Origin of the sequence: Azospirillum endophyticum (assembly GCF_016595245.1) — a bacterium.
Classification (GTDB): domain Bacteria; phylum Pseudomonadota; class Alphaproteobacteria; order Azospirillales; family Azospirillaceae; genus Azospirillum; species Azospirillum endophyticum.
Genome location: NZ_JAENHM010000058.1, coordinates 340,583 through 398,253, shown reverse-complemented (window position 1 = coordinate 398,253; position 57,671 = coordinate 340,583). Strand labels below are relative to the sequence as shown.

Here is a 57,671-nt window from a genome sequence, read left to right as displayed (position 1 = left end):
GAACGTCCGGGCGCCTGCCCAGCCGTCGCACTGATCTCCCCTGGCCCGCTCCGCGGGTCGCCCGGAAGCCGCACGCAAGTTCGAGGACGCCGCCATGAACGCCCCGACCATGACCACCCCGACCATGACTGCCAAGGACTGGATCGGCCGGACCGAGACCGTCTCCGACACCGTCACCGCCACCCCCTACGCCGCGCTGTCGGCCACGCTGGACCGGCCCGCCGAGCGCCCGGCGCCCGGCACCCCGCTGCCGCCGCTGTGGCACTGGCTGTATTTTCTGCCGCTGCACCGCCAGTCGGAGATCGGGCCGGACGGGCATGCCAGGCGCGGCGGCTTCCTGCCCCCGGTGCCGCTGCCCCGCCGGATGTGGGCAGGCAGCCAGTTCGAGTTCCACGAGCCCCTGCGGGTCGGCGATGCCCTGACCCGGACCTCGACCATCCAGGACGTGACCGAGAAATCCGGCCGCACCGGCCCGCTGGTCTTCGTCAAGGTCCGCCACGAGATCCGCCGGGCCGGCGAGACGGCGGTGGCGCTGACCGAGTTCCACGACATCGTCTACCGCGAGGCCGCCACGGCCGACGACGTGCCGCCGGAGCCTCGGCCGGCCCCTGCGGATGCGGCCTGGGAGCAGCCCTGGGTTCCCGACGACGTGCTGCTGTTCCGCTACTCGGCGCTGACCTTCAACGGCCACCGCATCCACTATGACCGGCGCTATGTGACGGAGACGGAGGGCTATCCGGGGCTGATCGTGCATGGTCCGCTGATCGCCACCCTGCTGCTGGATCTGCTGCGCCACCGGATGCCGGATGCCGAGGTCGCGTCCTACAGCTTCAAGGCGGTGCGGCCGACCTTCGACATCAACCCCTTCTCGGTGTGCGGCACGCCGTCGGCCGACGGCAAGTCCGTCCGCCTGTGGGCCAAGGACCATGAGGGCTGGCTGACCATGGACGCCACCGCGGTCCTGAAGTGAGGGAGGCGATCATGAAACCTTTGATCGGCATCACCGTCGTCACCCTGGAACACGCCATCGCCGCCCCCTTCGCGACGCGCCAGCTCGCCGATCTCGGCGCCCGCGTCATCAAGGTCGAGCGTCCCGGCGTCGGCGACTTCGCCCGCGGCTACGACGAGCGGGTGCGGGGCGTCGCCTCGCATTTCGTCTGGACCAACCGCTCCAAGGAAAGCCTGACTCTCGACGTCAAGCATCCGGAGGCGCAGGCGATCCTCAAGCGGCTGATCCATGAGCAGGCCGACGTGGTGGTGCAGAACCTCGCCCCCGGCGCCGCCGCCCGCCTCGGCCTGTCCTACGAGGCGCTGTCCGCCGAGAAGCCGGGGATCATCGTCTGCGACATCTCCGGCTATGGCGGCGACGGCCCGTACCGCGACAAGAAGGCCTACGACCTGCTGATCCAGGGCGAGGCCGGCTTCCTGTCGGTGACCGGCACGCCGGAGACGCCGTCCAAGGCCGGCCCCTCCATCGCCGACATCTCTGCCGGCATGTACGCCTACAGCAACATCCTGGCGGCGCTGCTGCAACGCCAGCAGACCGGACGCGGCTGCAGGATCGACGTCTCCATGCTGGAATCGCTGGTGGAGTGGATGAGCTACCCGCTCTACTACGCCTTCGAAGGCGCGCCGCCACCGGCCCGCACCGGCGCCAGCCACGCCACCATCTACCCCTACGGTCCGTTCCCGGCCGGCGACGGCAAGACCGTGCTGTTGGGATTGCAGAACGAGCGCGAATGGGTGGCCTTCTGCGAAACGGTTCTGCAAAGCCCCGAACTGGCGCGTGAGGAACGCTTCTCCGGCAATTCCCGCCGCAACGCGGCGCGCGAGGAGCTGCGCGGCCTCATCGTGGCGGCCTTCGCCGGGCTGACCGCCGAGGAGGTGGTGGCCCGGCTGGAAAAGGCGAATATCGCCAACGCCCGGGCCAACGCCATGCAGGACGTCTGGGACCACCCGCAGCTGGCGGCGCGGCAGCGCTGGCGGACGGTGGAGACCCAGAACGGCCCGGTGCCGGCCCTGCTGCCGCCGGGTGCGGCGAGCGGCGGCGACGCGCGCATGGATCCGGTGCCGGCGCTCGGCCAGCACACCGACGGCATCCTGGCCGGGCTGGGCTATGCGCCCGGCGACATCGCCCGGCTGCGCAGCGAGAAGGCGATCTGAGCCATGGCCTTGCCCGTCACCAATTTGCCCGTCACCTATCTGTTCGTGCCGGGCAACCGGCCGGACCGCTTCGACAAGGCGCTGGAGTCCGATGCCGACGCGATCGTCCTCGACCTGGAGGACGCGGTCGAACCTGCCGCGAAGGCGATGGCCCGTACCGCGATCCGGGACTGGCTCGCCGCCGGTCCGCGCGGCGAAACCCCGGTGCTGGTCCGCATCAACGACGGGACGACGCCGTGGTTCGTCGATGACCTCGCATTGTTGGGCCAACGCGGCCTCTCCGGCGTGATGCTGCCCAAGGCCGAGAGCGCCACGCAAATTGCCCGGGTGACCGCCGCGCTCGCTCCCGGCGGCGCCGTGGTCCCGCTGATCGAGAGCGCCCGCGGCCTGCGCGCCGTGGACGGCATTGCCGCCGCCGACGGCGTCCAGCGCCTCGCCTTCGGCACGCTCGACTTCGCGGTGGATCTCGACCTGTCCGGCGACGAACGCGGCCTGACCGGGCCGGCCCTCGCCATCGCGGTCGCCTCGCGCTGCGCCGACCGGGCGCCGCCGATCGCCGGGGTGACGACGGAGATCGGCGACGACGAGGCGATTGCCTGCGACATCGCCTGGGCGCGCGCGGTCGGCTTCACCGCCAAGCTGTGCATCCACCCCCGTCAGGTGGAAGCCGTGCGCCGGGCGATGGCGCCCGGCGAGGCGGAAATCGCCTGGGCAAGGCGGGTGATCGCAGCGGCCGGGACTGCCGCCGGAGGCGCGGTGCAGGTGGACGGCCGCATGGTCGACCGCCCGGTGCTGCTGAAGGCGCGGTCGATCCTCGACCGTGCCTTGAACTGACAATTTCTTCTGGGAGGACCCGAGCCATGCCGTCCACGATCATCGACTCCGCCATCTTCGGCGACATCTTCAGCACCCAGGCCATGCGCGGGGTCTGGTCGGACGAGAACCGCACGCGCAAGTATCTGGACATCGAGGCGGCGCTGGCCCGCGTCCAGGGCCGGCTGGGGATCATCCCGCAGGAGGCGGCCGACGAGATCGTCGCCAACTGCTCGCTCGACAGGATCGACATGGCGCAGCTGAAGGCGCAGACCGAGCGCATCGGCTATCCGGTGCTGGGCGTCGTCTCGCAGCTCAACGCGCTCTGCCGCGACCGGCTCGGCGAATACTGCCATTGGGGCGCCACCACGCAGGACATCACCGACACGGCGACGGTCCTGCAGATCCGCGAGGCGCTGGATCTGGTGGGCGAGGATCTGGCGGCGCTGTCGGCGGCGCTGGCCGATCTGGCCAGGAAGCACCGCGACACGCCGATGATCGGCCGCAGCAACCTGCAGCAGGCGGTGCCGGTCACCTTCGGCTACAAGATGGCCGGGCTGCTGTCGTCGGTGGAGCGCCACCGCGAGCGGCTGGAACAGCTGCGTCCGCGCGTGCTGATGGGCGAGTTCGCCGGGGCGGCCGGCACGCTGGCCTCGCTGGAGCATGGCGCGATGGAGACCCAGGCCGGGCTGATGGAGGAACTGGGCCTCGCCCAGCCGGTCATCGCCTGGCACACCATCCGCGACACCATCGCCGAGGTCGGCTGCTTCCTCGGCCTCGTCGGCGGCACGCTCGGCAAGCTGTCGATGGACGTCAAGCTGATGATGCAGACCGAGGTCGGCGAGGTCTACGAGCCCTATGCCCATGGCCGCGGATCGAGCAGCACCATGCCGCAGAAGCGCAACCCGATCTCCAGCTGCTACATCCACGCGGCGATCTCGGTGGTGCGCCAGCATACGGCGGCGCTGCTCGACGCCATGGTGGCCGACCATGAGCGGTCGACCGGGCCGTGGGAGATCGAGTGGATCGTCCTGCCGGAGGCCTTCTGCCTGCTGGCCGGCGCGCTGAAGCAGGCGCGTTCCGTGGCGAGCGGGCTGGAGGTGGATGCCGAACGGATGCGCGCCAACCTGGAAATGACCAACGGGCTGGTGGCGTCGGAGGCGGTGATGATGGGGCTCGGCCGCCATATCGGCCGCGAATACGCCCATGATCTCGTCTACGATCTCTGCCGCGAGGCGGTGCGGCGGAACCGCCCGCTGCTCGACCTGCTGGTCGAGACGCCGGAGGTCAGCGCCTGCCTCAGCCGTGCCGAGCTGGCGAAGCTCTGCGACCCGGCCAATTACCTGGGCCAGTCGGGAGTCATGGTCGATCGCGTGCTGGCCCGGGTGACGGGCTGACCGGACGGGGACCACCGCAGGCCTGGCTGGTTTCGGCGAACTGAAGCAAGCGGATCGTGTCATTTCGCAAAATGGCGCGATCCGCTTGCCAGTTATTCGGATGAAGTTCACCACCCGGCGCGCGCCACGATGGGCAGAGCCCGCACCCGGATGTCGGCGACCAGAGGGGACGCGGCAGCACTGCCAGTTCGACGAAGTAGCGATCCCGATTGGTTTGGCCTGATACATAAACCGAATTGATGACATCCCATGGGATGTCACATCCATTGCTTGGCGTGAGGATTGAGTCTACGATTATCTTCATGAAGAGAGTTGTTCTCGACACCAACATTCTGACTGCGGGGTTGTGCAGCCGCCAAGGCGCTTCATTTGCAGTGCTGAGTCTCTTTGCCGATGGACAGTTCCAGGCGTTGGTGACGACCGCTTTGTTCCTGGAATACGAGGCTGTGCTGAAGCGCCCCGAGCAATGTGAGGTTCACGGGTTCCGCATAGCCGATTTGGATCAGTTTCTAAGCGAGCTTGCCGCTGTTCTGGAGCCTGTGGACGTGCATTTCACTTGGCGGCCCCAACTTTCCGATCCGGCCGACGAGATGGTGCTGGAGGCTGCGGTCAATGGTCGGGCGGAGATGCTGGTGACCCATAATATACGGGATTTTGCCGGCGCCGCTCCGAGGTTTGGCATTCAGGCTCTCCGGCCGGCGGAGTTCCTGCGAGGAGTAGTAACATGAGCAAGGCGACCTATCCGCTGAAGTTGCCCACATCCGTCAAGGATGCCGCTGCCCGGCTGGCACGCGAGGATGGCGTTTCCCTGAACCAGTGGATCGCCGCTGCTGTCGCCGAGAAGGTCGGTGCCGTTGAAACTGCCGCTGCTTTTCTGAAGGCCCGCGCAGCCAACGCGACCGGTGCGGGCTTGCGCTCTTTCCTGGACAGGGTGCCGGACAGGCCGCCGCAGATTGGCGACGAATTGGAGCAATGAACATGGTCGGAGAAGGAATATCGTAAGCATAGACGTAGGTATTCAAGAGATCTTTCGCCTTTACCCAATAAATATGAGCATTTATAAAGACATAGAGGAATGCCACCCTCCCATAATTCGGAAGGGCGGCGTCCTGATCGAGGCTCTCTAGATCAATGATTGTCGCACGGGATCCCCATGGTCTGCGCCACGCGCTGGTACTTGACCGCCGGCTTCAGCACCATGCCCTCGTCGAGCTGGTCGACGATGCCGCGCTGGATTTCCCGCCACGGGGTCTGGGACGGCGGGGCGGGGTAGCCGCCGGCGGCTGCGCGACTCCAATGCGCCGGCGGATGACGGATCGCACCATATTCCATCGGCCTGTTCGCCGGCGGCGTTTCCTGCGATAGGGATGGCAGTTCGAACGCCGACCGGATAGGTTGGCACCGATGCGACAGGATGCCACGCCCCGAAAACCCACAGGCTTTGCCCAGGCGGTTTCCCCGACCTTCCTCCAGGTCGCCTACGGTTGGCGGGCGTCCGACGGCCAAGCCGCCGAGCTGGCGTCCCTGCCGGCCGCTTTGGGCTGGACGGAGGTCGTGCAGCATTCGTCACGGGCCGGCCTGCGCCTGTCGGAGGTGCGTACGCATCCTCATGCGGAGGTCGTCTTCACCACGCGGCAGGTCGTGCCGCAGGCCAGCCTGATGTTCTCCGTCCAATGGGCCGGAAGCAACCGGATGCGCTATCCGGGTATCGCGGAGACATGGTCTCGCCTCGACCGCTGGCGGTTTCTCCGTCTGGCCGCGACCGACGACAGAGCGGAGTACGAGAATCTCACCGGCGCCACCAGCGACGTGATGACGCTGGTCCTGTCGCTCGGCCGGTTGGAGGAGATGCTCGACGGGTGGGATGCGCCCGCCCTGGTCGAGGAAATGCGCAAGGGGGCCTTCACCCCCTGTGTGGGCGACGTGGCGATGACGCCGGCCCTTCGCGGCGTGTTGCAGCAGATCCGTTCCAACCCCTATCGGGGGACCATGGCCGGACTCTATGTCGAGGCCAAGGTATGCGAATGGCTGGCCGAAGCCTTCGCTGGAATGGCCGAACATCCGTCTTCGACCGAACGCGCGCTTGGACGCAGCCGCCGTGCCGCGCTCGCCGCCCGCGACCGGCTCATGGCCGATCTCGGCAATCCGCCTTCGATGGAAGTGCTGGCGAGGGACAGCGGCCTGTCGCAGCACAGGCTGAACGAACTGTTCCGCGAGCTGTTCGGCGCCACGCCGTTCCAGTGCCTGAGCCGGTGGCGGCTGGACCAGGCCAAGCTGCTGCTTGCCGCCGGCGAGTTGTCGGTCAAGCAGGTGGCGCATCTGATGGGCTATGCCCATGTCAGCAGCTTCAGTCATGCCTACAAACGCCGTTTCGGCGTTTCGCCGAGCGGCGACGCTTTCTCCTAACGTACCGCCGGTTTCGCACAACGTGCTGCCGTTGCCGTGACGATCGGCCCCGACCATCCTTGCGATGTTTCGCATCATCGCCGCTGGCGTGCAGGGAAGGGGAATTCGAAATGAATAAGATGTGCGTGCCGTTCGATGACGAGGATCTCATCCACGGTGCCGGGCAGTTCCGCATCGGCGGGGTGGTGCCGGAAGTGGTGAAGCCCGGGGCCGGCACACTGTCCGACCTGGGGCGTGACGATATCCTCTATGTCCTGGCCCATGGCCGCTATTCCAGCGGCTCTGAGATCGTCGGGATCGTGAAGGGCCATCTGTGGGGAACCCGGCGCAGCACGATGAAGGCCGCAGATCTCGCCGAGTTCCTCCTCGGGAAGGGTTTGCCGACAAGCTTCGGCGATCTGCGCCTGCTGGTGTGCTGGGGCGGCTATGTCGGCGACAGTGTCACCGATGGCGGGCACAAGCTGAAGCGCTCGAGTGAACAGGCGCCGTTCGCCGGCCAGCTTTGCAGCGTCCTCAAGGACAAATTCGGATTCACCCGCATTCGGGTCACAGGATATCGCGGCATGGTGTCCTATGTCGGGAAAGGCAAGAAAACCACCATCTCGACGGTCATGGTCGATCTGCCGGGAGGCTCCATGGTCATGGACGAGTTCGGTGCGGTGCTGAAGAACAACAAGGCGACCGGCAACACCTTCACCCTGGACAACAAGAGCCGCACCGTCTGGTACTGAATGGCGGCGGTTTCCGCCCGGTCGACCGTCGCCGCCAAAGGCGGTCGCCACCGCACCGACGGGGCGTCGCACATGACGCTCCGTCGGTGGTTTCGCCCCGTCAATGGTTGTCGCGCGGGATCCCCATGGTCTGCGCCACGCGCTGGTACTTGACCGCCGGCTTCAGCACCATGCCCTCGTCGAGCTGGTCGACGATGCCGCGCTGGATTTCCTGCCACGGGGTCTGGGACGGCGGGGCGGGGTAGCCGCCGGCGGCTTCGAGGGCGGCGCGGCGGTCGGCCAGCTCCGCTTCCGGGATCAGGATGTCGGCGCTGCCGCGGCGCAGGTCGATGCGCACGCGGTCGCCGCTGCGCAGCAGGGCGAGGCCGCCATTGGCCGCCGCCTCCGGCGAGGCGTTGAGGATCGACGGCGAGCCCGAGGTGCCGGACTGGCGGCCGTCGCCGATGCAGGGCAGGGAATGGATGCCCTGCTTGATCAGGTCGGCGGGCGGACGCATGTTCACCACCTCCGCCGCGCCGGGATAGCCGATCGGGCCGGCGCCGCGGATGACCAGGATGGTGTAGGCGTCGATGCCCAGCGACGGGTCGTCGATGCGGTGGTGGTAGTCCTCCGGACCGTCGAAGACCATGACCTTGCCCTCGAACGCCTCGGGATCCTGCGGGTTGGACAGGTAGCGCTCGCGGAACTCGTCGGAGATCACGCTGGTCTTCATGATGGCGGCGTTGAACAGGTTGCCGCGCAGCACGACGAAGCCGGCGTTGATCTTCAGCGGATCGTCGATCGGGTGGATGACGCGGGTGTCGAGGATCTCGGTGTTGCGGCAGTTCTCGCCGATGCTGCGGCCGTTGACGTTGGGGGCGTCCTCGCGGATCAGGCCCTTGGTCATCAGCTGTCCGACCACCGCCGGCACGCCGCCGGCGCGGTGGAAGTCCTCGCCCAGATATTCGCCGGCCGGCTGCAGGTTGACCAGCAGCGGCACGTCCAGCCCGTGGGTCTGCCAGTCGTCCACCGTCAGCGGCACGCCGATGTGCTTGGCGATGGCGTTGATGTGGATCGGCGCGTTGGTCGAGCCGCCGATGGCGGAGTTGACGACGATGGCATTGAGGAAGGCGTCGCGCGTCAGGATGTCCGACGGCTTGATGTCCTGGTGCACCATCTCGACGATGCGCTTGCCGGTCTCATAGGCGGCCTGCTGGCGCTCGCGGTAGGGGGCGGGAATCGCGGCCGAGCCCGGAAGCTGCATGCCCAGCACCTCCGCCAGCGAGTTCATGGTCGAGGCGGTGCCCATCGTGTTGCAGTAGCCGGTCGAGGGGGCGGACGACGCCACCAGCTCGATGAAGCCCTGATAGTCGATCTCGCCGGCCGCCATCAACTGGCGGGCCTTCCAGACGATGGTGCCCGAGCCGGTGCGCTCGCCGCGGAACCAGCCGTTCAGCATCGGGCCGACCGACAGGGCGATGGCCGGGATGTTGACGGTCGCCGCCGCCATCAGGCAGGCCGGGGTGGTCTTGTCGCAGCCGATGGTCAGCACGACGCCGTCGAGCGGATAGCCGTGCAGCACCTCGACGAGGCCGAGATAGGCCAAGTTGCGGTCGATCGAGGCGGTCGGCCGCTTGCCGGTCTCCTGGATCGGGTGGACCGGGAACTCGATGGCGATGCCGCCGGCGGTGCGGATGCCTTCACGAAGCCGTTCGGCCAGCACCAGATGGTGGCGGTTGCAGGGGCTGAGGTCGGATCCGGTCTGGGCGATGCCGATGATCGGAGCGCCGGACTGCAGCTCCTCCCGCGTCAGGCCGAAATTCAGGTAACGCTCCAGATACAGCGCCGTCATGTCGGGGTTGGCGGGGTTGTCGAACCACGCGCGCGAGCGCAGCCGACGCCCTGAATCGGAAGGGTTGGCGGGGAAGGGGGGCTTCGTCTCGGACATATCGACACCGGTTTCAGGTTGGGGCGCGGACCGGACGGCCCGGCGCGGAGTTGGGGGCGAGTTTCGTTGATGTGCGTTTCGGGGCCAGCGTCTGGAGTATCAGGCCGCGCGCATTTCCGCCAGGAAACGGGACACGCAGCCGCGCAAGCCGCCGGCCTCGCCGGACAGGCCGTCGGCGGCCGAGCTGACCTGTCGCGACGCGTCGCTGGTGGCCTGGAAGGCGTGGGTCACGCCGGCGATGGTGTCGCGGACCTCCTGGGTGCCGCGGGCGGCGCGCTGGATGCTGCCGCTGATCTCGGTGGTCGCCGCCCGCTGTTCGCCGATGGCGCCGGCGATGGTGGCGGAGACCTCGTTGACCTCGCCGATCACCCTGGTGATCTCGGTGATGGCGCCGGCCGCCTCGCTGCTGACGCGCTGGACGGCGGCGATCTGGGCCTCGATCTCCTCGGTCGCCTTCGCGGTCTGGGCGGCGAGGCTCTTGACCTCGTTCGCCACCACGGCGAAGCCGCGCCCCGCCTCGCCGGCCCGCGCCGCCTCGATGGTGGCGTTCAGCGCCAGCAGGTTGGTCTGGGCGGCGATGCCGCTGATCAGCTGGACCACGTCGCCGATCTGGCGGGCGACGCCGGTCAGGCTGCGCACCGTCCCGTCGGTGACGCGGGCGATGCCGACCGCCTGTTCGGTCACCTGGGTGCTATGGGCGACATGCTGGCCGATGGTGGCGATGGAGACGGCCAGCTCCTCGGCGGCGGCGGCGACCGTCTCGACGCTGCCGGTGGTCTCGCCGGAACTGCGGACGGCGTCGCCGGCCAGCCGGCTGGTCTCGTCGGTCGTCGACCGGATGGCCCGGGCCGTGGACTGGAGCTGGGTGGCGGCGCCGGCGACCCGGCCGAGCGTGCTCTCCACCGTCCGCTCGAACTCCTGCGTCAGGCGGTCGATGCGCTCGCCGCGGCGGACGCGGGCCTGATGCTCGGCGGCCTTGTCGGCGGCCAGGCGGTCGGCCTCGACCAGCCCGGCCTGAAAGACCTGCACCGCCTTCGCCATGCCGCCGATCTCGTCGCGGCGGTCGAGGCCGGGGATGGCGACGGAGCGGTCGCCGCCGGCCAGCCGGGTCATGGCGTCGGTCATGGCGACCACCGGGCGCGACAGGCTGCGGGCGATCAGCAGCGCGGCGGCGAGGCCGAGGATCAGCCCGGCGGCGGAGACGGCGACCATCGCCCGGCGTTGCTCCCCGAGCTGTGCCATCGTGCCGGTGCGCAGCGTCCGCTCGGTCGCGATGCCCTGGTCGGTCAGGTCGCGGGCCTGCGTGCCGATCGACGAACCGAGCGAGGCGAGGGTCTCCCCGACCAGTTCGTCACGGGATTCCGTCGCCGACACCAGACGGTCGAATTCGCTGCCGTAGGCCGCGAGCGTCTTGATCAGCGCGGCGGCGAGGGGCGGCGGGCTGGCGGTCTTCGTCATCGCCTCGCATTTCTGGACGGCATTCTTCAGTTCGTTGCGCGTCGCCGCGGCCAAACCGGCCGACCCCTCCTTCTGGAAGCGCATGGCGACGAAGCGGGCGGACAGCACATGTTCCATCGTCTGGCTGGCGAGGATCACCAGCTCGGCGTTGCCGGACTTGCGGGCGTCGGCCAGGATGGTGTCGAGCATGGTGCGCAGCCGCGAGCCCAGCCTGGCCTCCTCGGCCAGGGCGGCCGCCCGCTTCGCCTGCATCTCCTGCACCTCGGAGAAGGCGACCCGGTAGCGTCCGGTCTGCTCGGCCATCGCATTGACCGTGTTCGCCATCGCCGGATCGCCCATCGTCCCGGCCCCTTCGCCGATGATGCGGGCGGCCTCGTCCAGCAGCGCCCGCACGCCGTCGGCATCCTCGTCGCGGCCGCTCAGCAGGAAGCCGGCGGCCTTGAGGCGGGTCTCCAGCATCAGGGACTGGAGGCGGCCGAGATCGTTGGAGCGCTTGGCCAGATCGCCGTAGGTCCGCACCACCGTCTCGGTTTCCGACAGGCTGCCGATGCCGACCCAGGCGACGGCGGCGAGGAACAGCAGGATGCCGGCGCTGCCGGCGGTGATCCGGTGGCCGATGCGGGTGCCGATTTTGACGCCGGTGGCGGTGGACATGCGGGACCTCCCTGTTGCCGGACCCTCGGGCGGGACCTTCTACCAGTCGAAGGAAGCGGTGCGGTGCCAGCGCCCGACCATGCAGGCGTCGGCAACGAGCGACAGCGGGCGGGCGTCGACGTCGCTCGTCCCCTCCGTCACCAGCCGGTGGAAATGGCGGTAGATGCGCTGGTATTCGGTGTCGGGCTCGGCCAGCACCGGCACGCCGTCCGCGAACAGGCGGGTGCCGCCATGGGTGAGGTCGAGGCGCCGGTCGGCCTTGTCGGTGTCCGCCGTCTCGATGACGATGGACCAGGTCTGCTCGCCCTGCTGGAGGAAGTCGAAATCGGCGGTCACCCGGCCGATGCGGGAGCCGGGGGCGGCGCCCATCTCCAGCGTCGCGGCGATCGGCGTGTCGCGGTTGGCCGGGACATGCAGGTTGGCGGCACGGACGAAGACCGGGGACGGCAGGATGTCGGTCAGGATCGACAGGGCGTTGATGCCGGGATCGAAGACGCCGAAGCCGCCGGCCGCGAAGATCCAGTCCTGGCCGGGATGCCAGCGCCGGACATCCTCCTTCCAGGTGATGGCGACGCTGCGGATGTCGGCATCCGCCAGCCGGCGGCGGGTTTCCTCGACCGCCGGGTTGAACTGCGAATGCCAGGCGGTGAACAGGGTGCGCCGCGCGGTCTCCGCCTCCGCCACCAGATCGTGAAGCTCCGACAGGGTGGCGGCGGGCGGCTTCTCGATCAGCACATGTTTGCCGGCGCGCAGCGCCTCGACCGTCAGGCCGTGGCGGATTGCGGGCGGGGTGCAGAGCGCCACGGCGTCGAGGCCGGGCAGGGCCGCCAGCATCTCCGCCTGGGAGCGGAAGCTCGGCACGCCATCCGTCGTGGCACCGTCCGGGCTGACCACGGCGGCCAGATTGAACAGGCCGGTGGCGGCGATGGCGGGGATATGCTGGTCGCGGGCGATCTTTCCCAGACCGACAAGTCCGAGGGTGGGGAGCGTCATGGCGATATGTCCGGTCGGGGAAGGTCGGCGGCGGTCACAAGACCGCCGTCAGGCCTTGCCCTTGTTGTAGACGTCGAAGCAGACGGCGGCGAGCAGCACCAGACCCTTGATGACCTGCTGCCAGTCGATGCCGATGCCGACGATCGACATGCCGTTGTTCATCACGCCCATGATGAAGGCGCCGATCACCGCGCCGGTGACCCGGCCGACGCCGCCCGAGGCCGAGGCGCCGCCGATGAAGCAGGCGGCGATCACGTCCAGCTCGAACGAGACGCCGGCCTTCGGCGTGGCGGTGTTGAGGCGGGCGGCGAAGATCAGGCCGGCCAGCGCTGCCAGGACGCCCATGTTGACGAAGGTGTAGAAGGACAGGCGGCGGGTATCGATGCCCGACAGCTTGGCCGCCTTCTCGTTGCCGCCCAGCGCGTAGATGCGCCGGCCGATGGTGGTGTCGCGGGTAACGAAGGCGTAGAGCCCGATCAGCAGCGCCATGATGATCAGGACGTTCGGCAGGCCCTTGTAGGTCGACAGCAGCCAGCCGACATAGGCGACCACCGCGAACAGGCCGGCGCTCTTCAGCACGAACAGGACCAGCGGTTCCTGTTCGATGGCGAAGCGGTGGCGGCGGAGGCGGGCGGCGATGCTGAAGCCGATCATGATCGCCGGGGTCGCCAGGCACAGCACCAGCGTGGTGGTGTGGAAGCCCTCGGTGCCGAAGAAATCCGGGATGAAGCCGGAGCTGAGGCGCTGGAACTCCACCGGGAAGGGGCCGACGGACTGGCCGGCCAGCAGGGCGAGGCTGAGGCCGCGGAACACCAGCATGCCGGCCAGCGTCACGATGAAGGACGGGATGCGGAAATAGGCGACCCAATAGCCCTGGGCGGCGCCGATGGCGGCGCCCGCCAACAGACTGACGATGGCGGTGGGGATGAAGTGCCAGTGGAACTGCACCATCAGGATGGCGGCCAGCGCGCCGATGAAGCCGACGATGGAGCCGACCGACAGGTCGATGTGCCCGGCGACGATCACCAGCAGCATGCCCAGCGCCATGATGACGATGTAGCTGTTCTGCAGGACGAGGTTGGTCAGGTTCAGCGGCTGCAGCAGCGTGCCGTTGGTCATGTACTGGAAGAACGCCACGATCGCCAGCAGCGAGATCAGCATGCCGTAATCGCGCATGTGGCTCTTCAGGAACTTGGCCATCGAGGCCTGGCGCGGCGGCGCGGCCGGCAGGTTCAGTTCGGCGCTCATTGCAGGGACTCCAGGGCACCAGTGTTCAAGGCTGCGGCGGCCACGGCGGCGCGCGCCGCCGTGGCTTTCGAGGCGGACGACATGATGGCGTGCATGATCTTTTCCTGGCTGGCCTCGGCCGCCGGCATCTCGGCGACCAGCGCCCCTTCGTTCATCACGTAGATGCGGTCGGCGACGCCCAGAAGCTCCGGCAGTTCCGAGGAGATCAGGATGACGCCGCGGCCTTCGGCCACCAGCTGGTTGACGATGGTGTAGATCTCATATTTGGCGCCGACGTCGATGCCGCGGGTCGGCTCGTCCAGGATCAGCACCTGCGGGTCGGCGAACAGCCATTTGCTGAGCACCACCTTCTGCTGGTTGCCGCCGGACAGGTTGACCGTCTGCTGGAACACGTCGGAACAGCGGATGCGCAGGCGGCGGCGAAAATCGTTGGCGATCTCGATCTCGCGCTCGTGGTGGATGACGCCGCGCTTGGCGACACCGTCCAGGTTGGCCAGCGTCACGTTGTGGCGGATGTCGTTGTCCAGCACGAGGCCGTAATGCTTGCGGTCCTCGGTGGCGTAGGCGATGCCGCTGTCCATCGCCCGGCGGATGGTCGACACGTCGATCTCGCGTCCGCCGAGGAAGGCTTGGCCCCGGATGTTGCGGCCGTAGGAGCGGCCGAACAGGCTCATGGCGAATTCGGTGCGGCCGGCGCCCATCAGCCCGGCGATGCCCACCACCTCGCCCCGGCGGACATGCAGGTCGATGTCCTTGACGACGCGGCGGCCGGGATGGATGGGGTGGTCGGCGCTCCAGCCCTTGACCTGGAACAGGATGTCGCCCGGGTTGCTGGTGCGGCGCGGATAGCGGTCGGCGAGGTCGCGGCCGACCATGCCCTTGATGATGCGGTCCTGGCTGATCGGGCCGTCGTGGCAGTCCAGCGTCTCCACTGTGCTGCCGTCGCGCAGGATGGTGACGCGGTCGGCGACCTTGGCGATCTCGTTCAGCTTGTGCGAGATCAGGATGGACGAGATGCCCTGTTCCTTGAAGCGCAGCAGCAGGGCCAGCAGGGCATCGCTGTCGCTCTCGTTCAGGCTGGCGGTCGGCTCGTCCAGGATCAGCAGCTTGACCTGCTTGGACAGCGCCTTGGCGATCTCGACCAGCTGCTGCTTGCCGACGCCGATGTCGGTGATCAGGGTCTCGGGCGAATCGGTCAGGCCGACCATGCGCAGCAGCTCGCGCGCGCGGGCGGTGGCGGCGACCCAGTCGATCCGGCCCCGTTTCGCCTGCTCGTTGCCGAGGAACAGGTTCTCGGTGATCGACAGCAGCGGGACCAGGGCCAGTTCCTGGTGGATGATGATGATGCCCAGCTTCTCGCTGTCGGCGATGCCGCGAAAGGCGATGGGCTGGCCGCCGAAGCGGATCTCGCCCTCGTAGGTGCCGTGCGGGTAGACGCCGCTCAGCACCTTCATCAGCGTCGACTTGCCGGCGCCGTTCTCGCCGATCAGCGCGTGGATCTCCCCCTCGCGGACCGAGAGGTTGACGTTGTCGAGCGCCTTGACGCCCGGAAACGTCTTGATGATGCCGCGCATCTCAAGAATGCTGTCCATTGATAAACCCCTGATCGCCCGGCCTGCCGTTGGGCGGAGCGCGGAAGCGGATGCCGGATGGCCCCCGCTTCCGCGCCGTTCACTCACTTGATCTGCGATTCCTTGTAGTAGCCGCCGTCGACCAGGACCTGCTTCCAGTTCGAGGCGTCGACGCTGACCGGCTTCAGCAGATAGGAGGGCACGACCTTCTTGCCGTTGTCGTAGGTCTTGGTGTCGTTGACCTGCGGGGTACGGCCGGCCAGCAGGTCGTCGACCATGCCCACCGTGACCTTCGCCAGTTCGCGGGTGTCCTTGAAGACGGTCGAGCGCTGCTCGCCCGCCAGGATCGACTTGACCGACTGCACCTCGGCGTCCTGGCCGGTGACGACCGGCATCGGCTGCGCCGCCGTGCCGTAGCCGACGCCCTTCAGCGACGAGATGATGCCGATGCTGAGCCCGTCATAGGGCGACAGCACGGCGTCGACCTTCTTCCCGCTGTAATAGGCGCTCAGCAGGTTGTCCATGCGGGCCTGGGCGACGGCGCCGTCCCAGCGCAGGGTCGACACCTTGTCCATGCCGACCTGGCCGCTCTGCACCTTCAGCTTGCCGCTGTCGATGTAGGGCTGCAGCACCGACATGGCGCCGTTGTAGAAGAAGTAGGCGTTGTTGTCGTCGGGCGAGCCGCCGAACAGCTCGATGTTGAACGGACCCTTGCCGTCCTTCAGGCCGAGCGCCTTCTCGATGTAGGAGGCCTGGAGCACGCCGACCTGGAAGTTGTCGAAGGTGGCGTAGTAGTCGACGTTGGCCGAGCCGCGGATCAGGCGGTCGTAGGCGATGACCTTTACGCCGCGCTCGGCCGCCTTCTGCAGCACGTCGGTCAGCGTCGTCCCGTCGATGGCGGCGATCACCAGAACCTTGTCGTTCTTGGTGACCATGTTCTCGATTTGGGCGAGCTGGTTGGGGATGTCGTCCTCTGCATATTGCAGGTCGGTCTTGTATCCCTTTTCCTGGAAATACTTGACCATGTTGTTGCCGTCGTCGATCCAGCGCGCCGACGACTTGGTCGGCATGGCGATGCCGACGGTCGGCTTGTCCTGGGCCATCGCCGGGACGGCGCCGGTGGCACCGGCGGCGAAGATCAGGCCGACGGCGAGGCCGGCCAGCTTGGAGCTGAAGGAAGTACGCTTAGGAGACGACATGGACCGGAATCCTCCCCGTTACTACGGCACGCGATACGCCGCCCCCGCGTTCTGTGGCGCGGATGGCGTTGGACGCGATGGTTTGCGCCTCTAGCAATCCTCCGTTTCCCCATAACTGTCAAATACGATTATTCAGCAAATCGATATGCATTTCGGTATCGACCGTGACGAGAGTCGCCGGGCCGATCAGGAGGGGGCGGAGGCGGGCGTCGTGGACGCCGCCGCCAAGCGCATCTTGAACTCCGACGCCGCACGCACGGCTGACAGCACGGTGCGGGCGCCCGGCGACAGCGGGCGGTCCTTCAGCCAGAAGATGCCGTAGGGTTCGACGCTGAACCGCTTGTGGAAGGGCATGATCACGCAGCAGCCGCTGGGCGAGAACACCTGGGCGAGGGCGCGGGCGAAGACGGTGATCGACTCGGTTTCGGCGACCATCGCCATCGAGATGACGGGAGAGGCGCTTTCGATCACCCGGTGGGGCAGCCGGGCGCCCTCGGCGCGGAACAGCGCCTCGACCCGGTCGCGCAGCAGCGTGCCGACGGGCTGGAGGATCCAGGTGGCGTCGGACAGATCCGCCGCGGTCAGCGGGCGGCCGAGCCGGAGCAGCGGGTTGCGGTCATGGCAGATGAAGCACAGCTCCTCGCTGCTGATCTCCTGATACTCGAAGGCGATGGGGTCGAAATGGCCGGGCAGGCGGCCGATGGCGAAATCCATCACCCCCTGGTGGACCCGGTCGGCCAGCACGTCGCTGGTCTCCACCGCCACGGCGACCTTCAGGTTGGGATGCTCGCGGGTCAGGCTGCTGATCACCGGCACCACCAGCTCCACCGCCGGGGCCATCACCGTGCCGATGGACACCCGGCCGCTGTGGCCGGCGAGCAGGGCGTTCAGCTCCTCGCCCGTCTCCTGCAATTCGCTGAGGATCATCCGGGCATGGCGGATCATCAGGCTGCCGTACCAGTTCGGCTCGATCCCGCGGCCGTGGCGGTCGAACAGCTCGATCCCCAGCGTCTCCTCAAGGTCGCCCAGCAGCTTGGAGGCGGCGGGCTGCGACATGTTCAGGCTGGCGGCGGCGCGGTGCAGGTTGCGGTGTTCGTCGAGCGCCGCGAACAGCTGGAGATGGCGCAGCTTCAGCCGCGCCTTCTGGAACCAGTTCGGCGGAAAGCGTTGGGGGGTCACGGACTGCGGCCTCCGAATGGAGCGGTGGCGCCTTGACCGCAGATGTCGAGATACGACATTTGGTATCGCAAGCGCCGATCTTCGTATTGGACGATTATCAAGAGGCCTCTTATCGTTTGCGCCGTCAACAAATTTTGAAAATGACCGTCGGCGGGGGCCGTTGACGCGGTTGCCGACGGAGTTGCCGGCCGGGACGAGAAGAGCAGATGAGGGGGGAGTGAAGCGGCATGGCGCAGGAAGCGCGTTGCGTCTGGCAGGCCCGGGCGTCGCTGGGGGAAGGTCCGCTCTGGTCTCCGCGGCAGGATGCCGTCTATTTCGTCGATATCCGCGGTTCCCGCATCCTGCGCCACGGCCTGTCGGACGGGTCGCAGGCGGGGTGGGAGCTGGATGACGCCGCCTGCTGGCTGGTGGAGAGCGCCTACGGCGACGGCTTCGTCGCGGGGTTGCGCTCGCGCCGGGTGGTCCGGCTGCGGCTGGAGCCGGGGCAGGCCGCCGCCGTCGGCGAGGAGATCGCGCGGATCGAGCCGGACAGGCCGGGCAACCGGCTGAACGACGGCAAGGCCGACCGCGACGGCCGGCTGTGGATCGGCAGCATGGACGATGCGGAGGAGGCGCCGGCCGGCAGCTTCTACCGCATCGACGCCGATGGCACGGTCACGAAGGTCGATGACGGCTATACCGTCGCCAACGGGCCGGCGCCGGCACCGGACGGACGGACGATCTACCACACCGACAGCGCGGCGCGGACGGTCTATGCCTTCGACATCGGCACCGACGGCAGCCTGTCCGGCAAGCGCGTCCACATCCGCTTCGGCGAGGCGGACGGCTATCCCGACGGCATGACCTGCGATGCCGAGGGCGGGCTGTGGATCGCCCATTGGGACGGCGCCCGGGTCAGCCGCTTCCGTCCCGACGGCACGCTGGACCGCGCGATCGCGCTGCCGGTCTCCCGCGTCACCTCCTGCGTCTTCGCCGGTCCGGACCTCGACCGGCTGTTCATCACCACCGCGGCGCACGGCCGGCAGGACGAGCCGCTGGCAGGATCGCTGTTCGAATGCGATCCGGGGGTGCGCGGCCTGCCGCCCTGCCGCTTCGGAACCTCTTCCCGCTGATTGCCGATCAAAAGCCGGCCGCCGACCAGAATTCGATGAAGGATTTTACCGCCATGTCGTCCAGCGCCCGCCCCTATCGTGGCGTCTTCCCCGTCGTCCCCACCATCTTCACCGAATCGGGAGAGCTGGACCTCGACGGCCAGAAGCGCTGCGTCGACTTCATGATCGACGCCGGCTCCACCGGCCTGTGCATCCTCGCCAACTTCTCCGAACAGTTCGTGCTGACCGACGACGAGCGCACGCTGCTGATGGAGACGATGCTGGCCCATGTCGCCGACCGGGTGCCGGTGATCGTCACCACCACCCATTTCAGCACCCGCGCCTGCGCCGACCGCAGCCGCCGCGCCCAGGATCTCGGCGCTGCGATGGTGATGGTGATGCCGCCCTACCACGGCGCCACCATCCGCGTGCCGGAGGCCGGCATCGTCGAGTTCTTCCAGCGCGTGTCCGACGCCATCGACATCCCGATCATGATCCAGGACGCGCCGGTCAGCGGCACCGCGCTGTCCGCCCCGCTGCTGGCGCGGATGGCGCGGGAGATCGCCAACGTCTCCTACTTCAAGATCGAGGTGCCGCAGGCCGCCGCCAAGCTGCGCACCCTGATCGAGCTGGGCGGCGATGCCATCGAGGGGCCGTGGGACGGCGAGGAGGCGATCACCCTGCTGGCCGATCTCGACGCCGGCGCCACCGGCGCGATGACCGGCGGCGGCTATCCCGACGGCATCCGCCAGATCGTCGACCCCTATCTGGCCGGCGACCGCGAGGCGGCGGTGGCGGCCTACGGGCGCTGGCTGCCGCTGATCAACCACGAGAACCGCCAGTGCGGCATCGCCACCGCCAAGATCCTGATGAAGGAAGGCGGCATCATCGCATCCGACGCGATGCGCCACCCGACCGCCAACCCGCATCCGATCAGCCGCGACGGCCTGCTGGACGCCGCCAAGCGGCTCGATCCGCTGGTGTTGCGCTGGGCGTGCTGAGGGTTTGAGGGCGTTAGACCCCCACCTAACCTCCCCCGCTGGGCGGGGGAGGGACTGCCGCCGCTCCCTCGTACAAGCACTTACCCCCTCCCCCGCCCAGCGGGGGAGGGTCGGGGTGGGGGCAATCGCCAGCCGATCCCGCCCATAAAGGAGACCCCACATGACCATCACCGGCGAGATGCTGATCGGCGCGAGCGCCCACCGCGGCAACCAGAGCGAGTTCCGCGCGGTCGACCCGGCCACCGGCGAGGCGCTCGACCCCGTCTTCGGCGGCGGCGGCGCGGCCGAGGTGGAGCGCGCCTGCGCGCTGGCCTGGGCCGCCTTCGACACCTTTCGCGAGACCGGCCTGGAGCAGCGCGCCGCCTTCCTCGAGACGGTCGCCCAGAACATCCTCGACATCGGCGACGACCTGATCACCCGCGCCATGGCCGAGACCGGCCTGCCGCGCGCCCGGCTGGAGGGCGAGCGCGGCCGCACCCTCGGCCAGCTCCGCCTGTTCGCCCAGGTCGTGCGCGAGGGAAGCTGGGTCGAGGCCCGCATCGACCCGGCCCTGCCCGAGCGCAAGCCGCTGCCGCGCGCCGATATCCGCCAGCGCCACATCGCGCTGGGGCCGGTCGCCGTGTTCGGCGCGTCGAACTTTCCGCTCGCCTTCTCGGTGGCCGGCGGCGACACCGCGTCGGCCTTCGCCGCCGGCTGCCCGGTGGTGGTCAAGGGCCATGGCGCCCATCCCGGCACCTCGGAACTGGTCGGCCGTGCCGTCCAGGCGGCGGTGGCATCCTGCGGCCTGCCCGAAGGCGTCTTCTCGCTGCTGTTCGGCAACGGTCGGGAGATCGGCACGGCGCTGGTCGCCGATCCGCGGATCAAGGCGGTCGGCTTCACCGGCTCGCGTGGCGGCGGGCTGGCGCTGATGGGGGTGGCGGCCAGGCGGCCGGAGCCGATCCCGGTCTATGCCGAAATGAGCAGCATCAACCCGGTCTTCCTGATGCCGGCGGCGCTGGCCTCGCGCGCCGAGGCGCTGGGCAAGGCGTTCGTCGGCTCGCTGACCATGGGCGCCGGGCAGTTCTGCACCAACCCCGGCATCCTGCTGGCGGTGGACGGGCCGGAGCTCGACCGCTTCGTCGCGGCGGCGACGGAGGCGCTTGGCGGCAGCGCCGCCTCGACCATGCTGACGCCGGGCATCCATGCCGCTTTCGATTCCGGCGTGGCGAAGCTGGCCGGCAGCGGCGCGGTGACGACGCTGGCGCGCGGTCTGGCCTGCAGCGGGCCGAACCAGGCTCAGGCGGCCTTCTTCACCGCGACGGCCGAGGCTTTCCTGGCGGACACGGAGTTGCAAGAGGAGGTGTTCGGCGCGGCTTCGCTGCTGATCCGCTGCCCGGACGTGGCGGCGATGACGGTGGTAGCGGAGCGTCTGGAAGGCCAGCTGACGGCGACTTTGCAGATGGACGCGGCGGACAAGGGCGCGGTGGCGGCACTGATCCCGACGCTGGAGCGCAAGGCCGGCCGCATCCTGGCGAATGGCTGGCCGACGGGGGTGGAGGTCTGCCACGCGATGGTGCATGGCGGCCCGTTCCCGGCGACCTCGGACCCGCGCAGCACCTCGGTCGGCACGCTGGCGATCCGCCGCTTCCTCCGTCCGGTCTGCTACCAGGACATCCCCGCCGACCTGTTGCCGGAGAGCCTGCGCGACGGCAACCCGCAAGGGATCTGGCGGCGTATCGACGGCACGCTTGGACAGGAGTAACCGGCTGGTCTGAAATGACCGGCGGCCGGAACTGACCGGCAATACCAACCCGCAACGACTGCGTCAGAGGGAGCGCTGACGCAGGATGCACCGCCAGGACCGGCCACATGCCGGTCCCGGCGGTCGGGCACGGCGTGCGTCCGCGCATCGCCGAAGCATCGCTCCCGCCCAAGGTATCGAAGCAAAAACAAACCGCATTAAGAGGAAACGCAAATGGTGAGATCAGCTCTGCTGCTTGGCGCAGCCACCCTTTCGCTTGTCTCCGCCCTGGGAGCCGCTCCGGCCTTCGCCCAGTCGAAGTTCGACATCATGCTGGGCGGCGACGCCTATTTCGAAGGCGGCTACGTCGACCAGGACCGCGACTCCGGCCAGCGTTCCACCGAGTTCCGCAACCGCCTGCGCCTGCTGGTGACGCCGAAGGCCAAGGCCGACAACGGCCTGGAATACGGCGCCCGCATCCGCCTGCTGGCGGAGAACGGCACCGGCAACGCCCGCACCGTCACCAACGACCGCGCCTTCATCTTCGTCAACGGCGGTTTCGGCGTCCTGCATCTGGGCGTCGAGAACGGCCCGTCCGACGACAGCGGCATCATCGCCCCGTCCGACTGGGGCACCGGCGGCGTCGACGGCTCCTTCCCGTCCTGGCTCGGCAACAGCGCGGCCAACGCGCCGATCACCATCGGCAACATCCGCGCGCTCATCTCCGGCAACAGCGCCACCCGCGCCACCTACTGGACGCCGGAAATCGCCGGCTTCAAGCTCGGCGCCTCCTACCAGCCGTCGTCGGACAGCAGCAACACCGACGTCAACCGCTCCAAGCTGGCGCTCGCCTCGGCCAACCGCACCGGCGCCTACCGCGACGTCTATGAAGTCGGCGGCACCTACACCAACAGCTTCGGCGGCGTGGCGATCAACGGCAGCCTGTTCTACCTGGGCGGCCAGGCCAAGAACTCCACCACCATCCCGGCGGCGAGCTTCGACGACCTGTCCTCCACCCATGCCGGCCTGACGGTGGCCTATGGCGGGTTCAAGATCGGCGGCAGCTATGCCTGGTCGGGCGACAGCGGCTATGCCAAGTCCAGCACCCCCGGCATCGTCAGCCGCGAGAAGCAGGACGTCTGGACCGCCGGTGCGCAATACACCTTCGGCGCCACGACGCTCGGCGTCGGCTACCTGAACGCCAAGGATGCCGGTGACCTGACCGTCCGCGGCCGCAGCAAGTTCGAGCTGATCACCGTCGGCGCCAAATATGTCGTCGCCCCCGGCTTCAGCCTCGCCCCGGAATACAACCACTTCAAGCTCAGCTCCGACGTCGCCGCAAACAGCGACAAGGGCGACATCTTCATCATCCGCACCGATCTGGCGTTCTAAGAGCCTCGTACTTCAAGGAGGCCGACTGACGTCCTGGCCTCTGTCCCGTCTCATTCGGCTTCGTGCCGCCGTGGTGTTCCTCTCCATCCCGCCACGGCGGCGCGTCCCGGCGCGCTCTCCCTCGGGTGCGTCGGCCCCGTTCTTCCAAGGAGCGGGGTCACCTCACGGCCGGGCAGCCTTGCTGCCCGGCCATTTTTTCGACCGGATGCCGGGCTGGGTATATCCTTTTCGGCATCATATCGGTCGAGAATCGTATTGGACAGTTATGGTTCTGCGTCCTTAAAGTAGGCTCTACCAACAAATTCGGGCCGAGCTGCGATCAAGACCTTTCCGTGCCCGGTCCTGCCGCCTTCCTCATCCCACAAGCACTGCAATAATCCTCGCCATAAAACTCCAGGGAGTGACTCGGATGTCCAGGAAATGGGTGATCTCCGCCGCCACCGCCGCCGCGGCGCTGATGATTGGTTTCAGCGGGCTCGGCGCCGTCCAGGCGGCCGACAAGAAGCTGGTCGTCGGCTTCTCGCAGATCGGCTCGGAATCGGGCTGGCGCGCGGCCGAGACCAAGACCGCCAAGGCGGAGGCCGACAAGCGCGGCATCGACCTGAAGATCTCCGACGCCCAGCAGAAGCAGGAGAACCAGATCAAGGCGGTGCGCTCCTTCGTCGCCCAGGGCGTCGATGCGATCTTCATCGCGCCGGTGGTGGCGACCGGCTGGGATTCGGTGCTGAAGGAAGCCAAGGAGGCCAAGATCCCGGTGGTTCTGCTCGACCGCCAGATCGAGACCAAGGATCCGAGCCTCTACATGACCGCCGTCACCTCCGACACGGTGCATGAGGGCCGGGTGGCCGGCGAATGGCTGGCCAAGCAGACCGGGGGCAAATGCGCGGTGGTCGAGTTGCAGGGCACCGTCGGCTCGTCGCCGGCCATCAACCGCAAGAAGGGCTTCGACGAGATCGTCGCCAAGAATCCGGGGATGAAGATCGTCCGCACCCAGTCCGGCGACTTCACCCGCGCCAAGGGCAAAGAGGTGATGGAGAGCTTCATCAAGGCCGAGAATGGCGGCAAGGGCATCTGCGCCGTCTACGCCCACAACGACGACATGGCCGTCGGCGCCATCCAGGCGATCAAGGAAGCCGGCCTGAAGCCGGGCAAGGACATCCTGGTCGTCTCCATCGACGGCGTGCCGGACATCTTCAAGGCGATGTCGGAAGGCGAGGCGAACGCCACGGTCGAGCTGACGCCGAACATGGCCGGCCCGGCCTATGACGCGCTGATCGCCTTCAAGAAGGACGGCAAGGCGCCGCCGAAGTGGATCCAGACGGAATCGGCGCTGTTCACTCCGGACACCGCCAAGGCCGAGTATGAGCGCCGCAAGGACGCCTACTGATCTGGGTTGAGGGTTGCAGGAGGGTTCCCTCTCCCGTCCCGGGAGAGGGAAGGGGCCCAAGCGGAGCTTGGGAAGGGTGAGGGGTAGTGCAAGAAGCCATGCGCTTCTGGTTCCTCGGATCATCCCTCACCCTCCCGCCTTCGGCGGGTCCCTCCCTCTCCCGGGACGGGAGAGGGCATCTCTACCGCCCACATTGTTTTTTGCGCATCCCGCGAGGTCCGTCATGACGGCGTCCACCGCTCCCCCTTCCGCGCCGCTGCTGGCGATCCGCGGGCTGTCGAAGGCCTTTCTGGGGGTCCAGGCGCTCGACGGCGTCGATTTCACCCTGCGCCATGGCGAGATCCATGCCCTGCTGGGCGAGAACGGCGCCGGCAAATCGACCCTGATCAAGACGCTGACCGGCGTCTATCAGCGCGACGGTGGTACCGTGGCGCTGGAGGGGCGGGAGATCGCGCCGCGCGGGGTCGAAGAGGCGCAGCGCCTGCACATCGGCACCGTCTATCAGGAGGTCAACCTGCTGCCGAACCTGTCGGTGGCGGAGAATTTGTTCCTGGGCCGCCAGCCGATGCGCTGGGGGCTGGTCGACCGCGGCGCCATGCGGCGGCGGGCGCGGGCGGTGCTGCAGCCCTACGGCCTGTCCGTCGACGTGACGGCCCCGCTCGGTCGCTTCTCGGTGGCGACGCAGCAGATCATCGCCATCGCCCGCGCGGTCGACATGTCGGCCAAGGTGCTGATCCTCGACGAGCCGACCGCCAGCCTCGACGCGCAGGAGGTGGCGGTGCTGTTCAAGGTGATGCGGACCCTGCGGTCGCGCGGGATCGGCATCGTCTTCGTCACCCATTTCCTCGATCAGGTCTATGAGGTCTGCGACAGCATCACCGTCCTGCGCAACGGCCGGCTGGTCGGCGAGCGGCGCACGGCGGACCTGCCGCGCCTCGACCTCGTCGCCATGATGCTGGGGCGGGAGCTGGAGGCGGCGGCCCACCGCATCGACCTCGGCCCGGCGGAGCTGGACAGCCGTCCGCCGCTGGCCAGCTTCAAGGGATTCGGCAAGGCGCGCAGCGTCGAGCCCTTCGACCTCGATATCCGTCCCGGCGAGGTGGTGGCGCTGGCTGGACTGTTGGGCTCCGGCCGGACCGAGACGGTGCGGCTGGTCTTCGGCATGGACCGTGCCGACAAGGGCGAGGCGACGGTCGACGGCCGGCCGGCGCGGCTGAGGGGGCCGCGCGACGCCGTGCGGCTCGGCTTCGGCTTCTGTCCGGAGGACCGCAAGAAGGAGGGCATCGTCGGCGAGCTGTCGGTGCGCGAGAACATCATCCTGGCGCTCCAGGCGCGGCAGGGCTGGCTGAAACCGATCCCGCGCCGCCGCCAGGAGGAGATCGCCGACCGCTTCATCCGCCTGCTCGACATCCGCACCCCGGACGCCGAACGGCCGATCCAGCTGCTGTCGGGCGGCAACCAGCAGAAGGCGCTGCTGGCACGCTGGCTGGCGACCGAGCCGCGGCTGCTGATCCTTGACGAGCCGACGCGCGGCATCGACGTCGGCGCCCATGCCGAGATCATCCGCCTGATCGAGCGGCTGTGCGCCGACGGCATGGCGCTGCTGGTCGTCTCGTCGGAGCTGGAGGAGATCGTCGCCTACAGCCGCCGCGTCGTCGTGCTGCGCGACCGCCGCCATGTGGCGGAACTGAGGGGAGGGGAGGTCAGCGTGGAGCGCATCGTCGCCGCCATCGCGTCGGAGACGCCCAATCCCATCGCGTCGGAGACGCCGAATATCGAGGTGCGGCAATGACGCTGTCCGCCCCCGGCCCGGCGCGCAATTTGCCGCAATATGGCGCGCTGATCGCCGTGCTGCTGGCCAACTGGCTGCTCTTTCCCGATTTCTTCGCCATCCGTCTCCAGGACGGCCGGCTGTTCGGCAGCCTGATCGACGTGCTGAACCGCGGCGCCCCGGTGGCGCTGCTCGCCGTCGGCATGACCATGGTCATCGCCACCCGCGGCGTCGACCTGTCGGTCGGCGCCGTCATGGCGATTTCCGGCGCCATCGCCGCCACCATGACCGGGGCGGGCTGGAGCCTGCCGGCGGTGCTGGCGGCGTCGCTGGCGGCCGGCCTGCTGTGCGGGCTGTGGAACGGCGTGCTGGTGGCGGTGCTGCGCATCCAGCCGATCATCGCCACGCTGATCCTGATGGTCGCCGGCCGCGGCATCGCCCAGCTGGTGACGGAGGGGCAGATCGTCACCTTCACCAGCCCGGCGCTCGCCTTCATCGGCAGCGGGTCCTTCCTGACCGTGCCGATGCCGGTGGTGCTGACCATCGTGCTGCTGGCGGTGACGGCGCTGCTGGTGCGGGCGACGGCGCTGGGGCTGATGATCGAGGCGGTCGGCATCAACCGGCTGTCCAGCGCCGGGGCCGGCGTCAACACGCCGGTGGTGCTGGTCGCCGTCTATGTCTGGTGCGGGCTGTGCGCCGCGGTGGCCGGGCTGATCGTCACCGCCGACATCCGCGGCGCCGACGCCAACAATGCCGGGCTGTGGCTGGAGCTGGACGCCATCCTGGCGGTGGTGGTCGGCGGCACCTCGCTGCTCGGCGGGCGCTTCGGGCTGGTGCTGTCGGTGGTGGGCGCGCTGATCATCCAGTCGATGAACACCGGCATCCTGCTGAGCGGCTTCAAGCCGGAATTCAACCTGATCGTCAAGGCGGGCGTCCTGCTGGTCGTCCTGCTGCTGCAATCGCCGACGCTGACCCTGTTCCTGCCGCGGCCCAGGGGCGCGCGGCCGATCGGGACGGTCAAGCCGCCGGTGGCGCCGACCAGCGGAGGGGCGAAACCATGACCGGTGCACTCCAGCGCTTTCTGCCGCTGGTCGTCACCACCGCCGTGCTGGTGGTGGGATTCCTGATCTGCGCGGCGCAGTTCCCCAACTTCGCTTCCTGGCGGGTGGTGGCAAACCTGCTGACCGACAACGCCTTTCTCGGCATCACCGCGGTCGGCATGACCTTCGTCATCCTGTCCGGCGGCATCGACCTGTCGGTGGGCGCGGTGATCGGCTTCACCACCGTGCTGCTGGCCGTGCTGATCGAGCAGGGCGGCTGGCATCCGGTTCCGGCCTTCGCCGTGGCGCTGATCGCCGCCGGCGGCTTCGGGGCGGCGATGGGTGGGGTGATCCATGTCTTCCAGATGCCGCCCTTCATCGTCACGCTGGCCGGCATGTTCATCGCCCGCGGCCTGGGCTTCGTCCTGACCACCGATTCGGTGCCGATCAACCACCCGCTCTACGGCGAGCTGAACGACATGGCGCTGCGCTTCGATTTCGGGCTGAAGCTGACCCTGCCGGCGCTGCTGATGCTGGGGGTGGTGGTCGCGGCGGTGGTGCTGGCGCACTGGACGCGCTTCGGCGCCAACCTCTATGCGCTGGGCGGCAACCGCCAGTCGGCGGAGCTGATGGGCGTGCCGGTGGCGCGGACGACGGTGGCGGTCTATGGGCTGTCGGGGCTGCTGGCCGGGCTGGCGGGGATCGTCTTCTCGCTCTACACCGGAGCGGGATATTCACTGGCGGCGACCGGGGTGGAGCTGGACACCATCACCGCGGTGGTGATCGGCGGCACCCAGCTGACCGGCGGCTACGGCTATGTCGTCGGCACCTTCGTCGGCGTGCTGATCCAGGGGCTGATCCAGACCTACATCACCTTCGACGGCAGCTTGAGCAGCTGGTGGACCAAGATCGCCATCGGCGTGCTGCTGTTCGTCTTCATCCTGTTGCAGAAGGGCCTGCTGGTGGTCTGGGCCGGCCGCGGCGGCGAACCGGCGGAGGCATGATGCCCATCGAGAGTTTCCTGTTCGATACCGTTGAGGGACGGCCGGTGGAGGGGTTCACCCTCTCCGCCGGCGGGCTGGAGGCGACGGTGGTCGCCCATGGCGCCCGGCTGGTGCGGATGCTGGTGCCCGGCCGCGACGGAACCGCCGCCGACGTGGTGCTGGGCTTCGACCGGCTGGCCGATTACCTGGCGAGCGACGCCTATTTCGGCGCAACCTGCGGCCGCTACGGCAACCGCATCGGCGGCGCGGCCTTCACGCTGGACGGGGTGCGGTACGGGCTGGCCGTCAACGAGCCGCCGAACCAGCTGCATGGCGGCCCGGAGGGGTTCGACCGGCGGATCTGGGAGACAGAGGTCGATGCGGCAGAGAATGCCGTCACCTTCAGGCTGGTCTCGCCGGACGGTGACCAGGGCTATCCGGGGACGCTGACGGCGACGACGCGCTACCAGCTCACCGACGACGGGGTGCTGGACATCCGGATGAGCGCGGTCTGCGACCGGCCGACCATCGTCAACATCGTCCATCACAGCTACTGGAACCTCGGGGGGCACGCATCGGGCGACCTGCGCGACCATCGGCTGGCGGTGCGCGGCGGCTTCACCACGCCGGTCGGCACCGACCTGATCCCGACGGGGGAGGTGCGGCCGGTGGACGGCACCGCCTTCGATTTGCGCGGCGGGGTGGAGCTGGGCGCGGCGCTGGAGGCGGTCGGCGGCTTCGGCTTCGACCACAACTGGTGCCTGGAGGGGCCGGCGGGGGAGCTGCGGCCGGTGGCGGTGCTGGAGCATCCGGCATCGGGCCGGCGGATGGAACTGGCGACCGACCAGCCGGGCCTGCAGGTCTACACAGGTGGGTATCTCAGCGAGAAGATCGTCGGCAAGGGCGGGCAGCCCTATTGCCGCTTCGCCGGGCTGGCGCTGGAGAGCCAGCGTTTCCCCGGCAGCCCGAACATCGGCCATTTTCCCTCGGCCCGGCTCGATCCCGGCGAGATCTACCGCCACCGGATGCAGCTGCGATTCCGGGCGGGTTGAGCGGCGCAGGGGAACCGTCCACCGGCTTGCGGGGTTCATCCAAGGCACTGGGGGCACGGCAGCGGTTCCGCTGCCGCCCCCGCGATGATGCCCACGACGCCGGAAGGAATGGTCGATATGGCTGCGATGCCCGACGCCGCCCGCCCAAGCCCAAATTTCCAGTCCAGCCAGACCCCGACAGGCCCGATCCTGGTGCCGGGCCGGACCTGCTGGCGCATGGAGAAGGCGGACCGGGTGGCGGTCATCATCGACGCTGCCGCCTATTTCGCCCGGATCAAGGCAGCCATCCTCCATGCCCGCCATACGGTGATGCTGATCGGCTGGGATTTCGACACCCGGATCAAGCTGGAGCCCGATGATCCGATGCCGGGCGTGCCGAACGAGCTGGGCGACTTCCTGTCCTGGATCGTCCGGGTGCGGCCGGAGCTGACGATCAATGTGCTGAAATGGGATCTGGCGGTTCTGAAGATGCCGTTCCGCGGCGGGACGCCGCTGGTCCTGCTGGACTGGATCAGCAGCCGGCGCCTGCGCTTCCGCCTGGATTCCGCCCATCCGCCCGGTGGCTGCCACCATCAGAAGATCGCCATCATCGACGATGCGCTGGCCTTCTGCGGCGGCATCGACATGACCACCGACCGCTGGGACACGCCGAACCACCGCGACGACGACCCGCGGCGGGTGCGGCCGAACGGCGAGCCCTACGGCCCCTTCCATGACGTGACCACGGCCGTCGACGGGGATGCTGCACGGGCCTTGGGGGATCTGGCACGGGAGCGCTGGCACCGGGCGACCGGCGAGATGCTGACCCCGCCGCCGCCGGTCCCGGCCTTCTGGCCCGACGATCTGGAGCCCGACTTCCGCGACCTTCCGGTCGCCATCGCCCGCACCGATCCGATGGCGGACCATGAGGGGACGCAGAAGACCGGCAAGCGCGGCGTGCGCGAGATCGAGGCGCTGTATCTGGCCGCCATCGCCGCCGCGCGCGATTTCATCTATCTGGAAAGCCAGTATTTCGCCTCGCAGAAGATCGTCGGCGCCATCATCGACCGGCTGTCGGAACCCGACGGGCCCGAGGTGGTGGTCATCAATCCCGAACGCACGCCCGCCTGGATCGAAGAGGAGTCGATGGGCAGCGCCCGGTCGCTGCTGCTCCAGCGTCTGCACGAGGCGGTCGCCAACCCGCGCTTCCGCATCCTGGCGCCGGTGACCGAGGGCGGCGAGGGCATCTACGTCCATGCCAAGGTGCTGGTGGTCGACGACCGGCTGCTGCGGGTGGGGTCGTCCAACATCAACAACCGGTCCCAGGGGCTGGACACCGAATGCGACCTCGCCATCGAGTGCGCGCCGGGCGAACGGCCGGAGGTCTGCCGGTCCATCCGCTCCGTCCGCACCCGCCTGATGGCGGAGCATCTCGGCGTCTCCGTCGACGAGGTGGAGCGCACGGAGGAGGCGACCGGGTCGCTGACCGCCACGATCGATCGGCTGATCCGGTCGGCCGGCCGTTCGCTCCGCCCGCTGGAGCCGCAACCGCTGACCGAGACGGAGTGCCGGCTGGTGGAGGAGCGGCTGCTCGACCCCGACCGTCCGGAGCCGATGGCGACCACCATCCTGCGCGGGGCGACGGTGTTCGGCGACGTGAACCGGACGGCATGGCGCATCGGTGCCGGGGTGGCGGCGGCGGCGGCGGTGGGGGTCGGACTGGCGCTTCTGGCCCGCCGGAACGGGCGCCGGAAAAAAATGCGCGGAGAGTGAATTCTCCGCTTGCGGGCCACGATCCATCCCGCTACATAAGCGCTCCCCGCGGCGCCCAACGCGGTGCGGGGAAAGCGCTTGTGGCGGAATTGGTAGACGCGCTAGGTTCAGGTCCTAGTGGCTGAAAGGCCGTGGGGGTTCGAGTCCCTCCAAGCGCACCAACACTCTAAGTGTTGGTGAAGAGTAGCAGAAGTATAGTGGGGCCATAGCTCAGCTGGGAGAGCGCTACAATGGCATTGTAGAGGTCAGGAGTTCGATCCTCCTTGGCTCCACCACTTCTGAAGGTTCGGGTAGAGTTTAGGTCTTGTCTATCGGGGTGATGTCTTGTAAAAGGCGCCGCTCCTCAGCGCGGGTGTAGCTCAGTTGGTTAGAGCGCCGGCCTGTCACGCCGGAGGCCGCGGGTTCAAGTCCCGTCACTCGCGCCACTTTGCGGGCGTAGCTCAGGGGTAGAGCACAACCTTGCCAAGGTTGGGGTCGAGGGTTCGAATCCCTTCGCCCGCTCCATGACTGGAGCGACAGTTTTGGGTTCCCGTGGTCTCGTAGCTCAGCGGGAGAGCACTACGTTGACATCGTAGGGGTCACTGGTTCAATCCCAGTCGGGACCACCATTCTGGAGGCCTCAAGGTAACCCCTTGGGGCCTCTGCCATTTCTGCATTTTTCTTGTCGGAACCGCTCCCATCGCACCGCGGTGACGGTGGTTCGGGACGAGGCGCTGACCAAGACTTACAACCGCTTCCACGATCCAGCCGAGACGGCGAACGACATTCGGCGTCTGCGTGATCTGCACGCTTCGATGGATCGAATGGCGCTCCACGCCTATGGCTGGAACCATTTGGCCGACCGGGTACAACCGATTTCCCTTGATGCCGCCAACAAGGACGACCACAAATACCGCGACCGCCTGTTCTGACCCGCCGACCTCCGCGACGAGGTCCTGGCTCGCCTCCTCGCTCAACGCCGACTGCGCCGCCGAGGAGAAGGCCTGGGGCCTGATCCAGCCTCCCGGCTGAGCGGACGACGATGTGGAGGAGAATGTCTGAGCATGGCCAAAATGAGTCGCCCGCAACGGGTCCGCGATCCGATCCACAACCTGATCGAGTTTGACGGTGGCCAGTTCGAAAGCATGTTGTGGCGCGTGATCCAGACGCGCCCCTTTCAGCGTCTGCGCCGCATTCGTCAATTGGGCTTCTCCGAACTGGTCTATCCGGGGGCGACACACACCCGTTTCGCGCACAGCCTCGGCGTCTTCCATACTGCTCGTCGCTTGATGCGGATCATCCGCCATCACATCAAGGCGAACGGAGGCTATGTCGAGCAAAACAAGGCCGACGTGGCGGTGGCCGCCGCGCTGGTTCACGACCTTGGTCATGGCATGCTCAGCCACGCTTTTGAGGACATCGGCGAGAAGCTCGGCCTGAAGATGGCGCACCATGAGCATGTCAGCGACGTGCTGATCCGCGACGGCGAAGTGGCGAGGGAACTGGCCACCTTCAGGCCCAGTTTTCCCGGCGAGGTTGCCGATGTGATCGGGCGCGGGCGTCCGACCAACTTGTACGATGCCGTGGTGTCAAGCCAGTTCGACGCCGACCGTCTCGACTACATGCAGCGAGACCGACTGATGGCCGGTGTCCAGAACAGCGGCATCGACTTCGAATGGCTGCTGGCCAATCTCGAAATCGGCACGGTCGCGACCGGTGTCGATGGTCAGCAACTGGAAGACGTGGAAACTTTCGTCCTTGGCCCGAAGGCCATTCGCGCCGCGGAAACCTACGTCCTTGCCCTTTTCCAGCTCTACCCCACGGTCTACCATCACAAAGCGACACGGGCCGCCGAAAAGCTGTTTTCCGCGTTGATGATCCGATTGATCACGCTGATGCGGGACGGTGCGATGGAGGAGGTTACGGGATTGTCCGCGCGCCACCCCTTCGCTCGCTTCGCCAAGGATGCGGACAGCGTGGAAAACGCGCTGGCGCTGGACGACACCGTTTTCTGGGGGTCGCTCGGTATGCTGTGTGACGCGAAGGATGCGCAGATCAGGGAATGCGCCATACAGCTACGGGATCGAAAGCTTCCCAAGTCTGTTGATATCAGAGGGCAATTGGTCGCCAGCGTCAAAGGCATGAAGGCGGATACCCCGGCTGAGCGGAACGAGATCAAGCGGAGGCTCAATCGCCTGACCGAGAACATCGAGAATGCACTGAACGCCTGGTCGCAGAGCAAGTCCACCGGCGCCCCCCGCATCCTCGTTGATCGCGAGGAAAGGGTGCCTTACAAGCTGCTGGATGAATCCAAAGGGCCATTGAATCAGATCCGCATCAAGACCGACGATGGCCAAATCCGCGATATGGCAGAGGTGTCGTCGGTTGTGTCCAGCATTGAAACATTCAAGCTCTTCCGTGCCTATATCAAGGCCGGAGATCATGAGGCAAAAGCCGCTGCGGACGCCATCGTCGCGGAGGAACTCGGGAGAACGGACAATGACTGAAAAGCTCGATCGCCAGAAGGCTGCGGAAATCGTTCGGGACGCAGGTGGTGAGATCGTCGGTCGCACGAAGCTCCAGAAGGTGGCCTATCTGCTGGAATTAGCCGGCTTTGGCGAAGGGTTCCCGTTTTCCTACCGGCATTACGGCCCCTATAGCGAAAATCTGGCGGACGCCATCCGCATGGCCGACGCCTTCGGGCTGGTCGTCGAGGAGGAGCGCCAAGCCAGTTGGGGCGGGGGATATTCCATCTATCGTGCGACGGATCATGTCGGTCTGGCGGCTCAGACGGACAGGGCGGCCTTTGCCCGAGTGGCTGCAAGCGTCGACTCCGTGGAGTTGGAGCTTGCGGCCACAGCCGCCTATTTGGCCGCTGTCGAGAATAGCCCTGACCCTTGGGGCGAGACGGCGCGTCGGAAACCGGAAAAGGCGAACGGGGAGCGGATGGAGCGCGCCAAGGCCGCATACCGGCTGCTGCGCGAGCTGAAGACGGACCAGCCGTTACCGAACATCGTCTGATTCCCTTCGCCCGAGCGCCGTGCCTTGACCACCAGCGCCGATGCGCGTGGCTCATGAAGGCAAGCTTGGCCGCCAGGTCTCCGGCCAGCAGGCGCTCGCGGTTCTTGGTGAAGCCCGTACCGTCCCACACTGGGGCGTCCATCGACAAGCCGGCGAACCAGCGGAACAGTAGAGTGTAGTCGAACTGTTCCATCACCGAGCGCACCGAATAGAAGGGCTGGAGCAGCAATGCCCGCAGCCGCAGCTTCTCCGTTGGGATCGAGGGGCGTCCGATCCCCGCATCCTCCCCTCGCCGACCTGCGTCGCTTGTCACGGAAGGGAATCACGTCCGGTCGCCTCAGCCCAGCCCTTTTCCCGCAGCCGGCTAGGGCCACTTGCAGCCGGCGGGCCGGCTGCCGATAATGCGCCTCCTTCCAACCACCGGCCGTCCGTTCCAGAGATATCCGGCCGGCCGAGAGGAGACGAGCCGCGTGTTTGACCCTTCCGACCTTCGCCGCCTGACCGATCCCGGTGCTTTCGAGCGGGGACGGCACTATTGGCGGGATGGCCGCGTCAAGCAAATCGAGGCGGACCATGAGCCCGGCGACGGCTGGACCGTGACGGCGGCGGTCCGGGGATCGAGGGGTGCGCTCTACCGGCAAGATATCACGGTCAAACTCGTCCACGGCGTGCTGCAGGAACTGGACGGCAATTGCGACTGTCCGGTGGGCTACAACTGCAAGCATGTCGTCGCGGCGATGCTGGCCTGGGACGAGCGTTCCCGCAAGCTGCCGGCAGCGGCGCCGGCCCGAGCACCGGCGCCGCTGCNCAAGCTGCCGGCAGCGGCCCCGGCCCGAGCACCGGCGCCGCTGCCGGTCCGGTTCGGAGCCGCCGTTGAGCAACAGGCGATCCCGGCGGACTCCGGACTTTCGGCGCCGGTGAAGGACCTGCTGTCGCGGCTTGCCGCGGCGGCGCTGCGCGACGGTACCGACCAGTATGCGGACACCGTGCGCAAGCGGCTTCTCTATGTGCTCGGCTTCGGCGATTCGCGGTCCGGTGAGCGGGGCCTGCTGCTCCGCATCGTCTCCGTCACCCTGCGCAAGGACGGCCAGTTCTCCACTGACGACAAGGCGTATGATGCCTATCAATTCAACACCCTGAACACCGCGAAGTTCGTCACTCCGACCGACCACGAGCTGCTGAAGGCGGTGTCGCGCAACGGACAGTCCGCTTCGCAGGGGTTCCTGCTGCCGCCCGAAATCGCTCCCTGGCTGATCGAGCGCCTGCTGCGCACCGGACGGCTCTATTGGCAGGATTTCCGCAAGGCTGCGCCGCTGCGCCCCGGCCCGGCCCTGTCCGGCACGCCGCGCTGGGAAACCGACGGCGCCGGCAACCAGAGCTTCACCGTCGCGATCGAACCGAAATCAGACGGCATGCCGCCGGCATTCGTGCTGCCGACCGTGCCGCTGCTCTATGTCGATCCGGCGGAGGCCGCCTGCGGCCCGGTCGAGGCGGCGGCGGTGTCTCCACACATCGCCGCCGCGCTGCTGACGGCCCCGGCGCTGCCGCCGGGAGAGGTCGCCGTCTTCCGGACCGAGGCGGAGCGCTTCGGCGACCGTCTGCCGGTGCTGCCGGATCCCCCGGCGCGGGCGGAGCGGCGCCGCGTCACGCCCCGGCCGGTGCTTCGGCTGGCGGCGGCACGGCCGGTGGGGATGTACGGCCTTTATCAGCCGGGCTATGGGCGATCGGGCTATGGGATGATGGAGGCCCCCGAGATCGCGGTCGCCGATTTGCTGTTCGACTATACCGGCATCCGCCTGCATTGGAAGCGGGGCGGGCCGCCGCTGCAATGGATGGAGGACGGCGTCCTCGTCACCGCCGAGCGGTGGCCGGCGGAGGAGAAGAAGGCGGTCAAGCGCCTGAAGGAGACCGGGCTCGACATCCCGCCGCTGCCGCTCAGCGTCGGCGGTGCCCCGTCGGTCCGGGGTGAACTGTTCGCGGCACCAGGCGACGAGTTCGACGAGCGGTCGATCTGGCTCGATTTCTGCCATTCGGTGCTGCCCGAACTGAAGGCCGCCGGCTGGAGCGTCGAGGTCGCCCCGGGATTTCCCTACGAGGTTCTGGACGCGCCGAAGGATTGGGCGTTCGAGGTCGGGGACGGGTCCGGCATCGACTGGTTCAGCCTGTCGCTGGGCGTCGATGTCGGTGGGGAGCGGATCGACCTGCTGCCGATCCTGCGCGAGGTGATCGACGCGCTCGCCCGGGTCGACCCGGATCTTTTCGACGATGGCTTTTTCGAGGATGAGGATTTCGGCGACGAAGCGGGCGGGCAGGCCCAGGATCAGGATGTGGGCCGGAACGTTGGCCGGGAGGCGGGCCTGGAGGCGGTGCTGGAGCAGCTGGCGCCGTCTGGGACGATGTTCGTGCGGATCGGCGCCAACCGCTACATGCCGCTGGAGGTGGAGCGGCTGAAGCCGATGATCGGCGTGCTGATGGAGCTGTTCGGCCTGCAACCCGGCGGCGGGGAGCTGCGGATCGGCCGGTCCCATCTGGGCGACCTGTCGGCGCTGGAGGATGCGGCGGCGGCGGCCGGCATCCCGCTGCTGGGCGCCGACGCCGTCCGCAGCATGGCAAAGGCCCTGCGCGAGGCGGGCGGCGTGCCGGCGGTGCCGCCGCCGCAAGGGCTGCACGCCACCCTGCGCCCCTACCAGCAGGCCGGGCTGGACTGGCTGCAGTTCCTGGGCGCCCATGGTTTCGGCGGCATCCTGGCCGACGACATGGGGCTGGGGAAGACCGTGCAGGCGCTGGCCCATCTGATGGCGGAGAAGGAGGCCGGGCGGCTCGACCGGCCCAGCCTGCTGATCGCGCCGACCAGCGTGCTCGGCAACTGGCGGGCGGAGGTCCAGCGCTTCGCCCCGACCCTGCGCACGGTGATCCTGCACGGGCCGCAGCGCAAGGAGGCCCATGGGTCGCTGGCCGACTACGACCTGGTGGTGACCTCCTATGCCCTGCTGCCGCGCGACCGCGAGGTGCTGACGTCCATTCCCTGGCATATGGCGATCTTCGACGAGGCGCAATATCTCAAGAATCCTGCCGGCCAGTCCTACAAGGCGGCGCAGGCCCTGGAGGCGCGCCAGCGCCTATGCCTGACCGGCACCCCGGTGGAAAACAATCTGGACGAGCTGTGGGCGCTGTTCGCGGTCAGCATGCCGTCGCTGTTCGGCGACCGCACCGGCTTCCGCCGCACCTTCCGCACCCCCATCGAGAAGCATGGCGACGCCGAGCGCCAGCGCGTTCTGGCCCGCCGCGTCCGCCCCTTCCTGCTGCGCCGCACCAAGGAGCAGGTGGCGGGGGACCTGCCGCCCAAGACCGAGATCCTGGAGACGGTGGAGCCCGGCGACAGCCAGCGCGACCTTTATGAGACCATCCGCCTGACCATGGACCAGCGGGTGCGCGAGGAGGTGGCGCGCAAGGGGCTGGCGCGCAGCCACATCACCATCCTCGACGCGCTGCTGAAGCTGCGGCAGGTCTGCTGCGACCCGCGGCTGGTGAAGCTGGAGAGCGCCCGCAAGCGGGTGGCGAAGGGGGCGGTGTCGGCCAAGCTCGACCGGCTGCTGGAGATGCTGCCGGAGCTGCTGGACGACGGCCGGCGCATCCTGCTGTTCTCGCAGTTCACCTCGATGTTCGACCTGATGCGGCCGGAGCTGGAGCGGTTGGGCATCCCCTTCGTCGAGCTGACCGGCGACACCAGGGACCGCGAGACGCCGGTCAGGCGCTTCCAGGCCGGCGAGGTGCCGCTGTTCCTCATCAGCCTGAAGGCCGGCGGCACCGGGCTGAACCTGACCGCCGCTGACACGGTGATCCATTACGACCCGTGGTGGAACCCGGCGGTGGAGGACCAGGCGACCGACCGCGCCCACCGCATCGGCCAGGACAAGCCGGTCTTCGTCTACAAGCTGGTCACCACCGGCACGGTGGAGGAGCGCATGGTCCAGCTTCAGGAGCGCAAGCGCCGGCTGGGCGAGGCGGTCTACGACCAGGACCGCACGGCGGAGGATCTGCTGACCGCCGACGACCTCGACTTCCTGCTGGCGCCGATCGACGGGTGACGGCGCATTTGTTTCCCTCTCCCGCCCCGGGAGAGGGCATGGAGCCGACGGCCATAGGCCGGACGACTGCAACGCAGTCGTAGGTGGAATGCAGTCGCGAGGCTTGCGAGCGACTTCGGAGCCCATGCGGAGCATGAGAAGGGTGAGGGGTTGGGCAGGAAGCCATGCGGTTCGGGAGTCTTGGACTCCCCCTCACCCTCCCCACCGCTGCGCGGCGGGTCCCCTCCCTCTCCCGGGGCGGGAGAGGGCGCTGCAGGGTTCAGATCATCGCCAGCGGCTGCTTGCGCTTGGGCGGCGGGAAGGCCTTGTCGATCTCGGCGATGTCCTCGGCGGTCAGGGTCAGCTTCACGGCCTCGGCGTTCTCGATGGCGTGCACCGTGGATCCCGCCTTGGGGATCGCGATCACGCCTTGCTGCCGGAGCGCCCAGGCAATCGCCACCTGCGCCGGGGTGGCGTCATGGCGCTTCGCCACCGCCAAGAGCGCAGGGGAGCGCAGCAGGCGGCCGCCCTGGCCGATGGGGGAATAGGCCATCACCGGCATGCGCGCGGTGTGCTGGAACGGCAGAAGGTCATATTCGATGCCGCGGTGTTCGGGGTTGTAGAGCACCTGATTGACGGCGCAGCCGTGCAGGTCGGTGGCCTCGGCCAACTCCTCCAGATCGTCGACGTCGAAGTTGGAGACGCCCCAGCGGGCGATCTTGCCGGCCTGGATCAGCGTCTCGAACGCCTCGACCGTCTCCTCCAGCGGCACGCCGCCGCGCCAGTGCAGCAAATAGAGGTCGATGCGGTCGAGCCCCAGCCGCTTCAGGCTGCGCTCGCAGGCCTTGACCGTGCCGGTGCGCGACGCATTGCTGGGCAGGACCTTGGTGACGACGAACAGCCCGTCGCGCCGGCCGGCGATGGCCTCACCCACCAGCTCTTCCGACGCGCCGTCGCCATACATCTCGGCGGTGTCGATCAGGGTCAGGCCACGGTCGATGCCAGCCCGGATGGCGGCGATCTCGGCGGCGCGGTCGCCGCGCCCCTCCGCCATCATCCAGGTGCCCTGGCCGAGAGCCGGGACCTCGGTGCCGTCCGGCAGGGTCACGCGCTTCATCTTCCTCTCTCCCGTCTGTGTCGCCGAAAGACAACAAGCTGGCCTCGCGGGGCCAGCTTGTCGATGGATCTTCGGTGGGCTTTCCGGGGGATGGGACGGGGTTATGCCGCCTTTTTCGGCGCCCCGGCATGGCCGCCTTCGAGGAAGTTCAGCAGCTCCTCGCGGTAGTCGTAATAGCGCGGGTGCTCCAGCAGGGCCTGGCGGGTGCGGGGATGGGGGATGTCGACGGTCAGGACGTGGCCGATCTTGGCGTTCGGGCCGTTGGTCATCATCACCACCCGGTCGGCCAGCAGCAGCGCCTCGTCCACGTCGTGGGTCACGCAGACCGCCGTGACCTTGGTGCGCGCCCACACCTCCATCAGCACCTCCTGCAGCTCCCAGCGGGTCAGGCTGTCGAGCATGCCGAAGGGCTCGTCGAGCAGCAGGAGCTTGGGCGACAGGGCGAAGGCGCGGGCGATACCGACGCGCTGCTTCATGCCGTTGGAAAGCTCCGACGCCTTCTTGTCCATGCTGTCGCCAAGGCCGACGCGGGCGAGGTAATAGCGGGAGATGTCGGCGCGCTCGCCCTTGCTCGCATGGGGGAAGACGCGGTCGACACCGAGCATGACGTTTTCATAGGCGGTCAGCCAGGGGAACAGGCTGGGGGCCTGGAACACCACGGCGCGGTCGGGACCGGCGCCGTCCACCTCCTTGCCGTCCAGCACGATGCCGCCGCTGGTCACATCCGCGAGGCCGGCGACCATCGACAGCACGGTGGACTTGCCGCAGCCGGAATGGCCGATCAGCGAGACGAACTCGCCCTTGCGCATCTTCAGATCGAAGCCGTCCACCACGGTCAGCGGCCCCTTCGGCGTGGCAAAGGTCTTGGTCAGGCGGGTGAATTCGAGATAGCGGTCCTCCATCCCGCGCCCGCCCATCGCCTCGATGTAGGCCTTGGGCGGGGGCGAGGCGGTGATCGGCTTCACGTCGGGCAGCACCAAGCCGTCATCGCCACCGGTGCCGCGGGCGACGCCGACCTCCATTAGATAGGCGGTGACCTCGGCGCGCAGGCGCTTGAAGTCCTCGTCATGGTTGACGGCGGTGCGGTCGCGCGGGCGCGGCAGGTCGACGGTGAAGGCGGGGCCGAGCGTGGCGTTCGGGCCGGGCGTCAGGGGCACGATGCGGTCGGCCAGCAGGATCGCCTCGTCCACATCGTTGGTGATGAGGATGACGGTCTTGCGGTCCTTGCGCCAGATCGCCTCGATCTCGTCCTGAAGCTTGGCGCGGGTCAGGGCGTCGAGCGCCGACAGCGGCTCGTCCAGCAGCAGCATCTCCGGGCTCATGGCGAGCGCGCGGGCGAAGCCGACGCGCTGGCGCATGCCGCCCGACAGCTCCTTCGGCCGGCGGTCGGTGGCATGACCCAGGCCCACCGTCTCCACCGCCCGGCGGGTCAATACGCCGCGTTCAGCGCCGCCCTTGGCCTTGTGGACGGCATCGACGGCGAGCGCGACATTCTCCTTCACGCTGAGCCAGGGCATCAGCGAGTAGGACTGGAAGACCAAGCCGCGCTCCGGGCCGGGGCCGGTGACCGGCTTGCCGCGGTAGAGCACCTCGCCTGTGTCGGGCATCGCCAGACCGGCGATCAGGTTGATCAGCGTCGACTTGCCGGAGCCGGAGAAGCCGACGATGGCGACGAATTCGCCCTCTTCGATCGACAGGTCGATGTCGCGCAGCACCTGCGTGGCACCGTAGGACTTCGACACACCCTTCAGGTCCAGGATCGCCATGGCCGGTCTCCTTAGCGGGCGGGGCTGTGGCTGACGGCGGACTGGAGCGCCAGCATCACGCGGTCGAGCAGGAAGCCGATCAGGCCGATGGTGAAGACCGCCACCATGATCTTGGCGAGCGAGCTGGAGGAGCCGTTCTGGAACTCGTCCCAGACGAACTTGCCGAGGCCGGGGTTCTGCGCCAGCATCTCCGCGGCGATCAGGACCATCCAGCCCACGCCCAGCGACAGGCGCAGGCCGGTGAAGATGAAGGGCAGGGCCGAGGGCAGCACGAGGCGGCGGACCATGGTGAAGCCGGAGAGCTGAAGCACCTTGCCGACATTCATCAGGTCGCGGTCGATGGAGGAGACGCCGACCGCCGTGTTGATCAGCGTCGGCCACAGCGAACACAGCGTGACGGTGATGGCCGAGGTCAGGAAGGACTTCTCGAACAGCGGGTCGCTGCCCGACACGGTGGCGCTGACCACCATGGTGACCAGCGGCAGCCAGGCCAGCGGCGACACCGGCTTGAAGATCTGGATCAGCGGGTTGATCGCGGCGTTGACGGTCGGCGACAGGCCGCTCGCCACCCCTAGCGGCACCGCCACCAGGGCGCCGAGCAGGAAGCCGGTGAAGACCGTCTTCAGGCTGGTGACGATCTGGTCGAGGTAGGTCGGCTTGCCGGCATAGGGGCGGGTCTTGACCTCCGCCTTCGGGTCCTTCGCCAGGATCTCGGCGTTGCGCTTGGCCTGCCGCTCGTAGAAGGCGGCTTCCTTGGCGCGTTCGGCCTTGTGGTCGGCGTAGAGGTTGGTCGCCTGCTCCCACACCTGGGCCGGGCCGGGGATGGCGCCGAGGCTGGTCTGCACCTGCGGGGCGGCCCAGCCCCAGGCGGCGAGGAACAGCAGGATGGCGGTCAGCGGGATGCCCATCTGGCGCCACAGCTCGACGCCCTGCTGGCGCGGGTTCTCGCCGGCGGCGAGCCGTAGCAGCGGCGCCAGCCAGCCGAGGCCGACGGCGGTCAGGGCGGAGGCGATGCGGTTGAGGGTGTGGGCGCGGCGGGCCTTGCGCTGGGCGCGGGCAAGGTCGGCGGAGGTGTCGGTCAGGCTGGTCATGGCGGGGTGTCCTGAGCTGTCAGCGGGCGTGGGGGCGTCGGCTACGATTGCCCCCACCCCGACCCTCCCCCGCTTCGCAGGGGAGGGGGCCTTATGGGGAGGCGGCGGCAGTCCCCTCCTCCGCCCAGCGGGGGAGGGTTAGGGTGGGGGCATCGGGCTGGCGCTCAGCCCCCCACCACCTGACCGCCCTCGACCTTCTGGTCGCCTTTCAGGCCGATGGGCTGCTTGGCGAGGTAGTCGTTCGGCTTGTGGCCGTCATAGGGGATGCCGTCGATGAAGCCGGTGTCGACCGGCTTGTAGCCGTCGCTCTTCCACGGGAAGTCGGTTTCCTTCGACTTGCCTTCCTCGACCAGCAGCTTGGCGGCCTGGAGATAGATGTCCGGCTTGTAGACCTTGCGGGCGGTCTCGTCGTACCAGGCGTCCGGCTTGGCCTCGGCGATCTGGCCCCAGCGGCGCATCTGGGTCAGGTACCAGACGGCGTCGGAATAGAAGGGGTAGGTCGCGTTGTAGCGGAAGAAGACGTTGAAATCGGGAACGTCGCGCTTGTCGCCCTTCTCGTACTCGAAGGTGCCGGTCATCGAATTGGCGATGACCTTGGCGTCGGCGCCGACATATTCGGACTTGGCGAGGATCTTCACCGCTTCGGCGCGGTTGGCGTTGTTGTCCTCGTCCAGCCACTGGGCGGCGCGGATCAGCGCCTTGACGACGGCCAGATGGGTCTTGGGGTTCTTCTTAGCCCAGTCGTCGGTGACGCCGAAGACCTTCTCGGGGTTGTTCTTCCAGATCTCGGTGTCGGTGATGACCGGCACGCCGATGCCCTTGACCACCGCCTGCTGGTTCCACGGCTCGCCGACGCTGTAGCCGTAGATGGTGCCGGCTTCCAGCGTTGCCGGCATCTGCGGCGGCGGGGTGACCGACAGCAGCGCGTCGGCGCCGATCTGGCCCGACACGTCGGTCGGGCTGTAGAAGCCGGGGTTGATCCCGCCAGACGCCAGCCAGTAGCGCAGCTCGTAATTGTGGGTCGAGACCGGGAAGACCATGCCCATGTTGAAGGGCTTGCCCTCGGCCTTGTACTGGGCGATCACCGGCTTCAGCGCGTCGGCCTTGATCGGGTGGACCGGCTTGCCGTCGGCGCCGGTGGGCACGTTGGCCTTCATCTTCCGCCAGACGTCGTTCGACAGCGTGATGCCGTTGCCGTTCAGGTCCATCGAGAAGGCGGTGACGATGTGCGCCTTGGTGCCGAAGCCGATGGTGGCGCCCAGCGGCTGGCCGGCCAGCATGTGGGCGCCGTCCAGCTCGCCGGAGATCACGCGGTCGAGCAGGACCTTCCAGTTCGCCTGCGGCTCCAGCGTGACGGACAGCCCTTCATCCTCGAAGAAGCCCTTCTCGACGGCGATGGCGAGCGGCGCCATGTCGGTCAGCTTGATGAAGCCGAGCTTGAGCTGCTCCTTTTCGACGTCGAGCGGGGCGGCATGGGCAGAGACGCCTGCGGTCAGGGCGACGGCGGCAATGGCCAATGGGGCAGCGGATGCGAGAAGGCGGCGGAGGGTGCGGTGGGCCACGTCGGTTGCTCCATCTCTGAAATCCGGACCAGCGGTCGGGCGTGCGACACCGGTGACGATTTTCTGGGCAAGTCCCGGACTGGCTGTTTTTCGGGCAGATGGCTATGAGGTGCCTTGGCCGTCGAAAGCGTCCAGCGGGATCGACCGGAAAAGCCTTAGGAAAAGGCTTGTCGATACCGGGGTCGGCAACACTGCCGGGGGCTGGCCCATCATTGGACGCTTGGGATGCACGCACCGTCGTTGGCGCGTCTCTGGCCCCCTCTTCGCAAGCCTCATGCCAAAGGATGGCTTTTGCTGAAAAATCGGCCGGAGCGGTTGATTCCGTTGGCTATGACCCGGCGGAAGGTATGAACCGCCTGCCGAGGGTATTACGCCGTCTGCCGTTTTTTGCGGCGCACACAAAGCTGACTGGCCAAGCTTTGTGCAATACCTAAGCATGATCCAAAAATAGGCACCTAGGTACTGGATGTGGTAAGGCCCGGGAATCCGCGGAATCCCTGGAGTTTTTGCCCGGTGCATCCGGTGATGCGGCGACTGGCACGCGGTTTGCGAAGGAGACTGCGAGACAACAGCGGGCGCCAGCAACGTCGCCAGTGCCCGCGACACCGCCGAAGCCCACGCGACGACGCGCGGATTTGGCTCTGGTTCGACGACGAACCGCCCGGACAACGGCGTCCGAACAGGTCTGCACCCGCCTTCGCGAACCACTCGCGGAACCGGGAAGCGACCCGTTCGGACGCCTTTTTTTTGGCCCCGTGCCTGACTTCGCAGCAGGCCGGACACGATAGACGAGGCAGACGCGCCATGGACATGCATCTCTCATCGAATAACGGGCCCGCCGTCGAATCCAACGAAGCAGAACTGCATAGCGCCGGTCCGGTCAGGGAACGGCTGGTGGTGGTCGGCAACGGCATGGCCGGCATGAAGACAGTGGAGGAACTGCTGGCGAAGGCGCCCGGCCGCTTCGACATCACCGTCTTCGGGGCCGAGCCGCATCCCAACTACAACCGCATCATGCTGTCGCCGGTGCTGGCCGGCGAGAAGACCTTCGACCAGATCGTGCTGAACAGCCGCGAGTGGTATGACGCCAACGGTATCACGCTGCTGACCGGCGAGCCGGTGGAGGGCATCGACCGCGAAGCGAAGATGGTGGTCTCGCAGTCCGGCCGCGTCGTTCCCTATGACAGGCTGCTGATCGCCACCGGGTCGATGCCCTTCATCATCCCGGTGCCGGGATCGACCCTGCCGGGCGTCATCGGCTTCCGCGATCTGGCCGACGTCGACGCCATGCTGGCGGCGGCGGCGAAGGGCGGCCGCGCCGTGGTGATCGGCGGCGGCCTGCTCGGGCTGGAGGCGGCCAACGGCCTGCGGGTCAAGGGGATGGAGGTCACCGTCATCCACCTGATGCCGACGCTGATGGAGCGCCAGCTCGACCCGTCGGCCGGCATGCTGCTGCAACGGGAACTGGAAAGCCGCGGCATCGAGGTGCTGACCGGCGCCGACACGGCGGAGATTGTCGGAAACAACCAGGAGGGCGACGAGCGGGTCGGCGCGGTCCGGCTGAAGGACGGACGCGAGCTGCCGGCCGACATCGTCGTCATGGCTGTGGGCATCCGTCCCAACATGGCGCTGGGCAAGGCCGCCGGGCTGGACTGCGGGCGCGGCATCCGCGTCGACGACCAGATGCGCACCAGCGACCCGTCGATCTACGCGGTCGGCGAATGCGTCGAGCATCGCGGCCTGACCTATGGCCTCGTCGCTCCGCTGTTCGAAATGGCGAAGGTGCTGGCCCACGACCTCGCGGGTGGGGAGGGCGGCGCCTATGCCGGCTCCGTCACCTCGACCAAGCTGAAGGTCACCGGCGTCGACGTGTTCTCCGCCGGTGATTTCTCGGGCGGCGAGGGGACCGAGGACATCGTGTTCCGCGACGCCGCGCGCGGCGTCTACAAGCGTCTGGTGCTGAAGGGCAACCGGCTGCTCGGCGCCGTGCTGTACGGCGACACCAAGGACGGCGCCTGGTACTTCTCGCTGCTGAAGGACGGCGCCGACGTGTCGACCGAGCGCGACGGCATGATCTTCGGCCAGGGCTTCGGCGGCGGCGACGCCGGCGATCCGAACGCCGCCATCGCAGCCTTGCCCGACAGCGCCGAGATCTGCGGCTGCAACGGCGTGTGCAAGGGCACCATCGTCAAGGCGATCACCGAAAAGGGCCTGACCAGCCTGGACGAGGTGAAGGCGCACACCAAGGCCTCGGCCTCCTGCGGCGGCTGCGCCGGCACGGTGGAGCGGCTGCTGGCGGTGACGCTGGGCGACGGCTTCACGGCGGCGCCCAAGGTCAAGCCGATGTGCAAATGCACCCACCACACCCATGATCAGGTGCGGGCGGCCATCGTCGACCGCGGGCTGAAGACCATGGCCGAGGTGTTCCAGGCGATGGAATGGACGACGCCCGACGGCTGCGCGTCGTGCCGGCCGGCGCTGAACTACTACCTGCTGTGCGCCTGGCCGGGCGAATACCGGGACGACTACCAGTCGCGCTACATCAACGAGCGCGCCCACGCCAACATCCAGAAGGACGGCACCTATTCGGTCGTGCCGCGCATGTGGGGCGGCCTGACCAGCGCGGCGGAGCTGCGCGCCATCGCCGACGTCGTCGACAAGTTCGCCATCCCCACCGTGAAGGTCACCGGCGGCCAGCGCATCGACCTGTTCGGCGTGAAGAAGGAGGATCTGCCGGCGGTCTGGGCCGACCTGAATGCCGCCGGGATGGTGTCGGGACACGCCTACGCCAAGGGGCTGCGCACAGTGAAGACCTGCGTCGGGTCGGAATGGTGCCGCTTCGGCACGCAGGATTCGACGGGGCTGGGCGTCAAGCTGGAGCGGCTGACCTGGGGCACCTGGACCCCGCATAAGGTCAAGCTGGCGGTGTCCGGCTGCCCGCGCAACTGTGCCGAGGCGACCATCAAGGACCTGGGCGTGGTGTGCATCGACAGCGGATACGAGCTGCATGTCGGCGGCAACGGCGGCCTGCATGTCCGCGCCTGCGACCTGATGGTCCGCGTGGCGACGGAGGAGGAGGTGCTGGAATACACCGGCGCCTTCATGCAGCTCTACCGCGAGGAGGCCCGCTATCTGGAGCGCACCGCGCCGTGGGTTGAGCGTGTGGGCCTCGACCACATCAAGGCGGCGCTGGTCGAGGATCCGGAGCGGCGCCGGGCGTTGAACGCGCGCTTCCTGTTCTCGCAGACCTTCTCGCAGGACGACCCGTGGGCGGAACGCGCTGCCAAGGGCGTCGACCGTCACGAATTCAATCTGCTCGCCGAAGTGGGGTAACGGATCATGGACAGCATCATCATGGAAAACGCCGTCTCCGAGCCCACCATCTCGGAAGCCGTCTGGACCCAGGTCGGCAGCATCGACGACATCCCGGTGCTGGGCTCCCGCGTCGTCCGCACCCCCGGCGGCGACATCGCCCTGTTCCGCACGGCGGCCGACGAGGTCTTCGCCCTGGAGGATGCCTGCCCGCACAAGCAAGGGCCGCTGTCCCAGGGCATCGTCCATGGCCGCCGCGTCACCTGCCCGCTGCACAACTGGGTGATCGAGCTGGCGACCGGCGAGGCCGTCGCCCCCGACGAGGGCCGCACCGGCCATGTCCCGGTGCGGGTGGAGGGGCGCAGCGTCGCCATCGCGCTCGCCGAGGCCAAGCTGTCGCGCGGCGGCTGCCGCAAGGCCTGCGGCCATGTTTGATGGACCCGATCCCTTTGGGGGGCCATCCTCCGGGCCGGAACGGGAGGTGAAGACCACCTGTCCCTATTGCGGGGTCGGGTGCGGGGTGATCGCGCGCGTTTCGGCCGATGGCGCCGTGACCGTGCGCGGCGATGCCGACCACCCGGCGAACCGGGGACGGCTCTGCTCCAAGGGATCGGCGCTGGCCGACACGCTGGTGCCGGACGGGCGGCTGCTCCACCCCGAAATCGGCGACAAGCGGGTGTCGTGGGACGAGGCGCTGGACGAGGTGGTCCGGCGCTTTTCCGACACCATCGCCAAGCATGGGCCGGACTCGGTGGCCTTCTACGTCTCCGGCCAGCTGCTGACTGAAGATTACTACGTCGCCAACAAGCTGATGAAGGGCTTCATCGGCTCGGCGAACATCGACACCAACTCGCGGCTGTGCATGGCCTCGTCGGTGGTCGGGCACAAGCGGGGCCTGGGTGCCGACGCGGTGCCGGGGAGCTACGAGGATTTCGAGTGCGCCGATCTGGTGGTGCTGGTGGGGTCCAACCTCGCCTGGTGCCACCCGGTGCTGAACCAGCGGCTGCTGGCGGCGCGGGCCGAGCGCGGCACGCGGGTCGTCGTCGTCGATCCGCGGCGCACCGACTGCGTCGATGCCGCCGACCGGCATCTGGCGCTGAAGGCCGGCACCGACGCGCTGCTGTTCAACGGGCTGCTGGCCTATTTGGACAGCAACGGACATCGCGATGCCGGTTTCATCGCTGCCCATGCCGAAGGCGCTGAGGAGGCGCTGGCCGCCGCCCGCGCCGATGGCCCGGACATCGCAACGGTGGCGCGGCGCTGCGGGTTGGCGGAGGCGGAGGTCGCCGCCTTCTATGCCGAGTTCGCCGCGACGGACCGGGTGGTGACGGTCTATTCGCAGGGAGTGAACCAGTCCTCCCAGGGCAGCGACACCGTCAATACTATCCTCAACCTGCATTTCCTGACCGGGCGCATCGGCCGGCCGGGCTGCGGTCCCTTCTCCGTCACCGGGCAGCCGAACGCCATGGGCGGGCGCGAGGTCGGTGGGCTGGCGAACCAGCTGGCCGCCCATATGGGCTTCACCGAAACGGAGGTGGACCGGGTCGGCCGCTTCTGGAACGCGCCGCGCGTGGCGGCCAAGCCGGGGCTGAAGGCGGTCGATCTGTTCCGCGCCATCGAGGCCGGCACGGTCAAGGCGGTGTGGATCATGGCGACCAATCCCGCCGTCAGCATGCCCGATGCCGGGCGGGTCCGCCGGGCGCTGGAGCGCTGCGAGACGGTGGTGGTCTCCGACTGCATCCGCGACACCGATACCGGCCGCTTCGCCCATATCCGCCTGCCGGCCAGGGGCTGGAGCGAGAAGGACGGCACCGTCACCAACTCCGACCGGACTATCTCGCGCCAGCGGGCTTTCAAGACGGAGGCGGGGGAGGCGCGGGCCGACTGGTGGATCGTCACCCAGGTCGCCCGGCGGATGGGTTTCGCCGAGGCTTTCCCGTACGAGAGTGCCGCTGCGGTGTTCCGCGAGCATGCGGCGCTGTCGGATTTCGAGAATGACGGGACGCGGGCCTTCGACATCGGGGCGCTGAGCGGGCTGGACGAGGCTGGGTATGACGCGCTGGCGCCCTTCCCCTGGCCCTGGCGGGCGGGGGGCGAGCCGCAGAAGCGGCTGTTCGGCGATGGCCGCTTCTTCACCGCGGACGGGCGCGCCCGGATGCTGCCGGTCACGGCGAAGGCGCTGCCGCGCAGCCTGCCGGACGGCGCCCTGCTGCTGAACACGGGCCGGCTGCGCGACCAGTGGCACACGATGACGCGGACCGGACTGTCGGCGCGGCTGTCGGCCCATGCGCCGGAACCGCGGCTGGACGTCAATCCGGCCGACGCGCTGGCGCGGGGGCTGGTGGATGGCGGGCTGGCCCGCATCACCACGGTGGTTGGGGAGGCGCTGGCCCGCGTCCGCGTCACCGATGCCCAGGGCGAAGGCACGGCCTTCCTGCCGATGCACTGGACCGACCGCTTCACCGGTGCCTGCGTCATCGGCCGGCTGGTCGACGACGAGGCGGTGGACCCGCTTTCCGGTCAGCCGGACCTGAAGCGGATGCCGGCGACGGTCCTGCCCTGGCGGCCGGACTGGACCGCCTTCCTGCTGGTCCGCCATGCCGTGGAGCCCGGGCATGGCGGCTACTGGGCGCGCCGCGCGGTGGCAGGCGGGCATCTGGTGGAGATGGCGGGGACGGGGGCGATCCCGGCGGTGGAGTCCTGGCTGCCCGGCCTCGATCCGGCCGAGGCGGTGGTCGAGTTCCGCGACGAGGCGCGCGGCGGCCTGCGCATGGCCTGGATGAAGGGCGACCGGCTGGAGGCCTGCCTGTTCGTTGCCGCCGACGGGCGTCTGCCGCCGCGCGGCTGGCTCGCCGGGCTGCTGGAGGCGGACGGACTGGAGGACGGCGCGCGGGCCGGGCTGCTCGCCGGCCGGGCACCGGGGGTGCCGGCGGATGAGGGGCAGATCGTCTGCGCCTGCTTCAGCGTCGGCATCAACCGGCTGGTGGGTGCCATCCGCGACCGCCGGCTGACCAGCGTGGCGGAGATCGGCGCGGCGTTGAAGGCCGGCACGAATTGTGGATCCTGCGTGCCCGAACTCAAGGAGGTGCTTCGTCATGCCCAACAGCGCGAAGTGGCTTGATGGTCTTGCGGCGCTGGCGCGCCTCTGGCTCCCGCGGTTCGCGGGTGCCGGCGGCGGTGCCCCCACCCTGACCCTCCCCCGCTGGGCGGGGGAGGGAAACAGGAGCCTTGTCGGCGTTCCGCGGCAGTCCCTCCCCCGCCCAGCGGGGGAGGATAGGTGGGGGCAAGTGACTCTGGTCGGCGCCGGCCCCGGCGATCCCGACCTGCTGACCGTCGCGGCGGTCAAGGCGCTGGCGGCGGCCGAAGTCGTGCTTTACGACGCTCTCGTTGGCGACGGCATCCTCGACCTCGCCCATCCCAAGGCCGAGCGCATCTGCGTCGGCAAGCGCTCCGGCCGGCATTCGCTGCCGCAGGGGGAGATCAACGCGCTGATCGCCTTCCATGCCCGGCGCGGCAAGCGGGTGGTCCGGCTGAAGGGCGGCGATCCGATGGTGTTCGGCCGGGCCGGCGAGGAGATCGAGCATCTCGACAGCCTCGGCATTCCGGTTCGCGTCATCCCCGGCATCACGGCGGCGCTCGGCTGCGCCGCCTCCACCGGGCTGTCGCTGACCAAGCGCGGGGTGTCGCGCGCCGTGACCTTCGTCACCGCCCATGGCCGCGACGGCGAGCGGTTCGAGCCCGACTGGGCGAGGCTGGCTGATCCGCAGGGCACGCTGGCGATCTACATGGGGCGCGAGCAGGCCCGTGCGGTCGGGCAGGGGCTGACCGGGGCCGGGCTGCCCGCCACGACGCCGGTGCTGGCGGTGGAGAATGGCTGCCGGCCCGACGAGCGACGGTACTGGACGACGCTCGGCCGGATGGCGGAGCAGGGGGTGGCCGCCGGCAAGGGGCCGACCCTGCTGCTGGTGGGGGAGGCGCTACGCCCTCGTCAAAGCGGGACGGCGGACACCATTGACTTCCGCGCGCTTGGCGACCTCGCTCAGGGGTTCGATCACGACTGACATGGTGAAGACGGTGGCGTGCAGCAGGTTCGTCCCGTCCACCATCAGCCCGACATGGCCGGGGAAGAAGACGATGTCGCCGCGTTCATAGGCGACGTCCTTGCCGTCCTCGGACAGCCACGCCCCCAGCCGCTCGTCCTTGCGCTGCATGCCGCTGCTGTGGTGGGAGACCACCCCGGCCGCCGCCATGGCGGTCAGCACCAGCCCGGAACAGTCGATGCCGAAGCTGCTGCGCCCGCCCCAGACATAGGGCGTCTCCAGAAAGCGCAGGGCGGTGGCGATGGGATCGGTTGCGGGGGCGGCGTCCATCGGCTCCAGCCAGCCCGCGAACAGCCACAGCCCGTCGTCGGTGCCGACCCAGCCGTTTTCGGCCCGGCCATCCAGCGTCACCGCCGACCCGAAGCTGAGCGTCGCCACCGGCGGCGCCCGGTGCGTCGGTCCGGGGTGCAGGTCGGCGCGCAGAGCCCGCACGCGGTGGGTGGGGGCCACCGGCTCCCGATGCAGGGTGCCGGGGGGCAGCCAGCCGACATGGCCATCGAAGGCATTCTCCGCCCGCAGCCAGCCGTCACGTTCCTCCAGAATGCGGAAACGCTCGCCGCGGATCATCTCGCTGGTCTGGGCGATGCCGTCTCGCGGCTCCTCCAGCAGGACGGCGTGCGGGGCGGTCAGTTGGCGGATGGTCATGGCGGTGGGCCGGATTTGGGGAAACCGGCTGCGACCTTAGCGCCGCCGCCACGGTGGTGCGAGGGATAAAGCGTGTCCGTCATTTCAACGGGCTTTCCGTCATTTCGCCGGAAAACTCAAGCGCCACCGGCGCATTGCCCGGTTCTGCCCGGCTACCTCTGCCGACATCTTTCGTGTGTGGGCCGAACCATCGGCACGGCTCGCCAACACAACACGGCTGAGAACAGAGGAGCGGGAGAGATGGCGACGATGAAGGTTCTGGTTCTGGGGGCCGGCAAGATCGGCTCGATGATCGGCACGCTGCTGTCCGAGACCGGCGATTTCGCCGTCACCATCGGCGACCGGGATGAGGCGCTGCTGCACCGCGCCGAACAGGCCGGGCTGCGGGTGATGCGCGTCGATGTCGAGGATCCGGCTTCGCTGCGCGCCGCCATGGCGGGCCAGCATGCGGTGCTGAGCGCCTGCCCCTTCACCCTGACCCCGGCGATCGCCACCGCAGCCGTCGCGGCCGGCGCCCATTACCTGGACCTGACCGAGGATGTCGCCGCCACCCGCAAGGTGAAGATGCTGGCGGAGACCGCCGACACCGCGCTGATCCCGCAATGCGGTTTGGCGCCGGGCTTCATCTCCATCGTTGGCCATGACCTCGCCCGCCGTTTCGACGAACTGCACAACCTGCATCTCCGGGTCGGCGCCCTGCCGCAATACCCGACCAACGCCCTGAAATACAATCTGACCTGGAGCACCGATGGGCTGATCAACGAGTATTGCAACCCGTGCGAGGCCATCGTCGACGGCCGTCCGCACGAGGTGATGCCGTTGGAGGGCGACGAGCGCTTCGCGCTGGACGGCGTCGATTACGAGGCCTTCAACACCTCGGGCGGGCTGGGCTCGTTGTGCGAGACGCTGGCCGGCAAGGTGCGGAACCTCGACTACAAGACCGTCCGCTACCCCGGCCACCGCGACATCGTCCGCCTGCTGATCCGCGACCTCCGGCTGGGCGAGCGGCGCCACCTGCTGAAGGACGTGCTGGAGACCGCGGTGCCGCTGACGCTGCAGGACGTGGTTCTGGTGCTGGCGACCGCCACTGGCATGCAGGACGGCGAACTGCGGCAGGAGACCTTCGCCACCAAGATCTACAGCAAGCCGATCGCCGGCCGGACCTGGAGCGCCATCCAGGTCACCACCGCCGCCGGCATCTGCGCCGTGCTGGATTTGCTGCGCGAAGGCTCCATCCCGCAGGCCGGCTTCATCCGGCAGGAGCAGGTGCCGCTGGACGCCTTCCTGAACAACCGCTTCGGCCGGCATTACAAGGGATGAGCTGGGCGTGTCTCCCTCTCCCCCCGGGGAGAGGGTCGGGGTGAGGGGGATGCGCGGCGTGGCTATCCCGAGAATCCTCACAGTGCAACCCCCTCACCCTAACCCTCTCCCCGGGGGGGAGAGGGGATGTTTCGCTCAGCTGGCGGGCTGATGATCAGCAGCGTGTCCTGCGGCTGGATGATGTAGCGGTTGCGTTCGGTGAAGGGGATGTCGCGGCCGTGGCTGTGGACCTGGACGACCATGCCGGCGGTGATCTCCGCCATGGTCAGGCCGACCTCGTCGGCTGCCGCCCGGCGCTCGCTCAGCACCATCTGCCCGCCGGCCGACATCAGGTCGCAGAGGAAGGGGGTGGCATAGCGCGTCTCCACCGCGTCGGCCATCAGGTACCCGCCGATCTTCGGCGGCGACACCACCAGATCGGCGCCGCTGAGGTTGGCGAGCTTGATGTTCTCCTCCTGCCTGATGTTCGCCACGATCTTGGTGGCGGCGGACAGGTGGCGCACGGTCAGGATCACCAGGATGGTGGTGTCGTCGCGCCCGGTGCTGACGATCACCGCCTTGGCCTTGCCGACGCAGGCGTTGGTCAGCGTCTCCTCGCTGGTGCCGTCGCCGAGAAGGCCGATGAAGCCGCATTCGGCCGCAAGCTGGATGCGGTCCTCCGAATCGTCGATGACGACGATGTGGTCGGCGGGATGGCCCTTCGAGACGGTCTCTTGCGCGGCGATGAACCCGCTGTGCCCGAAGCCGCACAGCACGATGTGGCCCTGCAGCTGCTTCTGAATGCGGCTCAACCGGAATTCCTCCACGATCCTCTGCACCACCAGCTCATAGGCGGTGCCGAGAAAGATGAACCAGATGAAGATGCGGATCGGCGTGACGGCGAAGGCGTCGATCAGGCGGGCGGAGTGGCTGACCGGAACGATGTCGCCATAGCCCACGGTGGTCACCGTGATCATGGCGAAGTAGAGGATGTCGGGGAAGCTGATATGGCCGTCGATCTGGTCCTTCAGCCCGTCGCGGTCGAACCAGAACACCGCGATGACCAGGACGATCAGGGCGGCGACGATGCCGACGCGCAGCAGCAGCGTCTTTTCCGCCGACAGGCCGGAGCGGACATGGAGAAGCCGCCCCTTCCTCAGGGATGGCTTGATCCGCCTTCTGTCCTGTATCCGCCGCTCCACCGTTTCCCGCATCCGCCGTCCGTTCGGGCCTGTCGCCGGCCCCGGTTGTCTCAACGCGCGAGACCGCGTTCCGGCCGCAAGGCTTGCGCTTTTAAAATTTGAACACCGCCTCCATCCCGGCGAAGTGGATGGTCTTGGCCGGGCCGCTGTCCTTCAGGAAGGAACCCGGCTGGAATGCTGAGTAGGAGATCAACCCCTCGAAGGAACGACCGGAGCTGTAGGACAGCACCAGCTCGCCCTGCGTGCCGACATAGCGTGCCTTCGACGCCGCGCCGGAGCGCAGCAGCCCGCCGGCCAGGTCGTATACGCCGTCGTCCAGGCTCTCGCGCCAATAGGCGATGGCGGAGGCGGACAGGCTGAACGCGTCGGACAACGCCAAATCCAGCGACGGGTGCAGGTTCATCAGGTTGTAGGGGCCGATGGGCGTCAGCTCGCCGAAATACTTGGCGCGCGGGAACAGGGGGTTGAAGGTCTCCAGCCGGCCGTCGCGCGGGTTGCTGTCGCCGCTGGCGATGTTGGCCTTCAGGCTGAGCCGCGGCTGAAGCGGCAGGGTTGTGAAGCGGTAGCCGCTGTCGGTGGCGAGTGACCAGGCGCGGATCGACCCGCTGCCGAAACGGCCGAACTGCCCCATCGCCTCCCAGTTCCAGTCCCAGCCGGCGGCCTTGCCGAAGCTGCGCAGGCCGACCGTGTGCCGCAGCTCGTTCGCCCTGCCGGACTCGAAGCCGGCGCTGCGGTTGCGGATGCCGATGTAATAGGCATCCAGCCCGGCACTGCCGCCCCGCCCCAGATCGAGCGGCCGGGTGGCATAGAGCCCCCAGGCGCTGCGCCGGGCGTCGCGGCCGTCGTCGAACAGCTCCGGCGTCGGCTGGATCGGCCGGCCGAAGAAGGCGTCGACCCGCCAGGGGCCGGCGGTGACGATGCCCTTCACCGCGTCGAAGGCGCGCGGGACGTTGGCGCCGTAGCGGATGGAGATCAGCCGTTCCGAACCATAGGCCAGCATCTGGCGGCCGACCCGCAGCGTGCCCTGGGCGTCGCCCAGCGGGACATTGACGTCGGCGAAGCCCTGCATCAGGTCGATGCGGTCGGAATCGGGCGGCGCCAGCGGGTCCAGCTTGCCCACCGCGTCGGCCATGATGAGCTGGCCGAACAGGCGCAGGCCCTGGCCGACGCGCAGGTCGGCGTAGGGCAGGGCGCGCCACAGCCCGTAGGCGTCGTTGCGCGGCTCGTCCTGGCCCCAGCTGCTGTTGCGGATCGCTTCGCCGCGCAGGCGCAGTTCCAGCCCGGTGGAGAGCGAGGCGAAGCCGTCTTCCGTGACCGGAATGGCCTTGAAGCGTTCCCAAGTGGCGCCGGACCGCGCCTCGGGCGATAGCAGGTAGCGGTAATCCTCGTCGAAGCGGGTGTTGGTCAGCGGCGGCGGATCTGCCGACTGGGCCGATTGGGCGGCGTTGGCCGGACCGATCCACAGCAAAAGGGCGACCGCCGCCGCGCGAAGGCGGGCCGACATGGGGCATCTCCGTGAGGGCGCTGGACTGCACCGATCCTACGGAGATGCCCGGTGGCGTGATTGCTCCATCCGAACCGCTTTTGCCGGTTCTGCGCACCCGCTTCGGGGGATCTACCCCCCTCTACCCCACCGCCGCCATCGGCATGCCGGCGTCGGCGCTGCGCTTGGTGCCGTAGCGGCGGATCATCGCGGCGCAGAACTCGGCGAACTCCTCCGCCACCTGGGGCGGGCTGGTGTGGTGGGGTTCGACGCCGCGGTGTTCGGGGGTGAAGCAGAAGGTGACGGTCACCTCGAAATCGGCCAGCGCCTCCATCTGACGGTCGAACCACTCCAGCGCGTTGGGACGGAAGCTGTCGGCCCAGGACAGGCCGGTGCGCAGGTGGCGGACGCCGAGCCGCTTCAGCCACGCCACCGCCTCGTCCAGCCGGTGGTCCTCGTAGTGGAACCACTGGCAGAGGCCCATCTGGCCGGCATAGGGGGCGAAGGCCTCCACCGCCGGCTTGGGCGTGCCGTCGGCCCGCAGCAGGCCCATGTGGAAATGGCGGTAGTAGGACGATCCCTCCGCCTCCTTGTGGCGGGTGGTGGCCTCCCAATGGCTGGGCAGGTCGTAGAGGCTGTACCAGTGGATGCGCGGCACCTTGCCGATCAGCAGTTCGGCGGTGCGCTTGACGCCCCAGGCCTGCACCTCCTCGGCGCCGAAGGAGGACACCCCGGCCTCGGTCACCCAGATCGGCTTGGACGTGACGGCGCGGATCTCGTCGATCTTGTTCGGCCATTCGTGGATCTGCCAGAGATTCCAGTCGAGCGGGAAGCCGTGGACCGCCACCACGTCGATCTCGTCCAGCGCGCCGCGCTCCTCCAACCGGCGGACGAAGGAGGGGTCGATGGGGGACATGCCGCCCAGCACGCGGGTGATGGTGGAATTCTCCGCCCGGATCGCCTGTCCGGCCAGGAGGGTCATGCGGGCGAACAGGTCCCATTCAGGGTCGAGGTTGGGATCCCAGTGCGACTTGTTGTTGGGCTCGTTCCAAATCTTGGCGGCTTCGATCATCCCTCGGTCCCTTTCGTCACGGCGTCTTTTTCAGGCTTTGCCGGATAAACCGCTCCGGCCCCGGTCGGGCGGTCGACCCGGCGGCAGACATAGACCTCGCGTTCCGGATGCTCGGCGATGGCGAAGCCGGCGCTGCGCAGCATCGCCTCGGCGCAGGCGGCGTTGGGGGCCCACCAATTGGTCCAGTCGCGGGCGTAGTCGTGTTCGATGAAATGCAGCTTCGGATAGCCGGGATCGTCGAAATGGTCCTGTTCGAAGAAGTCGTAGTCGGCGCGCACCGGCGCCACTTCGGCCGAGCCGCGCTGCATCGACTGGAAGATCATCAGATCCTTGGCGACATGGTCGTGGATCAGGTCGAGCGCCAGCAGCGGGTGGCGCAGGTGGTAGAGCACGCCCATGAACAGCACGACGTCGAAGCTTTCGCCAAGCGAGGCGACGTCGTAGACCGACATCCTGTGGAATTCGATGTCCTGGCCGGTCACTTCGGCGGCGAATTTCGCCTGGGCCAGATAGCGGTCGTCGAAGTCGATGGCGACCACCCGGTCGGCGCCGCGGCGCTTCATCTCGATGGAGTAGAAACCACCGTTGCAGCCGATGTCGAGAACGGTGCGGCCGGTCAGATCCTTCGGCACCGCATGCTCGAAGCGCTTCCACTTCACGTTCGGATAGTCGTGGAGGAAATGGTCGGGCGCCGTGCGCACGCCGTTGAGGTCGATGTTGTGGAACCAGTCGCCGAGTTCTGCCACCCGGTCGCGGATCTGGTCGGCCGTCAGGCTCGTCATGCCGCACCCTCGTTGATGCTGTGGACCTTCAGCCCCCAATCGCCGGCGATCAGCACGCTGCGGGAGGCCGGGCCGATCTCGAATCGTCCGTGGAAATCGAGCGGCAGGCCCATCGCATGGGCCAGCGCCGCCTTGATGACGTCGCCATGGCTGACCAGCGCCAGCGTGCCGCCGGGATGGGCGCGGCGCAGCCGGTCGAGCAATGCCGCGATCCGGGTCTGCGCCTCCGCCATCGACTCGCCTGG

At 68.3% G+C, this 57,671-nt stretch carries 46 protein-coding genes, 5 tRNA genes and 1 pseudogene (2 of these 52 running past the window's edge); 33 read left to right on the top strand and 19 right to left on the bottom strand.

What is annotated here, in order from left to right; genetic code table 11:
- From dctA to JHL17_RS20200, 7 genes are all read left to right on the top strand, one after another.
- A protein-coding gene (gene dctA / locus JHL17_RS20230) for a C4-dicarboxylate transporter DctA (RefSeq protein ID WP_200195787.1) crosses the window boundary here: on the top strand, positions 1-34 show its 3' end. It extends 1,346 nt beyond the left edge of the window; the window shows 34 of its 1,380 coding nt (coding positions 1,347-1,380); its start codon lies beyond the left edge, outside the window; it ends in the stop codon at positions 32-34.
- Between the two features lie 60 nt (positions 35-94).
- Positions 95-970, top strand: coding sequence for an HTD2 family dehydratase (locus JHL17_RS20225; protein ID WP_247893674.1), 876 nt, complete (start codon positions 95-97; stop codon positions 968-970).
- An 11-nt stretch (positions 971-981) separates the two neighbouring features.
- Positions 982-2,163, top strand: coding sequence for a CaiB/BaiF CoA transferase family protein (locus JHL17_RS20220; RefSeq protein ID WP_200195785.1), 1,182 nt, complete (start codon positions 982-984; stop codon positions 2,161-2,163).
- A 3-nt stretch (positions 2,164-2,166) separates the two neighbouring features.
- Positions 2,167-2,997, top strand: a complete 831-nt coding sequence (locus JHL17_RS20215; protein ID WP_200195783.1) for an HpcH/HpaI aldolase/citrate lyase family protein — start codon at positions 2,167-2,169, stop codon at positions 2,995-2,997.
- Between the two features lie 26 nt (positions 2,998-3,023).
- Positions 3,024-4,373 (top strand): 3-carboxy-cis,cis-muconate cycloisomerase, encoded by a 1,350-nt coding sequence (pcaB, locus tag JHL17_RS20210; RefSeq protein ID WP_200195781.1) that lies wholly within the window; start codon positions 3,024-3,026, stop codon positions 4,371-4,373.
- Between the two features lie 302 nt (positions 4,374-4,675).
- Positions 4,676-5,101 carry a putative toxin-antitoxin system toxin component, PIN family gene (locus JHL17_RS20205; protein WP_247893673.1) on the top strand — a complete coding sequence of 142 codons (426 nt, stop codon included), beginning with the start codon at positions 4,676-4,678 and terminating at the stop codon, positions 5,099-5,101.
- Complete coding sequence (locus tag JHL17_RS20200) at positions 5,098-5,349, top strand: pilus assembly protein HicB (protein ID WP_200195777.1); 252 nt, start codon at positions 5,098-5,100, stop codon at positions 5,347-5,349. Before JHL17_RS20205 ends, JHL17_RS20200 begins: the two co-directional genes overlap by 4 nt.
- Positions 5,350-5,501: 152 nt before the next feature.
- On the opposite strand, the gene JHL17_RS20195 is transcribed toward JHL17_RS20200, so the two are convergent.
- Positions 5,502-5,705 carry a hypothetical protein gene (locus tag JHL17_RS20195; RefSeq protein WP_200195775.1) on the bottom strand — a complete coding sequence of 68 codons (204 nt, stop codon included), beginning with the start codon at positions 5,703-5,705 and terminating at the stop codon, positions 5,502-5,504.
- A gap of 72 nt (positions 5,706-5,777) precedes the next feature.
- Between JHL17_RS20195 and JHL17_RS20190 the strand changes: the two genes are divergently transcribed.
- A complete protein-coding gene (locus JHL17_RS20190; protein WP_200195773.1) occupies positions 5,778-6,779 on the top strand; it encodes a helix-turn-helix transcriptional regulator in 1,002 nt (333 codons plus the stop codon).
- Positions 6,780-6,889: 110 nt separating this feature from the next.
- Positions 6,890-7,510, top strand: a complete 621-nt coding sequence (locus JHL17_RS20185) for a hypothetical protein (RefSeq protein ID WP_200195771.1) — start codon at positions 6,890-6,892, stop codon at positions 7,508-7,510.
- A 100-nt stretch (positions 7,511-7,610) separates the two neighbouring features.
- Here the strand turns inward: JHL17_RS20185 and JHL17_RS20180 are convergent, their stop codons facing one another.
- The 7 genes from JHL17_RS20180 to JHL17_RS20150 form a co-directional block, all read right to left on the bottom strand.
- Positions 7,611-9,437 (bottom strand): IlvD/Edd family dehydratase, encoded by a 1,827-nt coding sequence (locus tag JHL17_RS20180; protein ID WP_200195770.1) that lies wholly within the window; start codon positions 9,435-9,437, stop codon positions 7,611-7,613.
- A gap of 99 nt (positions 9,438-9,536) precedes the next feature.
- Positions 9,537-11,549: a methyl-accepting chemotaxis protein gene (locus tag JHL17_RS37710; RefSeq protein ID WP_200195768.1), complete on the bottom strand. Its 2,013-nt coding sequence runs from the start codon at positions 11,547-11,549 to the stop codon at positions 9,537-9,539.
- 39 nt (positions 11,550-11,588) lie between these two features.
- Positions 11,589-12,542, bottom strand: coding sequence for a Gfo/Idh/MocA family protein (locus JHL17_RS20170; protein WP_200195766.1), 954 nt, complete (start codon positions 12,540-12,542; stop codon positions 11,589-11,591).
- A gap of 48 nt (positions 12,543-12,590) precedes the next feature.
- Positions 12,591-13,790, bottom strand: coding sequence for a multiple monosaccharide ABC transporter permease (mmsB, locus tag JHL17_RS20165; protein ID WP_200195765.1), 1,200 nt, complete (start codon positions 13,788-13,790; stop codon positions 12,591-12,593).
- Entirely contained in the window at positions 13,787-15,382 is a 1,596-nt protein-coding gene (gene mmsA / locus JHL17_RS20160; protein WP_200195762.1) for a multiple monosaccharide ABC transporter ATP-binding protein, read from the bottom strand. Before mmsA ends, mmsB begins: the two co-directional genes overlap by 4 nt.
- Before the next feature lie 83 nt (positions 15,383-15,465).
- Positions 15,466-16,560 carry a multiple monosaccharide ABC transporter substrate-binding protein gene (chvE, locus tag JHL17_RS20155; RefSeq protein ID WP_247893672.1) on the bottom strand — a complete coding sequence of 365 codons (1,095 nt, stop codon included), beginning with the start codon at positions 16,558-16,560 and terminating at the stop codon, positions 15,466-15,468.
- Positions 16,561-16,746: 186 nt separating this feature from the next.
- On the bottom strand, positions 16,747-17,739 hold the full coding sequence (locus JHL17_RS20150; RefSeq protein WP_200195760.1) for a LysR substrate-binding domain-containing protein: 993 nt from the start codon (positions 17,737-17,739) through the stop codon (positions 16,747-16,749).
- Positions 17,740-17,966: 227 nt separating this feature from the next.
- On the opposite strand from JHL17_RS20150, the gene JHL17_RS20145 reads away from it, so the two are divergent.
- From JHL17_RS20145 to JHL17_RS20060, 18 genes are all read left to right on the top strand, one after another.
- A complete protein-coding gene (locus tag JHL17_RS20145) occupies positions 17,967-18,851 on the top strand; it encodes an SMP-30/gluconolactonase/LRE family protein (protein ID WP_200195758.1) in 885 nt (294 codons plus the stop codon).
- 53 nt (positions 18,852-18,904) lie between these two features.
- Positions 18,905-19,831 carry a dihydrodipicolinate synthase family protein gene (locus tag JHL17_RS20140; protein ID WP_200195756.1) on the top strand — a complete coding sequence of 309 codons (927 nt, stop codon included), beginning with the start codon at positions 18,905-18,907 and terminating at the stop codon, positions 19,829-19,831.
- Between the two features lie 160 nt (positions 19,832-19,991).
- On the top strand, positions 19,992-21,572 hold the full coding sequence (locus tag JHL17_RS20135) for an aldehyde dehydrogenase (NADP(+)) (RefSeq protein WP_200195754.1): 1,581 nt from the start codon (positions 19,992-19,994) through the stop codon (positions 21,570-21,572).
- Positions 21,573-21,785: 213 nt separating this feature from the next.
- The gene (locus JHL17_RS20130) at positions 21,786-22,943 is read left to right on the top strand and encodes a porin (protein WP_200195752.1); all 1,158 of its coding nucleotides are present in this window, start codon (positions 21,786-21,788) and stop codon (positions 22,941-22,943) included.
- 409 nt (positions 22,944-23,352) lie between these two features.
- Positions 23,353-24,330, top strand: a complete 978-nt coding sequence (gene ytfQ / locus JHL17_RS20125) for a galactofuranose ABC transporter, galactofuranose-binding protein YtfQ (protein WP_200195751.1) — start codon at positions 23,353-23,355, stop codon at positions 24,328-24,330.
- Between the two features lie 223 nt (positions 24,331-24,553).
- A complete protein-coding gene (gene ytfR / locus JHL17_RS20120) occupies positions 24,554-26,122 on the top strand; it encodes a galactofuranose ABC transporter, ATP-binding protein YtfR (RefSeq protein ID WP_200195749.1) in 1,569 nt (522 codons plus the stop codon).
- Positions 26,119-27,162: an ABC transporter permease gene (locus tag JHL17_RS20115; protein WP_200195747.1), complete on the top strand. Its 1,044-nt coding sequence runs from the start codon at positions 26,119-26,121 to the stop codon at positions 27,160-27,162. The genes ytfR and JHL17_RS20115 overlap by 4 nt, the downstream gene beginning before the upstream one ends.
- Positions 27,159-28,145, top strand: coding sequence for a galactofuranose ABC transporter, permease protein YjfF (yjfF, locus tag JHL17_RS20110; RefSeq protein ID WP_200195746.1), 987 nt, complete (start codon positions 27,159-27,161; stop codon positions 28,143-28,145). The genes JHL17_RS20115 and yjfF overlap by 4 nt, the downstream gene beginning before the upstream one ends.
- Positions 28,142-29,176, top strand: a complete 1,035-nt coding sequence (locus tag JHL17_RS20105; protein ID WP_200195744.1) for an aldose epimerase family protein — start codon at positions 28,142-28,144, stop codon at positions 29,174-29,176. Before yjfF ends, JHL17_RS20105 begins: the two co-directional genes overlap by 4 nt.
- A gap of 117 nt (positions 29,177-29,293) precedes the next feature.
- The gene (locus tag JHL17_RS20100) at positions 29,294-30,928 is read left to right on the top strand and encodes a phospholipase D-like domain-containing protein (protein ID WP_200195743.1); all 1,635 of its coding nucleotides are present in this window, start codon (positions 29,294-29,296) and stop codon (positions 30,926-30,928) included.
- Between the two features lie 74 nt (positions 30,929-31,002).
- Positions 31,003-31,089 (top strand) — tRNA-Leu (locus tag JHL17_RS20095).
- 38 nt (positions 31,090-31,127) lie between these two features.
- Positions 31,128-31,203: transfer RNA gene (locus tag JHL17_RS20090), tRNA-Ala, on the top strand.
- 73 nt (positions 31,204-31,276) lie between these two features.
- Positions 31,277-31,353: transfer RNA gene (locus JHL17_RS20085), tRNA-Asp, on the top strand.
- A 4-nt stretch (positions 31,354-31,357) separates the two neighbouring features.
- Positions 31,358-31,432, top strand: a tRNA-Gly gene (locus tag JHL17_RS20080).
- A 29-nt stretch (positions 31,433-31,461) separates the two neighbouring features.
- Positions 31,462-31,536, top strand: a tRNA-Val gene (locus JHL17_RS20075).
- A 24-nt stretch (positions 31,537-31,560) separates the two neighbouring features.
- A complete protein-coding gene (locus tag JHL17_RS20070) occupies positions 31,561-31,839 on the top strand; it encodes a hypothetical protein (RefSeq protein ID WP_200195741.1) in 279 nt (92 codons plus the stop codon).
- Between the two features lie 132 nt (positions 31,840-31,971).
- Positions 31,972-33,414: an HD domain-containing protein gene (locus JHL17_RS20065; protein ID WP_200195740.1), complete on the top strand. Its 1,443-nt coding sequence runs from the start codon at positions 31,972-31,974 to the stop codon at positions 33,412-33,414.
- Entirely contained in the window at positions 33,407-33,928 is a 522-nt protein-coding gene (locus JHL17_RS20060) for a hypothetical protein (RefSeq protein ID WP_200195952.1), read from the top strand. The genes JHL17_RS20065 and JHL17_RS20060 overlap by 8 nt, the downstream gene beginning before the upstream one ends.
- Positions 33,929-33,992: 64 nt before the next feature.
- Here JHL17_RS20060 and JHL17_RS20055 read toward each other — a convergent pair.
- A pseudogene (locus JHL17_RS20055) lies at positions 33,993-34,202 on the bottom strand (transposase); the annotation flags it as partial.
- Between the two features lie 127 nt (positions 34,203-34,329).
- Here JHL17_RS20055 and JHL17_RS20050 point away from each other — a divergent pair.
- Positions 34,330-38,016 carry a DEAD/DEAH box helicase gene (locus JHL17_RS20050; RefSeq protein ID WP_211113477.1) on the top strand — a complete coding sequence of 1,229 codons (3,687 nt, stop codon included), beginning with the start codon at positions 34,330-34,332 and terminating at the stop codon, positions 38,014-38,016.
- A 259-nt stretch (positions 38,017-38,275) separates the two neighbouring features.
- Here JHL17_RS20050 and JHL17_RS20045 read toward each other — a convergent pair whose 3' ends face one another.
- The 4 genes from JHL17_RS20045 to JHL17_RS20030 all read right to left on the bottom strand — a co-directional run bounded on the left by JHL17_RS20045 (position 38,276) and on the right by JHL17_RS20030 (position 43,531).
- The gene (locus JHL17_RS20045) at positions 38,276-39,112 is read right to left on the bottom strand and encodes an aldo/keto reductase (protein WP_200195736.1); all 837 of its coding nucleotides are present in this window, start codon (positions 39,110-39,112) and stop codon (positions 38,276-38,278) included.
- Between the two features lie 101 nt (positions 39,113-39,213).
- Positions 39,214-40,878, bottom strand: a complete 1,665-nt coding sequence (locus tag JHL17_RS20040; protein ID WP_200195734.1) for an ABC transporter ATP-binding protein — start codon at positions 40,876-40,878, stop codon at positions 39,214-39,216.
- 11 nt (positions 40,879-40,889) lie between these two features.
- Positions 40,890-41,969 (bottom strand): ABC transporter permease, encoded by a 1,080-nt coding sequence (locus tag JHL17_RS20035; protein WP_200195732.1) that lies wholly within the window; start codon positions 41,967-41,969, stop codon positions 40,890-40,892.
- A 164-nt stretch (positions 41,970-42,133) separates the two neighbouring features.
- Positions 42,134-43,531: an ABC transporter substrate-binding protein gene (locus JHL17_RS20030; protein ID WP_200195730.1), complete on the bottom strand. Its 1,398-nt coding sequence runs from the start codon at positions 43,529-43,531 to the stop codon at positions 42,134-42,136.
- An 810-nt stretch (positions 43,532-44,341) separates the two neighbouring features.
- Between JHL17_RS20030 and nirB the strand changes: the two genes are divergently transcribed.
- The 4 genes from nirB to cobA all read left to right on the top strand — a co-directional run bounded on the left by nirB (position 44,342) and on the right by cobA (position 50,904).
- The gene (gene nirB / locus JHL17_RS20025) at positions 44,342-46,864 is read left to right on the top strand and encodes a nitrite reductase large subunit NirB (RefSeq protein WP_200195934.1); all 2,523 of its coding nucleotides are present in this window, start codon (positions 44,342-44,344) and stop codon (positions 46,862-46,864) included.
- A gap of 6 nt (positions 46,865-46,870) precedes the next feature.
- Positions 46,871-47,278: a nitrite reductase small subunit NirD gene (gene nirD / locus JHL17_RS20020; RefSeq protein WP_200195728.1), complete on the top strand. Its 408-nt coding sequence runs from the start codon at positions 46,871-46,873 to the stop codon at positions 47,276-47,278.
- 46 nt (positions 47,279-47,324) lie between these two features.
- On the top strand, positions 47,325-49,964 hold the full coding sequence (locus JHL17_RS20015) for a molybdopterin-dependent oxidoreductase (protein WP_425599635.1): 2,640 nt from the start codon (positions 47,325-47,327) through the stop codon (positions 49,962-49,964).
- A 166-nt stretch (positions 49,965-50,130) separates the two neighbouring features.
- Positions 50,131-50,904 (top strand): uroporphyrinogen-III C-methyltransferase, encoded by a 774-nt coding sequence (gene cobA, locus JHL17_RS20010; protein WP_200195724.1) that lies wholly within the window; start codon positions 50,131-50,133, stop codon positions 50,902-50,904.
- Here the strand turns inward: cobA and JHL17_RS20005 are convergent.
- Positions 50,821-51,588 (bottom strand): C40 family peptidase, encoded by a 768-nt coding sequence (locus JHL17_RS20005; RefSeq protein ID WP_200195722.1) that lies wholly within the window; start codon positions 51,586-51,588, stop codon positions 50,821-50,823. The two genes, cobA and JHL17_RS20005, sit on opposite strands and share 84 nt — an antisense overlap.
- Positions 51,589-51,828: 240 nt before the next feature.
- Between JHL17_RS20005 and JHL17_RS20000 the strand changes: the two genes are divergently transcribed.
- Complete coding sequence (locus tag JHL17_RS20000) at positions 51,829-52,908, top strand: saccharopine dehydrogenase family protein (RefSeq protein ID WP_200195720.1); 1,080 nt, start codon at positions 51,829-51,831, stop codon at positions 52,906-52,908.
- Positions 52,909-53,006: 98 nt separating this feature from the next.
- On the opposite strand, the gene JHL17_RS19995 is transcribed toward JHL17_RS20000, so the two are convergent.
- The 5 genes from JHL17_RS19995 to JHL17_RS19975 form a co-directional block, all read right to left on the bottom strand.
- Complete coding sequence (locus JHL17_RS19995; protein WP_200195718.1) at positions 53,007-54,101, bottom strand: potassium channel family protein; 1,095 nt, start codon at positions 54,099-54,101, stop codon at positions 53,007-53,009.
- A gap of 79 nt (positions 54,102-54,180) precedes the next feature.
- Positions 54,181-55,593 (bottom strand): alginate export family protein, encoded by a 1,413-nt coding sequence (locus tag JHL17_RS19990; RefSeq protein ID WP_200195716.1) that lies wholly within the window; start codon positions 55,591-55,593, stop codon positions 54,181-54,183.
- Between the two features lie 121 nt (positions 55,594-55,714).
- Positions 55,715-56,644 carry a beta-xylosidase gene (locus JHL17_RS19985; RefSeq protein WP_200195713.1) on the bottom strand — a complete coding sequence of 310 codons (930 nt, stop codon included), beginning with the start codon at positions 56,642-56,644 and terminating at the stop codon, positions 55,715-55,717.
- Positions 56,641-57,426 (bottom strand): TIGR04290 family methyltransferase, encoded by a 786-nt coding sequence (locus JHL17_RS19980; protein WP_200195711.1) that lies wholly within the window; start codon positions 57,424-57,426, stop codon positions 56,641-56,643. The genes JHL17_RS19985 and JHL17_RS19980 overlap by 4 nt, the downstream gene beginning before the upstream one ends.
- Positions 57,423-57,671, bottom strand: the final stretch of a protein-coding gene (locus tag JHL17_RS19975; protein WP_200195709.1) for a histidine phosphatase family protein. 375 nt of this gene lie beyond the right edge of the window; the window shows 249 of its 624 coding nt (coding positions 376-624); the start codon falls outside the window, past its right edge — the gene reads right to left on this strand; the stop codon is at positions 57,423-57,425. The genes JHL17_RS19980 and JHL17_RS19975 overlap by 4 nt, the downstream gene beginning before the upstream one ends.

Coding starts and splice junctions, on each gene's coding strand:
- JHL17_RS20225 (WP_247893674.1), top strand. CDS start 95: ATGAACGCCCCGACCATGACCACCCCGACCATGACTGCCAAGGACTGG.
- JHL17_RS20220 (WP_200195785.1), top strand. CDS start 982: ATGAAACCTTTGATCGGCATCACCGTCGTCACCCTGGAACACGCCATC.
- JHL17_RS20215 (WP_200195783.1), top strand. CDS start 2,167: ATGGCCTTGCCCGTCACCAATTTGCCCGTCACCTATCTGTTCGTGCCG.
- pcaB (WP_200195781.1), top strand. CDS start 3,024: ATGCCGTCCACGATCATCGACTCCGCCATCTTCGGCGACATCTTCAGC.
- JHL17_RS20205 (WP_247893673.1), top strand. CDS start 4,676: ATGAAGAGAGTTGTTCTCGACACCAACATTCTGACTGCGGGGTTGTGC.
- JHL17_RS20200 (WP_200195777.1), top strand. CDS start 5,098: ATGAGCAAGGCGACCTATCCGCTGAAGTTGCCCACATCCGTCAAGGAT.
- JHL17_RS20195 (WP_200195775.1), bottom strand. CDS start 5,705: ATGGAATATGGTGCGATCCGTCATCCGCCGGCGCATTGGAGTCGCGCA.
- JHL17_RS20190 (WP_200195773.1), top strand. CDS start 5,778: ATGCGACAGGATGCCACGCCCCGAAAACCCACAGGCTTTGCCCAGGCG.
- JHL17_RS20185 (WP_200195771.1), top strand. CDS start 6,890: ATGAATAAGATGTGCGTGCCGTTCGATGACGAGGATCTCATCCACGGT.
- JHL17_RS20180 (WP_200195770.1), bottom strand. CDS start 9,437: ATGTCCGAGACGAAGCCCCCCTTCCCCGCCAACCCTTCCGATTCAGGG.
- JHL17_RS37710 (WP_200195768.1), bottom strand. CDS start 11,549: ATGTCCACCGCCACCGGCGTCAAAATCGGCACCCGCATCGGCCACCGG.
- JHL17_RS20170 (WP_200195766.1), bottom strand. CDS start 12,542: ATGACGCTCCCCACCCTCGGACTTGTCGGTCTGGGAAAGATCGCCCGC.
- mmsB (WP_200195765.1), bottom strand. CDS start 13,790: ATGAGCGCCGAACTGAACCTGCCGGCCGCGCCGCCGCGCCAGGCCTCG.
- mmsA (WP_200195762.1), bottom strand. CDS start 15,382: ATGGACAGCATTCTTGAGATGCGCGGCATCATCAAGACGTTTCCGGGC.
- chvE (WP_247893672.1), bottom strand. CDS start 16,560: ATGTCGTCTCCTAAGCGTACTTCCTTCAGCTCCAAGCTGGCCGGCCTC.
- JHL17_RS20145 (WP_200195758.1), top strand. CDS start 17,967: ATGGCGCAGGAAGCGCGTTGCGTCTGGCAGGCCCGGGCGTCGCTGGGG.
- JHL17_RS20140 (WP_200195756.1), top strand. CDS start 18,905: ATGTCGTCCAGCGCCCGCCCCTATCGTGGCGTCTTCCCCGTCGTCCCC.
- JHL17_RS20135 (WP_200195754.1), top strand. CDS start 19,992: ATGACCATCACCGGCGAGATGCTGATCGGCGCGAGCGCCCACCGCGGC.
- JHL17_RS20130 (WP_200195752.1), top strand. CDS start 21,786: ATGGTGAGATCAGCTCTGCTGCTTGGCGCAGCCACCCTTTCGCTTGTC.
- ytfQ (WP_200195751.1), top strand. CDS start 23,353: ATGTCCAGGAAATGGGTGATCTCCGCCGCCACCGCCGCCGCGGCGCTG.
- ytfR (WP_200195749.1), top strand. CDS start 24,554: ATGACGGCGTCCACCGCTCCCCCTTCCGCGCCGCTGCTGGCGATCCGC.
- JHL17_RS20115 (WP_200195747.1), top strand. CDS start 26,119: ATGACGCTGTCCGCCCCCGGCCCGGCGCGCAATTTGCCGCAATATGGC.
- yjfF (WP_200195746.1), top strand. CDS start 27,159: ATGACCGGTGCACTCCAGCGCTTTCTGCCGCTGGTCGTCACCACCGCC.
- JHL17_RS20105 (WP_200195744.1), top strand. CDS start 28,142: ATGATGCCCATCGAGAGTTTCCTGTTCGATACCGTTGAGGGACGGCCG.
- JHL17_RS20100 (WP_200195743.1), top strand. CDS start 29,294: ATGGCTGCGATGCCCGACGCCGCCCGCCCAAGCCCAAATTTCCAGTCC.
- JHL17_RS20065 (WP_200195740.1), top strand. CDS start 31,972: ATGGCCAAAATGAGTCGCCCGCAACGGGTCCGCGATCCGATCCACAAC.
- JHL17_RS20060 (WP_200195952.1), top strand. CDS start 33,407: ATGACTGAAAAGCTCGATCGCCAGAAGGCTGCGGAAATCGTTCGGGAC.
- JHL17_RS20045 (WP_200195736.1), bottom strand. CDS start 39,112: ATGAAGCGCGTGACCCTGCCGGACGGCACCGAGGTCCCGGCTCTCGGC.
- JHL17_RS20040 (WP_200195734.1), bottom strand. CDS start 40,878: ATGGCGATCCTGGACCTGAAGGGTGTGTCGAAGTCCTACGGTGCCACG.
- JHL17_RS20035 (WP_200195732.1), bottom strand. CDS start 41,969: ATGACCAGCCTGACCGACACCTCCGCCGACCTTGCCCGCGCCCAGCGC.
- nirB (WP_200195934.1), top strand. CDS start 44,342: ATGCATCTCTCATCGAATAACGGGCCCGCCGTCGAATCCAACGAAGCA.
- nirD (WP_200195728.1), top strand. CDS start 46,871: ATGGACAGCATCATCATGGAAAACGCCGTCTCCGAGCCCACCATCTCG.
- JHL17_RS20005 (WP_200195722.1), bottom strand. CDS start 51,588: ATGACCATCCGCCAACTGACCGCCCCGCACGCCGTCCTGCTGGAGGAG.
- JHL17_RS20000 (WP_200195720.1), top strand. CDS start 51,829: ATGGCGACGATGAAGGTTCTGGTTCTGGGGGCCGGCAAGATCGGCTCG.
- JHL17_RS19995 (WP_200195718.1), bottom strand. CDS start 54,101: ATGCGGGAAACGGTGGAGCGGCGGATACAGGACAGAAGGCGGATCAAG.
- JHL17_RS19990 (WP_200195716.1), bottom strand. CDS start 55,593: ATGTCGGCCCGCCTTCGCGCGGCGGCGGTCGCCCTTTTGCTGTGGATC.
- JHL17_RS19985 (WP_200195713.1), bottom strand. CDS start 56,644: ATGATCGAAGCCGCCAAGATTTGGAACGAGCCCAACAACAAGTCGCAC.
- JHL17_RS19980 (WP_200195711.1), bottom strand. CDS start 57,426: ATGACGAGCCTGACGGCCGACCAGATCCGCGACCGGGTGGCAGAACTC.